Annotated in this window: 48 protein-coding genes (2 of these 48 only partly in view); 32 read left to right on the top strand and 16 right to left on the bottom strand. The window is 70.8% G+C overall.

Annotated elements, in window-relative coordinates:
- From ABD811_RS02380 to ABD811_RS02365, 3 genes are all read left to right on the top strand, one after another.
- Positions 1-338 carry the 3' portion of a DUF2252 family protein gene (locus tag ABD811_RS02380; protein WP_344939910.1) on the top strand. 145 nt of this gene lie to the left of the window's left edge, so only the last 338 of its 483 coding nucleotides appear in the window; the start codon falls outside the window, past its left edge; its stop codon occupies positions 336-338.
- A 106-nt stretch (positions 339-444) separates the two neighbouring features.
- Positions 445-1,230, top strand: a complete 786-nt coding sequence (locus ABD811_RS02375) for an arginase family protein (RefSeq protein WP_344939908.1) — start codon at positions 445-447, stop codon at positions 1,228-1,230.
- Positions 1,231-1,698: 468 nt separating this feature from the next.
- Positions 1,699-2,118, top strand: coding sequence for an ATP-binding protein (locus tag ABD811_RS02365; RefSeq protein ID WP_344939905.1), 420 nt, complete (start codon positions 1,699-1,701; stop codon positions 2,116-2,118).
- Between the two features lie 69 nt (positions 2,119-2,187).
- Here ABD811_RS02365 and ABD811_RS02360 read toward each other — a convergent pair whose 3' ends face one another.
- Together ABD811_RS02360 and ABD811_RS02355 are read right to left on the bottom strand one after the other, a co-directional pair.
- Positions 2,188-2,613, bottom strand: a complete 426-nt coding sequence (locus tag ABD811_RS02360; protein WP_344939902.1) for a DUF6210 family protein — start codon at positions 2,611-2,613, stop codon at positions 2,188-2,190.
- Positions 2,610-3,257: a hypothetical protein gene (locus ABD811_RS02355; RefSeq protein WP_344939899.1), complete on the bottom strand. Its 648-nt coding sequence runs from the start codon at positions 3,255-3,257 to the stop codon at positions 2,610-2,612. Before ABD811_RS02355 ends, ABD811_RS02360 begins: the two co-directional genes overlap by 4 nt.
- Before the next feature lie 632 nt (positions 3,258-3,889).
- On the opposite strand from ABD811_RS02355, the gene ABD811_RS02350 reads away from it, so the two are divergent.
- Positions 3,890-4,651 (top strand): class I SAM-dependent methyltransferase, encoded by a 762-nt coding sequence (locus ABD811_RS02350; RefSeq protein WP_344939896.1) that lies wholly within the window; start codon positions 3,890-3,892, stop codon positions 4,649-4,651.
- A gap of 739 nt (positions 4,652-5,390) precedes the next feature.
- Here the strand turns inward: ABD811_RS02350 and pdxR are convergent.
- Positions 5,391-6,797, bottom strand: coding sequence for a MocR-like pyridoxine biosynthesis transcription factor PdxR (pdxR, locus tag ABD811_RS02345; RefSeq protein WP_344939893.1), 1,407 nt, complete (start codon positions 6,795-6,797; stop codon positions 5,391-5,393).
- A gap of 521 nt (positions 6,798-7,318) precedes the next feature.
- On the opposite strand from pdxR, the gene ABD811_RS02340 reads away from it, so the two are divergent.
- Together ABD811_RS02340 and ABD811_RS02335 are read left to right on the top strand one after the other, a co-directional pair.
- Positions 7,319-8,059, top strand: a complete 741-nt coding sequence (locus tag ABD811_RS02340; protein ID WP_344939890.1) for a metallophosphoesterase — start codon at positions 7,319-7,321, stop codon at positions 8,057-8,059.
- Between the two features lie 247 nt (positions 8,060-8,306).
- The gene (locus ABD811_RS02335) at positions 8,307-8,738 is read left to right on the top strand and encodes a hypothetical protein (RefSeq protein WP_344939887.1); all 432 of its coding nucleotides are present in this window, start codon (positions 8,307-8,309) and stop codon (positions 8,736-8,738) included.
- Between the two features lie 58 nt (positions 8,739-8,796).
- Here ABD811_RS02335 and ABD811_RS02330 read toward each other — a convergent pair whose 3' ends face one another.
- Positions 8,797-9,741, bottom strand: a complete 945-nt coding sequence (locus ABD811_RS02330) for a helix-turn-helix domain-containing protein (protein WP_344939884.1) — start codon at positions 9,739-9,741, stop codon at positions 8,797-8,799.
- Between the two features lie 193 nt (positions 9,742-9,934).
- On the opposite strand from ABD811_RS02330, the gene ABD811_RS02325 reads away from it, so the two are divergent.
- Entirely contained in the window at positions 9,935-10,432 is a 498-nt protein-coding gene (locus ABD811_RS02325; RefSeq protein ID WP_344939882.1) for a GNAT family N-acetyltransferase, read from the top strand.
- A gap of 324 nt (positions 10,433-10,756) precedes the next feature.
- Here the strand turns inward: ABD811_RS02325 and merB are convergent, their stop codons facing one another.
- Together merB and ABD811_RS02315 are read right to left on the bottom strand one after the other, a co-directional pair.
- A complete protein-coding gene (gene merB, locus ABD811_RS02320; protein WP_344939879.1) occupies positions 10,757-11,464 on the bottom strand; it encodes an organomercurial lyase in 708 nt (235 codons plus the stop codon).
- Positions 11,461-12,687: a cysteine desulfurase-like protein gene (locus ABD811_RS02315; RefSeq protein ID WP_344939876.1), complete on the bottom strand. Its 1,227-nt coding sequence runs from the start codon at positions 12,685-12,687 to the stop codon at positions 11,461-11,463. The genes merB and ABD811_RS02315 overlap by 4 nt, the downstream gene beginning before the upstream one ends.
- A gap of 1,614 nt (positions 12,688-14,301) precedes the next feature.
- On the opposite strand from ABD811_RS02315, the gene ABD811_RS02310 reads away from it, so the two are divergent.
- Positions 14,302-14,607, top strand: coding sequence for a DUF6204 family protein (locus tag ABD811_RS02310; protein ID WP_344939873.1), 306 nt, complete (start codon positions 14,302-14,304; stop codon positions 14,605-14,607).
- 38 nt (positions 14,608-14,645) lie between these two features.
- The gene (locus tag ABD811_RS02305) at positions 14,646-14,855 is read left to right on the top strand and encodes a hypothetical protein (protein WP_344939871.1); all 210 of its coding nucleotides are present in this window, start codon (positions 14,646-14,648) and stop codon (positions 14,853-14,855) included.
- A 742-nt stretch (positions 14,856-15,597) separates the two neighbouring features.
- Here ABD811_RS02305 and ABD811_RS02300 read toward each other — a convergent pair.
- Complete coding sequence (locus ABD811_RS02300; protein ID WP_344939867.1) at positions 15,598-16,422, bottom strand: DUF4253 domain-containing protein; 825 nt, start codon at positions 16,420-16,422, stop codon at positions 15,598-15,600.
- A gap of 1,611 nt (positions 16,423-18,033) precedes the next feature.
- Here ABD811_RS02300 and ABD811_RS02295 point away from each other — a divergent pair.
- From ABD811_RS02295 to ABD811_RS02240, 12 genes are all read left to right on the top strand, one after another.
- A complete protein-coding gene (locus ABD811_RS02295; protein ID WP_344939864.1) occupies positions 18,034-19,446 on the top strand; it encodes an arylsulfotransferase family protein in 1,413 nt (470 codons plus the stop codon).
- Between the two features lie 9 nt (positions 19,447-19,455).
- Positions 19,456-20,496 carry a type III polyketide synthase gene (locus ABD811_RS02290; protein WP_344939862.1) on the top strand — a complete coding sequence of 347 codons (1,041 nt, stop codon included), beginning with the start codon at positions 19,456-19,458 and terminating at the stop codon, positions 20,494-20,496.
- 128 nt (positions 20,497-20,624) lie between these two features.
- The gene (locus ABD811_RS02285) at positions 20,625-21,287 is read left to right on the top strand and encodes a sulfotransferase family protein (RefSeq protein WP_344939859.1); all 663 of its coding nucleotides are present in this window, start codon (positions 20,625-20,627) and stop codon (positions 21,285-21,287) included.
- Between the two features lie 232 nt (positions 21,288-21,519).
- Positions 21,520-22,647: an endonuclease/exonuclease/phosphatase family protein gene (locus ABD811_RS02280; RefSeq protein ID WP_344939858.1), complete on the top strand. Its 1,128-nt coding sequence runs from the start codon at positions 21,520-21,522 to the stop codon at positions 22,645-22,647.
- The gene (locus ABD811_RS02275; protein ID WP_344939855.1) at positions 22,644-23,597 is read left to right on the top strand and encodes a DUF6772 family protein; all 954 of its coding nucleotides are present in this window, start codon (positions 22,644-22,646) and stop codon (positions 23,595-23,597) included. Before ABD811_RS02280 ends, ABD811_RS02275 begins: the two co-directional genes overlap by 4 nt.
- Positions 23,598-23,611: 14 nt before the next feature.
- A complete protein-coding gene (locus ABD811_RS02270; protein WP_344939853.1) occupies positions 23,612-23,974 on the top strand; it encodes a hypothetical protein in 363 nt (120 codons plus the stop codon).
- Between the two features lie 30 nt (positions 23,975-24,004).
- Positions 24,005-25,513, top strand: coding sequence for an ABC transporter substrate-binding protein (locus tag ABD811_RS02265; RefSeq protein WP_344939850.1), 1,509 nt, complete (start codon positions 24,005-24,007; stop codon positions 25,511-25,513).
- A 42-nt stretch (positions 25,514-25,555) separates the two neighbouring features.
- Positions 25,556-26,626, top strand: a complete 1,071-nt coding sequence (locus ABD811_RS02260) for a LacI family DNA-binding transcriptional regulator (protein WP_344939848.1) — start codon at positions 25,556-25,558, stop codon at positions 26,624-26,626.
- The gene (locus ABD811_RS02255) at positions 26,626-27,552 is read left to right on the top strand and encodes an ABC transporter permease (protein WP_344939846.1); all 927 of its coding nucleotides are present in this window, start codon (positions 26,626-26,628) and stop codon (positions 27,550-27,552) included. Before ABD811_RS02260 ends, ABD811_RS02255 begins: the two co-directional genes overlap by 1 nt.
- A gap of 10 nt (positions 27,553-27,562) precedes the next feature.
- Positions 27,563-28,456 (top strand): ABC transporter permease, encoded by an 894-nt coding sequence (locus tag ABD811_RS02250; protein ID WP_344939844.1) that lies wholly within the window; start codon positions 27,563-27,565, stop codon positions 28,454-28,456.
- A gap of 10 nt (positions 28,457-28,466) precedes the next feature.
- Complete coding sequence (locus ABD811_RS02245) at positions 28,467-29,582, top strand: ABC transporter ATP-binding protein (RefSeq protein WP_344939841.1); 1,116 nt, start codon at positions 28,467-28,469, stop codon at positions 29,580-29,582.
- Complete coding sequence (locus ABD811_RS02240; RefSeq protein ID WP_344939838.1) at positions 29,579-30,607, top strand: ABC transporter ATP-binding protein; 1,029 nt, start codon at positions 29,579-29,581, stop codon at positions 30,605-30,607. Before ABD811_RS02245 ends, ABD811_RS02240 begins: the two co-directional genes overlap by 4 nt.
- Positions 30,608-30,631: 24 nt before the next feature.
- Here ABD811_RS02240 and ABD811_RS02235 read toward each other — a convergent pair whose 3' ends face one another.
- Positions 30,632-31,840 (bottom strand): MFS transporter, encoded by a 1,209-nt coding sequence (locus ABD811_RS02235; protein WP_344939835.1) that lies wholly within the window; start codon positions 31,838-31,840, stop codon positions 30,632-30,634.
- A 54-nt stretch (positions 31,841-31,894) separates the two neighbouring features.
- On the opposite strand from ABD811_RS02235, the gene ABD811_RS02230 reads away from it, so the two are divergent.
- Both ABD811_RS02230 and ABD811_RS02225 read left to right on the top strand, forming a co-directional pair.
- Complete coding sequence (locus ABD811_RS02230) at positions 31,895-32,656, top strand: helix-turn-helix transcriptional regulator (protein WP_344939833.1); 762 nt, start codon at positions 31,895-31,897, stop codon at positions 32,654-32,656.
- A gap of 990 nt (positions 32,657-33,646) precedes the next feature.
- Positions 33,647-34,153 carry a hypothetical protein gene (locus ABD811_RS02225; RefSeq protein WP_344939830.1) on the top strand — a complete coding sequence of 169 codons (507 nt, stop codon included), beginning with the start codon at positions 33,647-33,649 and terminating at the stop codon, positions 34,151-34,153.
- 2,099 nt (positions 34,154-36,252) lie between these two features.
- Here ABD811_RS02225 and ABD811_RS02220 read toward each other — a convergent pair.
- The gene (locus ABD811_RS02220) at positions 36,253-36,738 is read right to left on the bottom strand and encodes a hypothetical protein (RefSeq protein WP_344939828.1); all 486 of its coding nucleotides are present in this window, start codon (positions 36,736-36,738) and stop codon (positions 36,253-36,255) included.
- 1,094 nt (positions 36,739-37,832) lie between these two features.
- On the opposite strand from ABD811_RS02220, the gene ABD811_RS02215 reads away from it, so the two are divergent.
- From ABD811_RS02215 to ABD811_RS02205, 3 genes are all read left to right on the top strand, one after another.
- Positions 37,833-38,648, top strand: coding sequence for a helix-turn-helix domain-containing protein (locus ABD811_RS02215; protein WP_344939825.1), 816 nt, complete (start codon positions 37,833-37,835; stop codon positions 38,646-38,648).
- A 101-nt stretch (positions 38,649-38,749) separates the two neighbouring features.
- A complete protein-coding gene (locus ABD811_RS02210) occupies positions 38,750-39,727 on the top strand; it encodes a sterol desaturase family protein (RefSeq protein ID WP_344939822.1) in 978 nt (325 codons plus the stop codon).
- 1,742 nt (positions 39,728-41,469) lie between these two features.
- Positions 41,470-41,826: a VOC family protein gene (locus ABD811_RS02205; RefSeq protein ID WP_344939819.1), complete on the top strand. Its 357-nt coding sequence runs from the start codon at positions 41,470-41,472 to the stop codon at positions 41,824-41,826.
- A gap of 945 nt (positions 41,827-42,771) precedes the next feature.
- On the opposite strand, the gene ABD811_RS02200 is transcribed toward ABD811_RS02205, so the two are convergent.
- Positions 42,772-42,945 carry a hypothetical protein gene (locus ABD811_RS02200; protein ID WP_344941081.1) on the bottom strand — a complete coding sequence of 58 codons (174 nt, stop codon included), beginning with the start codon at positions 42,943-42,945 and terminating at the stop codon, positions 42,772-42,774.
- A gap of 430 nt (positions 42,946-43,375) precedes the next feature.
- On the opposite strand from ABD811_RS02200, the gene ABD811_RS02195 reads away from it, so the two are divergent.
- Positions 43,376-43,786: a VOC family protein gene (locus tag ABD811_RS02195; RefSeq protein WP_344941049.1), complete on the top strand. Its 411-nt coding sequence runs from the start codon at positions 43,376-43,378 to the stop codon at positions 43,784-43,786.
- A 520-nt stretch (positions 43,787-44,306) separates the two neighbouring features.
- Here the strand turns inward: ABD811_RS02195 and ABD811_RS02190 are convergent.
- Both ABD811_RS02190 and ABD811_RS02185 read right to left on the bottom strand, forming a co-directional pair.
- Entirely contained in the window at positions 44,307-44,684 is a 378-nt protein-coding gene (locus tag ABD811_RS02190) for a ricin-type beta-trefoil lectin domain protein (protein WP_344939817.1), read from the bottom strand.
- A gap of 308 nt (positions 44,685-44,992) precedes the next feature.
- Complete coding sequence (locus ABD811_RS02185) at positions 44,993-46,027, bottom strand: amidohydrolase family protein (protein WP_344939815.1); 1,035 nt, start codon at positions 46,025-46,027, stop codon at positions 44,993-44,995.
- Between the two features lie 72 nt (positions 46,028-46,099).
- On the opposite strand from ABD811_RS02185, the gene ABD811_RS02180 reads away from it, so the two are divergent.
- On the top strand, positions 46,100-46,852 hold the full coding sequence (locus tag ABD811_RS02180; RefSeq protein ID WP_344939813.1) for a TetR/AcrR family transcriptional regulator: 753 nt from the start codon (positions 46,100-46,102) through the stop codon (positions 46,850-46,852).
- Between the two features lie 696 nt (positions 46,853-47,548).
- Here the strand turns inward: ABD811_RS02180 and ABD811_RS02175 are convergent.
- On the bottom strand, positions 47,549-49,162 hold the full coding sequence (locus ABD811_RS02175; RefSeq protein WP_344939811.1) for a beta-1,3-glucanase family protein: 1,614 nt from the start codon (positions 49,160-49,162) through the stop codon (positions 47,549-47,551).
- Between the two features lie 100 nt (positions 49,163-49,262).
- Positions 49,263-50,783, bottom strand: coding sequence for a ricin-type beta-trefoil lectin domain protein (locus tag ABD811_RS02170; RefSeq protein ID WP_344939807.1), 1,521 nt, complete (start codon positions 50,781-50,783; stop codon positions 49,263-49,265).
- Positions 50,784-51,278: 495 nt separating this feature from the next.
- On the opposite strand from ABD811_RS02170, the gene ABD811_RS02165 reads away from it, so the two are divergent.
- The 3 genes from ABD811_RS02165 (at position 51,279) to ABD811_RS02155 (ending at position 54,030) form a co-directional block, all read left to right on the top strand.
- Entirely contained in the window at positions 51,279-52,730 is a 1,452-nt protein-coding gene (locus tag ABD811_RS02165; RefSeq protein ID WP_344939804.1) for a hypothetical protein, read from the top strand.
- 181 nt (positions 52,731-52,911) lie between these two features.
- Positions 52,912-53,112: a hypothetical protein gene (locus ABD811_RS02160; RefSeq protein ID WP_344939801.1), complete on the top strand. Its 201-nt coding sequence runs from the start codon at positions 52,912-52,914 to the stop codon at positions 53,110-53,112.
- 309 nt (positions 53,113-53,421) lie between these two features.
- Positions 53,422-54,030, top strand: coding sequence for a pyridoxamine 5'-phosphate oxidase family protein (locus tag ABD811_RS02155; RefSeq protein WP_344939799.1), 609 nt, complete (start codon positions 53,422-53,424; stop codon positions 54,028-54,030).
- Positions 54,031-54,110: 80 nt separating this feature from the next.
- Here ABD811_RS02155 and ABD811_RS02150 read toward each other — a convergent pair whose 3' ends face one another.
- Positions 54,111-54,833, bottom strand: coding sequence for a DUF1275 family protein (locus tag ABD811_RS02150; protein ID WP_344939798.1), 723 nt, complete (start codon positions 54,831-54,833; stop codon positions 54,111-54,113).
- A gap of 8 nt (positions 54,834-54,841) precedes the next feature.
- Positions 54,842-56,446 carry a hypothetical protein gene (locus tag ABD811_RS02145; protein ID WP_344939796.1) on the bottom strand — a complete coding sequence of 535 codons (1,605 nt, stop codon included), beginning with the start codon at positions 56,444-56,446 and terminating at the stop codon, positions 54,842-54,844.
- Positions 56,447-56,762: 316 nt separating this feature from the next.
- Here ABD811_RS02145 and ABD811_RS02140 point away from each other — a divergent pair, with 316 nt between their 5' ends.
- Positions 56,763-57,671, top strand: partial view of a gamma-glutamyltransferase family protein gene (locus tag ABD811_RS02140; RefSeq protein ID WP_344939794.1) — the 5' portion only. 732 nt of this gene lie beyond the right edge of the window; 909 of the gene's 1,641 nt are visible here — the first part of the coding sequence; it begins with the start codon at positions 56,763-56,765; the stop codon falls past the right edge of the window.

Here is a 57,671-nt window from a genome sequence, read left to right as displayed (position 1 = left end):
ACGCCCGCCAGGTGCTGGTCTCGGCGGTGTCGTCGACCCGCATCGGGCTGCTGGAGGACAAGACGGTCGTCGAGCGGCACGAGCGGCGCTTCCGCGCGGGGCCGGGCGTGCGGCGGCTGGACAAGCAGGAACGTGCCAAGGTCGAGCGGGCCTACGAGGGGCGGCGGCTGGAGTCTTCACAAGGCCGACGCCGCGACGGCCGGGCGGTGGCGGACGCGGGCCCCAGAGGCGCAGCCGCTGCTGGGCGGGCCGCCGGTGATCGAGGCTGTGGCGCCGACGACCTGATCGAGCGCGATCGTGCGCACGGACGCCTCTCGCTCGAAGGGGTGCCTGCCTAGGTGGGACCAACGGATCTTGGCCCGCGCCCTGGGGGCTTGTCACGCACGGGCTACCAGCACATACGCGGGGATGCGCACGGGGCCACCGGTCGCCTAGGCTGGCGCGATGGGCATGATCGTCGTTCCGTATCACCAGGACGAGCGGTTGAGCGACGGGTACATCCCGCTGCCGCTCGCCGATGACCTGCAGGTGGTGGATCCGGAATTGCCGGACGGTGACATCTGGCGCCGGCTGGCCGCGCTCGACGATGCCGCCGCGGACGAGATCGCCGCGTCCGTCAGCGCCGGTGGCCCGACCACCGTGCTGTCCGGCGACTGTCTCATCGGGATGGCCGTGCTGGCCGGGGCTCAGCGGGCCGGTGTCCACCCCGGCATCGTCTGGTTCGACGCGCATGGTGACGTGCACACCCTCGACACGACGACCTCCGGTTACCTCGGCGGACTGGCGCTGCGGCTTCTCCTGGGCGCACACCCCGATCTGCTGGCCCGCCCGCTCGGCCTGCACCCGGTGGCCGAGGACCGCACCGTCCTGGTGGACGCCCGGGACCTGGACCCGCCGGAGGCGGAGTACCTGCGGACCAGCGCGATACGGCGCAGCGGCGTCGCCGACCTGGATGTCGCCTCACTGCCGGACGGCCCACTGATCGTGCACGTCGATGTCGACGTGACCGATCCCGACGACCTGCCCGCCCTGCTGTTCCCGGCACCCGGAGGCCCACCGGCCGCCCAGGTGATCGCGGCGGTGCACCGGATCCTGGAGACGGGACGGGTCACCGCGCTCGACATCGCCTGCCCATGGCAGCCGACAACCCAAGACAGCGTCCAACAGGGTCGCAGCGACCTGCTGCGCCAGTTGATCAGCGGATACGAGGCTCCAAGCCAGAGCACCTGATCTGCCGAGCCCCTGCCGACCGGCACGAGCCCACGGTCCTGCAGCATCCCGGCCCGCCCGCTCTACACCGCCACCCTCGCCGAGCAAGCCGCCGAACTGCACGCCCTCCGGAAGGCCGCGACGGCGGTCCCGGCATCCCAGAGCCGCCCCCGGTCCTGCGGCGTCGTGCTCGTTTGTCGCCGTGGTGCTTGTGTGGCGGGGTTGAACGGCCCAGTACTTTCCGCTGCCGCGCCAGCCGGACCACGCGGCGCGCGGCCTGCTGGATGCGGTCGCCCCCGGCGCCACGCTCCTCGTGGTCAGCCATGACCTTGCCGACCTCCCGCCGGGCGGTCGCGGGGCTGCGGGAGTGCGGCGGCTCGGGATCGTTTCGTGCGGTGATTAGGCTGCGTCGTCCCGTCGGAGGGCCCCGACTTCGCCCGGATCTGCGCCGAGCACGGCATCGCGTTCATCGGCCCGCCGCCCGAGGTCATGGAGGTCGCGGGCGACAAGGCCCGGGTGCGCGGCCTGCTGGCCGACGCGGGGCTGCCGGTGCTGCCGGGCAGCGACGGCACGCTGCCGACCCTGGACGACGCCCAGGAGGTGGCGCGGTCCGTCGGCTACCCGCTGATCGTCAAGGCGGCCGCGGGCGGCGGGGGCGGGGGTCTGGGGCGGGGGTCGCCTGACCGCTACCAGGGCAGCGGGCCGTCCTCGCTGAAGAATCCGCTGAGGGGCAGACGGCGCCGGTGGTGGCGGTGCAGCCGGATGGGGCGGCGCAGTGGGTGGCGACGCGGTTTCTGGGGTCGGTGTTGTTGCGGGGGTCTTGTACCTGCTGAAACACGGGTGCTCGCGCCCGCAGCCACTCGGCAGTCATCGCTTCGTGGTGACTGCCGGTTGGTTGCCGAGCCGTGATGGAACTGGCGCAACGGGTTCGAGTGCGGGGGAGTTGGCTTGCAGTCATCAGGAGCGGGTAGCTGGCGCTCAGTCAGAGTTAAACCACAGCAACACGCCTGGACCGTCCGGGGTCAGCACCGGTATCCAGGCCTCATCGGCTTCCGCCATGCGGCTTTCGTCCAGCTTCAAGGCGTGGGGTTCCTCGGTCCATCCGTCACATGCCCAGAAGGTGACGCCTTCCACACCGTCCCGGAGCCGGTCGCGCTCCTCCGGCGACCATGAATGATTCCAGGTACCGGCGCCGCGGAAGTGCTGCTCGAACAGTGTCCGCAGGGCATTCAGGGCGTCGAGACCGTATACGGGCACCAGATAGCCCTCCACCTGGCCCTGCCGACAGGCCGTACCGCCGTACTGCTGCTGGTAGAAGACGCCTGTCGGCGCTTCGACGACCACGTACAGCCAGACGTCGGCTGTGCCGTCGGGGTCCAGGAAGACATACCGGCGAAGGCTCATGGCAGACCGTCTTCCACAGATCGGATCGTCTCGGTGCCCGTTGCCCTTTCTCGCAGGTGCTTGCGCAGTTGCCGCACCGCGAGGACCACGACGTCCCCGAACCTGCGTTCGTCCACGTTCTGGCGGCTGACGCGGGTGAGGACGACCCGGACGGGCGGGGTGCCGATCTCGGTTCGGATCCCCTCGTCCACGACGTCCGCGTACACCCGCCTCGCATCGGTCCGCCTCACGAACTCGTAGTTCTCCGCCGGTTCGAAGTCGACGGTGATCTCGGAGAAGTAGGAGTCGCCGCGAAAGTAGGTGCCGGAATCCCGGGCGCGCACGCCGCGCACCGGCTCGGTGAGTTCGAGCGGCACTCTGCGATGCAGTTCGCGCACCGCCCGGCGGGCGGCCGCGGCGAAGCCTCGGTCGCTGCTGTCGATCGTGTGGTGGACGAAGCGCGTCAGGACCACCCGGACCGCGGCCTCTCCCAGTTCCGCCCGCATGGCGTCGGCGAAAACGTCTTTGAAGTGGCGGACGTCCTCGGCGTGAAAACGCAGGATGTCCGCCCAGCGCTCCTCATCGGTCACCGCCGGCGACCTGCCGGGGATCCGCTCGGGCGCGGTGTCGACGAACTCGTAGGTCTCGGCGGGTTCGAAGTCCACGCTGACGATCGCGAAACTGGCGCCGCAACCGGTCTGCCTCTTGTCACTGGCATCCACGTCGCGAACCGGCCGTCTCAGCATGGGGCCGAGAGTGGCAAAGCACGAACCACGCTGTCAAAGTCTTTCCGCCCCGTGCGGCGGCGCCGACCAACCCCCGGCGCGCTGACGAGTGCCCGTCCTGGACGTGTGATTCGGTCTGGTCGCGGGGGGCGGCGGTGATCTTGTCGGGACTGTGGTGGTGGCGACGGGGCCATGACCTGCACCACGAGTAGCAGGCAGGGGTGGCGTGCCCAAGGAGATCGTTCCCGGTTTCTGGAACCCCTGCCGTGGCATGATCCCGGCGTTGCCTCCGACATCAGCCTGAGGTGACGAAATACGCGTGACTATTTGGGTGCGGGGTTCATTCCCGTTCGAGGCTTGGAGGGCATGTAGTCGCCTTAAGGGCGATGTAAGTGATATGCAAGCGAGGAAGCGCGTACCCGGTGGATTCTCTCCAGTGTCAGGGGCTCAGCTCAGAGGAAAGGTGCAATCCGCTCAGCAGCCGGGCGTAGTGCATCCCCGCTCTGAGCCCGTGGCGTGTCCCCCGCCAAAATCAGTGGATCCCCAAGGGGGTGGGGCGCGAGAATGCCGGTGTGATGCGCGATTTTGATGAACTGGTGGCCGAGGCCGAGGCGGCGCCGGTCGAAGGGTGGGACTTCTCCTGGCTGGACGGCCGGGCGACCGAACAGCGCCCGTCGTGGGGATACCAGCGGCTGATGAGCGAACGGCTCGCCGCAGCCGCCGCCGCGCTGGACGTCCAGACCGGCGGCGGGGAGGTGCTGGCGGGTGCGCCGAAGCTGCCGCCGACCATGGTCGCCACCGAGTCCTGGCCGCCGAACGTCGCCAGGGCCACCAGGCTGCTGCACCCTCGGGGCGCGGTGGTCGTCGAGACCTCGGAGGAGCCGCCGCTGCCGTTCGCCGACGAGGCGTTCGACCTGGTCGTCAGCCGTCATCCCGCGACCGTCTGGTGGGCCGAGATCGCCCGGGTCCTGCGGCCCGGCGGCACGTACTTCGCCCAGCATGTCGGACCCGCCACCGTCTTCGAACTGGTCGAGTACTTCCTCGGGCCGCAGCCGGAGGAAGTGCGGCGCAAACGCCACCCCGATGACGAGAGCGCCGAGGCTCGGGCCGCCGGCCTGCGGATCGTCGACCTGCGCATGGAGCGGCTGCGGATGGAGTTCTTCGACATCGGTGCGGTCGTCTACTTCCTGCGCAAGGTGATCTGGACCGTCCCGGACTTCTCCGTCGACCGCTACCGCGACCGGCTGCGCGAGCTGCACGAACAGATCCAGAAGGACGGACTGTTCGTCGCCCATTCGTCCCGGTTCCTCATCGAGGCCAGAAAGCCGTCCTGACCTGCGGCGGCACCGTCAAGCGCCCCCGGCCCCGGCAGAATGTGCGGCCTGCGGTCGTGACCGAACCCAGGGATGCCGTTGCTGCCGGGCGCCGACGGCGGCCGGTCGGCGTGGCGACGTCCAAGAGAGGGCGCGGCGCGATCCCGGTCCCGGACGGGCGGCGGCTGAGGTCAGGTCAGAGCCGGTAAGTCCTGGTCGTCGGGGACCCGTTCACCGTGAGGGTTTGGTGTCAGCACGGCCTCCACCAGGGCGCTCCCGTCGTTGCGTCGTCGCCGCCGCCCGCGCCGCCGCCTGCGCCGGCGCGCAGCACCACGTCGGGGACGGCCAGGGGCCGTCGAGGTCCCCGGCCCGCGCGGCTACCGGGCGCATCTGAAGGCGGTCGCCTACCGGATGCTCGATTCCCTGGCCGGCCGGCGTCGTTTCTTGACCAGCGTGGTGGTGCGGTCGGTGGCGCGCTGGGCGGCGGCCAGGTGCGCGGCCGCGCCGACGAACCGGAGCACACGGAAGGCCTCTACATCAAGGTGGAGGAGGACGGCCGTAGTCGCGCACACGTCCGGGGCGTCCCGTAGAGATGGATCTCGGCCCCAACGAGCCCCCAGATGGGCGTGGTTGGCGCGTTACCGCGTTGACGTGGGCGGAGCCGCATGCGTCTGATCGGTGCGTCTTCCCTGACAGGGTTTCGCGGTCGCGGCGGGCGTTCGCCGCCCCGAAACGGGGGCGCCGGGTTCACGTCTGGTGGTCAGGCGGTGAGTGCCTGGCACAGTGCGTCGAGTGCGGCCGGATAGGCGTTCTGGCTGGGAGTGCTGTAACCGACGATGATGCCCTGCGGGTGGTCACCGGGACGATGCCAATGGTCGGCCAGCCGATTGAACGCGAGCCGTTGCGTCATGGCGCGGGTCACGATCTCCTCCTCGTCGGGGCCGGTGGCGGGCAGTCTGATGAACGCGTGGAGCCCGGCGGCAATACCGCGGACCTCGACCTGGGGCGCATGGCGGCGCAGCCGGTTCACCAGGAGGTCCCGGCGCTCCCGGTAGCGCAGCCGGCCGGTGCGTATGTGCCGTTCATACGCGTGGCTGCCGATCAGCTCCGCGAGGATGACCTGGTTGAGCGACTCGGTCTGGGCGTCGGCGTAGCGTTTGGCCTCGGTCACCGGCTCCACGAGGTGGTCGGGAAGGACCATCCAGCCCAGGCGCAACGCAGGAGCCAGCGTCTTGGACGCGGTGCCGATGTAGGCGACGGCGTGCGGCGACATCCCCTGGACAGCGCCCACGGGCTGACGGTCGTAGCGGAACTCGCCGTCATAGTCGTCCTCGATGACCAGTCGGCCGGGCGTCCGGGCCCACTCGGTGAGGGCGTGCCGTCGGCTCGGATGCAGCGTCGCCCCGGTCGGGTACTGGTGGGACGGGGTCAGCACCACGGCGCCGGCCTCGGCGAACTCGGTTCCGCCGAGCAGGTCGGTACGCGCGCCGAGATCATCGACTGGAAGGCTGACGATCCGCAGCCCCGTGCGGCGGATCAGATCACGGTAGTAGGGATGACTCGGTTCCTCCAGGGCGATGGCGGTGACGCCGGACTCGGTGAGTACACGGGCCAGCAGGTTGAGGGCCTGTGAGTACCCGTTGGTGATCACGATGCGGTCCGGCGTGGCGAGCACGCCGCGGGCACGTCCCAGGTAATCGGTCAGCGCAGCCCGCAGCTCGACGCGGCCACGAGGGTCGCCGAGAGCGTAGAGTTCCGCGGTCGCGTTGGTCAGGACGCGCCGGGCTGCCCGCAGCCACGCTCTGGCGGGGAACGCGGACAGGTCGGGGCGGCCGGGTCGCAGGTCGTGCCGTGGCGACACGGGGTCTGCTTCGGGCGTCGGCGAGCCCGCGGAGACCGGCGGAACCTCTCCGACCGTCGTTCCCGACCCTTGGCGCGTGTTCAGGTACCCCTCGGCGACCAGCTGGTCGTACGCCGCGATCACGGTGCCGCGGGCGATGCCCAGTTCCCGGGCCAGCGCCCGGGTCGAGGGCAGTCTCGTCCGCGGCGCCAGCCGTCCGTCGCGGATCGCCTCCCGCAGCGCGTGCTCCAGGCCGGACCTGCGACCGGCGGACATGTCGAGGTCGAGGTGAAGGTCGACGGCGGAACTGGTCCAATCTCCCGGCACAGAAGTGGATCTTAACGTTGATCCAGTCGGTCCCTAGGGTCGCTTACCAGGTCAAGCACCTCAGCGATTGAGACGGAAGCCCTGCGGGGCGGATGGGACATGCGTGGGACTGCGTGGCGGCAACCAGAGACGTCGACGAAACTCGATGTTCGTCTGGACTCGGGCCGGGTCCGAGCAGCCCGGCAGGATCTCGGCGACGCCCTCGGTAAGCGTGCGCGTGGTCGTCGGCCAAGCGCGCGGGCCCCTGCGATCCAGCCCGGCCGGGGCCATGATCCCGGCCTGTCGCCAGGCCGCGCCGAACAGGGCCTTAAGGCGGCGGGCCTCCCGGACGAAGCCGGCGTCGGGGCGCGCGACGTGCACACGGCACTGGACGCGTGGCGTCGAGCGGCCGCCGTCGGCACACCGCACCGGGCGGCGGCTGGCACGCCGCGTCCGGCGGTGGTCGGCACGCCGCGTCCGGCGGTGGTCGGCCTACCGCGCCCGGCGGGGCGCGACCCGCGCGACCAGGAAGGAATACCTCCGTGATCGTTTTCGCCCAGCTCAGCGACATTCATCTGGACGGCGGCCCCGAACGTGCGGCCCGCGCGGCCAGGGTCATGGCGTACCTGAACGACCTGGCCCAACCTCTTGACGCGGTGCTGGTCACCGGCGACATCGCCGACCATGGCTCGCCCGGCGAATACGAGCAGGCCCGCGAGGTGCTGGCGTCGCCGCACCCGGTGTTCCACTGTCCTGGCAACCACGACGCACGCACCGCCTACCGCCGGATTCTGCTCGGTGACGAGGCCGGCGGCGACGCCCCCGTCAACCAGATCCACCGGACGGAGGGAGCGGTCTTCGCGCTGTGCGACTCCACCATCCCCGGCCGCGACGACGGGCGGCTCGCCGACGAGACGCTCGCCTGGCTGGACGCCGCGCTCGCCGAAGACGCCGGCACACCGGCCTTCGTGTGCTTCCACCATCCGCCGGTGCGCCTGGGCAGCCCCTACGTCGACGGGATCCGGCAGTTCGGCGAGCGGCGGCTCGCAGCCGTCCTCGCGCGCCACCCGCAGGTCGTGGCTGTGCTGTGCGGGCACGCGCACACACCGGCGTCCACCGTCTCCGCGGGGCGGCCGCTCCTGGTCGCGCCCGGTGTCGTCTCCACGCTCGTGCTGCCCTGGGAACACGGCGACTCCGTCGTCGACCACCAGGCACCGCCCGCGGTGGCGTTCCACCTTTTCGACGGGCAGCGGCTGACCACCCACTACCGCGTCGTCCCCTGACCGGTCAGGGGACGAGAACGGCGCCGGTCGAGCGTAATCGCGTGCGGCCTGCGACATTCGCGCCGCTAAGCGGGTCGTAAGTCATCTGTAGGTGATCCGTCATCACCTCCTCCTATTCTCGGCGGGCCGCTTGAAGCGAGCATGAGGCGTTTGTCGTCATCCGGATTCGGTGAAGGCGCCTCCTCGGCGGCGGCATTCACGCGTCGAGATGAACGAGCAGGCCATATGACGGATACCGATTCGGGACATGGCGCTGTCGCGACCACCGCTCTGGAAGGAGGACGAGGTGATCAATGACCGCGGGACTTCCAGGCGCAGGTGGGCTGGGCGATTCGTGGTGCTGTGCCTCGTGCTGGGGATCGGCGGTGCCGTCGCCGCCTACCTCGGGATGGCGGCGGCATGGTCGGGCTGCGAGGAGGACCTGGATGCCGGCGGCCGCTTCGCCGTGAACTTCCTGGGCGTCGCCGGCCTGTTCGTGATGCCGACGGTCGGCGTGCTGACCGGAGCGATGGCCGCGGCGTCCCACAGGTGGATCGCTCGTTCCAGGAACCTGCGCCACCTCGGTGACGTCGTGCCCAGCCTGATCACGCTGGCCGGGATCGCCACGCTGCTGATCCTGATCGGGTTGTGGGTGATGTGGGGCGGCCCGGCCGATGGGTCCTGCGATCGGCCGGGGTAGTGACCATGTGTCCGTCCTCTCGCGTCGTATGACGTGCATGGTCCCACTGCGCGGACGGTCACGCGGAGACTTCGGTCTCCCACTGGGAGGGCGGCCGAGTGTCCGCGCGGAGAGCGGCGATCAACCACTCGAAGCTGGGAACGGCCGGCGGCTGCGGCAGCCGGCCGTTGATGATCGAAAGCAGCTGCCAGTACCGCTCTATCCGGGCGTCGACGACCGTCTCGAGTTGCTCCAGCATTCTTGCCCGGTGTGCGGCCGGGGTGTCCGGCGGGACGATGCGATCCAGAACGGCCCTTCCCTGGGCCGAGTCAGGCGCCGTCCCCTCGGCCAGGGCCCGTCCCGCGTGCTCCACGACCGCGTAGTAGTCGGGGCCGAACTCCAGTTCGTCGGCCCCCGCGCCGGCGACCGCCATGGCACGAACCCGGTTGCGGAAGTCCTCGTCCGCGACGAGCTCCCCAAGTTCGATCCACGCGTCGACCTGTTCGGGGGCCGGGTCATCGGGCAGTTCCGCGGGCATCATCCGCATGCTCCGCGCGATGCCCATCGCGGGTGCGTCGGGATCGACGCCCTCGACGACGCTCTGGACGAACTCGTCGATGATCTGCTGCCGTTCCTGCGCGGACAGCCGGGCCAGTCTGTGCATGAGCAGTGTCTCCTCGATCGTGCTCGCTCGTTGGGCGACCGTGCTGAGCACCGCGCGACGCTGCCGCAGGATCCGGATCTCCGCGTCCAGCGCGGCGACCTGCGTGGCCGCCACCTCCGCGACGGTGACGGCCCGGGTCAGCAGCGCCCGTACCACGTCCAGCCCGAGTCCCAGCTCCCGCAGCGTCAGGACGAGATCGAGCCGGGCCACCGCCTCGGCGTCATACAGGCGATATCCCCCGGCGGACCTGCCCGCGGGCGGCACCAGGCCGGCATCCGACCAGAACCGGATCGTCCGTGCCGACACGCCGCACCGATCCGCCAGCTGCCCGATCGTGAACAGTTCCGCGCTCGTGCTCATGAGGACGACTATGCACCTTCCAGCCGCTGGAAACTCAATCTCCCGTTCCCAAAGCCGACGCGACGCGCAACGGAACAACTCGGAATTCGGCGCCTCGACGAGGAACGGCCGCCTGCCGAGGATCGCGACCTGACTCGGGGCGACGACAAAAAACCTCTCGAGAACGCTGCCATGCGGGTGAAAGGATCAAGTCATGCGTTCTGATGTCACACTTCGGCGGCTTGACGAGCAACTACTGCGGCAATTGCTGGACGCGGCGGTCGCGGACGCGGACCCGCTTGAGGTGATGCCGCCCGTGGCGGGCCCGCCGGGATGGACGCCCGAGCGCCGCAGCGCGTTCCTGCGGTTCCACCGGTCGAGGACGTTGGCGGTTCCCCCGGTCGAGACCACGTACGCCATCGTCGTGGGGACGACCGTGGTGGGGGCCGCCCGGTTGTGCCCGGTGGAGGATGCGAAGAGGGCGGCCGAGGCCGGGGTGTGGATCGGACGTTCCCATCGCGGTGCCGGTGTTGGCGGTGCGGTGCTGAAGCAGCTCCTGACCGTCGCGTGTGCGGACGGCCTCGAATCGATCTTTGTGAGCACGACACCGGACAACACGGCCGTCCTAAGGCTTCTCACGACACTCGGCGTGGACCTCGTCCGCGAAGACGACGCGGTTACGGCGTGGGTGAACCTCGACGCTGTCGGGTGAGCCCGGAGCAGGCCAAGGCTCCCGCACCCGCCCCCGCACCCTCAGAAGGCTCGCGTCGGATGGGCCAACCGCTCGGTACCGCCTGAAGCGTTTCGAGAGGCCGCAGGAGGGGCCGGGCGGGACACCCGGTGGCCGATCGGTCGACGCCCACGCCCCGGCGAGGGTCGCCCGGGCGGCCGAGAGAGCTTGCCCGTCCCCGCCCACGGCATCGTTGTACCTACGGCGAGGCGCCCGGCCGCGGCGAGCCGCACAGCTCAGCCGCGGCCCAGGCATGGCCCGCCCACGGGCCGGAGATGTGCACGGCAGGCTCCCGAGCCCGACCGTTCACGGGCGGGAAGCCGGCAGTCCCCAGAACTGCCCGGACAGCCCCACCTCGCGGAAGTACTGAGCCGCCGTCGCCGGTTCCCGGCGGACGTAGCCGTAGTCCATACGGCCTTCGTACCAGCGCGCGGCCAGGTGCCACAGCGTGTCGAGGGTCATGACGTAACCGCGCTCGTTGCCCGTGTCGGCCAGCCACCGGTTCACGCACTCGGGTGAGCAGAAGATCCGCTGGTTGTCGCAGGCGTAGACGACGTCGTCCCAGATCCGCTGCGTGGGCACGAGGAAGTGGGCGACCTGGTCGCCGGGCGGGGGCGCCTGGTTGCTGACGTTCCACGCGTGCGGCCGGTCGCAGCAGCGGCACCTGGTCGCGACCAGGACCCCCTGCTCGACGCCGAGCAGGTGCGGGAGGGCGAACGAGTCCCAGGCGCAGCCGCCCCACCACAGGGTCCGCTCGCCCATCACCGAGAAACCCATCGGGACCGCGGAGAACGGGTGCGCCATGAGGACCCGGTCCTGGTCGTCCAGGACCAGGTGACGCTCCGAAGCCAGCTGCCGCAGCCCCGTCCTGACCTCGTCCTCCGCCATCCCCATCCGCTCGGTCAGGCCGTCCGGGGCGGGGACGCGACCGTCGTCGGCGAAGGCGCGGTAGACGGCCAGCCGAAGCCGTTCCACATCGAAGCCGCCGGTGCGGTCACTCGAGAGGGCGGTCATCGGGCGAGGAACGCGGCCAGGCCGTCGAGGACGCGGGCGACTTCCGTGTCATCGTTGTAGGGGGCCAAGCCGAGCCGCAGCGCGTGCTCGTCATCGAGGTTCAGGCGGCGGAACGGCTCGTAGGCGTAGAAGGACCCGGCAGGAGCCAGGACGTCACGGCCGAGGAGGAACTCGTAGGCGTCCCAGGTCTTGCGTCCGGGAAGGGTGACCAACAGGGTCGGCGTACGGTCGGCGGCACGAGAGTGGACGACGACGTCGGCGCCGAGCGCCGCCAGGCCGTCCTCCAGCAGGCCCCGCAGCCGCAATTCGTGCTCGTCGACGGCGTGCAGCGACGCGCGCAGCCGCTCCCGCCGGGTCGCGCCTCCGCCGGGCGCGATGCCGGCGAGGAAGTCGACGGCGGCGGTGGCGCCGGCGAGGATCTCGTACGGCAGGGTGCCGAGCTCGAAGCGTTCGGGGACGACGTCGGTCGACGGCACCAGCTTGTCCGGGTGCAGGGTCTCCAGCAGCTCGGGGTCGGCGGCCAGGACTCCGCAGTGCGGGCCGAGGAACTTGTACGGGGAGCAGACGAACAGGTCCGCGCCCAGCGCCGGGACGTCCACGAACTGGTGCGCGGTGTAGTGCACGCCGTCGACGTAGACCAACGCGCCGACGGCGTGCGCCGCGTCCGCGATCGTTCTTACCGAAGGCTTGGTGCCGAGCAGGTTCGACGCGGCGGTGACGGCGACCAGCCGGGTCCGCTCGGTGATGGCCGCCTCGACGGACGCGGGGTCGATCTCCGCGGTGGCGGGGTCGATGTCGATCCACCGCACGACGGCACCGGTGGCCTCGGCCGCCCGCACCCAGGGCCGGACGTTGGCGTCGTGGTCGAGCCGGGAGACGACGACCTCGTCACCGGGGCGCCACCGCTTGGCGATCGCGCGGGAGAAGTCGAACGTGAGCTGGGTGGCGCTGCGGCCGTGGACGATTCCGCGGGCGGGAACGCCGAGCAGGTCGGCGTAGGCCTGCCGGAACGCGGCGACCGCGGACTCGGCGTTGACCTCCGACGCGGCGCCGCGGCCGCGGTTCGACAACGGCCCGGTGAGGGTGGCGGTGATCGCGTCGGCGACCGGCCGCGGGGTCTGGGTGCCGCCCGGACCGTCGAAGTGCGCGATCCCGGACGCCAGGGACGGGAACTGCGCCCGCAGCGCCGCGACGTCGAAACCGGTGGATCCAGGGGAGGTCATGCGAGGCTCCGTCAACGGTCGGGCCGCATCGCGGCACATGGTCTCGGTGCTGGTCACCGTAGTCGACACGGCGCCGCGGACCGCGTCCAGGCCCCAACGACAGGGCGCAGCCACCAAGCCGAGCCATTGCCGCCCGCAGAAGCAATGACCGACCGCTGTAAACGCCGCCAACGGCACCGACCGCTCTCCTAAAAACGAGGCTGTGCGCGACGCAACGGAAGTGACCAGCGCGCACGGCGGTCGGGCTCCTTGAACGTGTGCGTGCCAGTGGCAGTGGCCGCACCGCAGTCGGACGCGCACGACCAAGTGGCCTGCCTGGTGAGCGTGGCGGCGGGGTAGAGGAAACGGACGGCGAAGAGGGGGCGGAGGCGGGGACGGCGGGCGTGGCTGTCGGCCTGGATAGTTGTCGGCACGCGGGTATGCGTGGTGCGGTGGGTGGTGTCGAGCGTGTGGCGGTCGGGTTCCTGGGCCGTGTGCGTGGCAGGGGGAATGGCCGCGCCGCAGCGGGTGCGGCACTGCTGAGTGGCCTGCCTGGTGGGGCGTGGCGGCGGGTTGGAGGGAGCGGACGGCGAAGAGGGAGCGGACGCGGTGATGGCGGGGGTGGGTGTCGGCGTGGACGGTGGTCAGCACGCGGATGTGCGTGGCGTGGTGGATGGTGTCGAGTGCGTGTGGCGGTCGGGCTCGTGGGGGGCATGGCTGTGGAGTGTTTGCGCTGCAGCGGTGCGGTGCGCGCGAGTGGTCTGCCTGGTGGGCGTGGCGGCGGGTTGGAGGGAAAGGGACGGTGAAGAGACCGGGGGTGTTGGCGGTGATGGCGAGGGTGGTCGGCACGCGGGTGTGCGTGCCTGGGTGATTGGGAGCGCAGGACGGTTACCAGAAGTAGTACCGACACTGTCTTATCGGGCAAATCGCTGTCTCGTGGCCCGCGGTGCCAGGAAGTGGAAGGCGTGGCGACCTCCTGGTTGCCCGTCGTGGTGGACGCGACGGTGAGGACGACATCGCGTCCGGTGACCTGGCGGAGCCTCGCCCAGCGGCGAGCGGATGGGCGGGGCGGGGCAGGCGCCAGCACCGGCGTCAGGACGGACGGCGCTGAACGTCGCGATCGCAGCGAAGCTCGTCCGCTGGCGTCCACAGCTCCTATGGGCAGCGCATTCGTGGCCACGCTTGCTGGTCATCGTTGAGGTGCTGCACCAGGTCGCCGGGTGCCGCGAGAGTTGGTTTCCAGTGGCTTGTCACAGGAGCGCCCCAAGGCTCACGCACCGGCCACAAACTCCAACCCCCTGGCGACACCACCACGCCAGCGCCCCCGAGATCAACGCGCTGACCGCTTGTCGGGGAGGGATCCGCGCAGGTGCAGGGCTGGGCGAAACGTGCGGCCGCTGGCGTGCTCGATCGGGGGCGGGCCGCTCGACGGCTGTTCTCACGCGGCGCGGACTTGCCAGGGGCGGCGTGACGGAGGCGGGCAGGTATCTGAACTCCGCTCTAAAAATGAGATGCACTGCAAATTTGGGGTTCGTTATGCTCACGCATGGCTGAGGCGCTCGCTGCCGCGCTCCCTGGACGAGTCGTTGCCGCGCGTGATCGCTTTCCTGCCCATGCCGTACGAGAGGAGCAGCCGTGTTCAGGGTGACGATTCGGGGCACGTTCGCCGGGCTGAGTGATGCCGACCGCGCCGCCCTGCGCACCGCAGCCGACTCCTTCGGGGCCGCCTTCACCGAGGCCGGGACCTTCACCTGCGACAGCAGTCTTTCGGCCTTCACCTTCCGTTGCCAGGTGCCTGCGGACCTCGAAGACGGCGATCAGGAGGCCACCCAGCGGGCCATCGCGGCGCTGGACGCACACGGGTACCCGTACCGGATCCTCCGCGTGGCGGTGACGGACATGCGCGACATCAAGATCCGCCGGAAAGGTCGGCGGCGGTGATGACAAGGACCCCGCGTGATGACGAAAGGGCTGACACCGTGGCGACGATCGACCGAAGTGTGGAGCGTGCGGGTGAGGCTATGCAGGCCTACACGCTCTCGGCCGACGGATGGAGAACGAGCCCGAGCGAGAACCTGCAGGTACTGCTGGCGGACCTGATGCACTGGTGTGACGCTACCCAGCACGACTTCGACCGGATTCTCCTCAAGGCTCGCGACCGGTATGAGAAGGAGAAGAACGAACGCTGAGCCGGCCGCCGGTGCGGCAGGTTGCCGCGGACCCGCAGACGTCCAGGTCAGACGGGCCAAACGATCGACTCGTCAGAAAGCGATGGTCGCGGCGGCGTGGGGCAGCTTGGTCGGGCGTACGGCCGGGGGCGGTTCCAACGGTGGGGCCACAGCGGGTGCGGGAGATCGTCGCCGCGTCCGGGGGAGGGACGCGAAGGTGAAGGTGCCCGAGCGGGGGCACGGCGAGGGCGACGACTGACGCGGACGAAAGGCGTGGTGCGAACGGTCAGACGGGATCGGTTCTGGCCGCGCCATGTCCGTGGCCGGGAACAGCAGCTCGGCTGACCGGTGGCGGGTTCAGGGGCAGTAGGTCTTGCGGTAGGGACGTCGAAGATCTGGAGCCGCCACTCGTGTTCGGTCAGCGGGCCCCCGCTGTGCGCAGACGCGGGACGGCTTAGTGCGGCCCCGGGCTCCGGCAGCGGATCCCGTCGCTGGGCCTCGCCGGGCCGTAGCGAGGTTGAGAGCCGCAACGTTGACTGTCGGCGCTCGGATACGCGAGTAGTGGCGGGCGGTCTCTATCCACCGCCGGGCCTCCGCCGAGATTGCGGTGTGCGAACGGTGTGGTGCGCTACTGGCTGGAGAGCGGCCATCGGTGGCGCTGGCTGCCGATCCGGGGGTGCCGTCCGCTGTGCCAGGGCGTGCCAAGGTCCCTTGCCCGCCTGAGCAGCCCGGCTGTCGAAGGGCTGGCGCGTCGTTGGTCGGCTCAGTCCCACCAGAACGTCCATGAGGTGCGTCCGACGAGGGTTTCGGCGTAGCCGATCAGCGTATGGGGGTGGCTGTTCTGCCAGATGTTGTCGGGGCAGAAGGCGAAGTGCTCGGCCGCGACGTGTATCGCCTCCTCCAGGGTGGTCGGCGGGGCCGCGACGCTGAGGTAGAGGTCGGCGAAGCCAGCGCCGACGACGCGGACGCCGAAGCGGTCCTCCCAACTGCGCAGCACGGCAGCGATCTCGCCGGTGTCGTTGGTGTAGTTCACCGGGCCGTTCCATCCGGCGGCGGCCAGGGCGTCCGCGCCCCGATCCGCGGCGATCAGGCCCAGGCGCATGGACGGAAACCGGGACGGCAGGCGGGTCGCGTACTCGCACGCGACCTCATCGGGGTCGGCCGCAAGCCGCATGGCGGGGGCGAGCCCCGGCCAGCGCCGGAACGGGGCGGTGGTGTCATCACAGCGGGCGTAGTCGTCCCACCAGCCGGCGAGCACGGACGCGGGATCGTGAAGGTTCGGCGGAGTGACCCACTCCGGGAAGAGCTCTCCGGACTCCCAGGGCCTGAAATCGTCTTCAACTCCGGGAAGACTACGCAGGGCGCCCAGCAGCAGAGGCCACAGTCCCGACCGGGAATGCTCTGCGTGAAGCTCGGCCCACAATCCGGTAGGAACGGCATCCTCGGTCATCCACAGTCCAGGAGGGCCATCGCCTTCTGCGGTGTTGGCGAGCCGGCCGTCAGGCAATGGGACCGCCAGTGCCCGCGTGCCGGTCCCGTCCTCGAAAAGTTTCGCCAGCTCGGCTGGAAACGGCTGTTCGTCATTCATCCCGGGCACGATAGGGCAGGGCACCGTCAAGACGGCATGTCCTCGCGGCGGGATACGGGTGGTCCAGGTGCTAAGGAGGATTTCCACGTCGGCCTGGCGCGACTGCCGCGCGAGCCCGTTAGATCTGAGGCGACGGGCTGTTCCTTCGGCAAGTAAGGCGCCTTCCGGTCGATTTCCCAATCCCTGCGAACGGGTTACATCCCTAGTACTACGGCGTCGGCGGGCAGTTGGTCCGCAGTGTCGCAGGTCTGTGAAGTCGGTGGTCGTGGCTTGGGTAGGCGGCGTTCGGCCTGGTCCCGGCGGGTGGGGGCGCGTTCCGGCTGGGGCGGCAGATGGCCCTCAATGTCGCGATGGCGTACCTGCACACCGGCGTGACCGCGGCGACGGCATCGGGTTCGGCAACGAGGTCGTTCTGAGCGGAGGGGACTGCCGGATGCCTCAAGAAGAGCGTCATGAAGTCCGTCGAGATGCCGCTGGGGGAGGCATCCGCCAGGGCCGTGGCACAGGGCGTGCGCGGACAGGTGTGTCCGGTCACTCCGGCAGGCCACCGGCACCGGTTCGGTGGTGGGGCGCCTCCTCGGCCCGCGTGACGACGGAACCGGCGCCGTGTGAAAGGTTGCGGCTCCGCATCCTCGATCATGGTGGTATCCCCGCAGCGGGAATGTCTTTACTCGGTCGTCGACTCTCCGGTCGAGGTTGCTCAACTCGGTTGTGCGCCGGCGAGTCGAGAAGGTGGCGAACCCCAATTGAACGGTTAATACGGATTGTGGGAGCAGGATGATGATGGCGCCCGGGTTTCGCTGCGGTTACATGGCCGCATCCGGCCTAGCCGTAGGACCGATAGCCAAGATTTATTAGCATCAACTCCGGTCAGTGGACGGCAGCGGAACCATCCAGTTCCCTGCAATCCGGTCCATGGCGAAGGAGGGCCAGGTTCCTGGGTGGGCGGTAGCACGGCCACGTGCGCGGAATTCGTCGGTGCAATCGCCTGCCCTCGGCGGGACGCCCTTCTTCTGTGCTGACTGCTGATCAGCGCCGATCAGCCGAATCGTTCTGCGGAAGCACAGGTTTTCGCTGTGCCCGCCCGCCCTCAATGGAACGTTCAAGGAAGTCGATCTCGGAGCGCCGACGTTCGTTCCGTTGCCGCCAGGGGTGAGTTTCAGATTCTGAGGAGTGCCACTTGGAATCCGTATCCGGTCAAGCCGATCTTCATCCGGCAGAGGAAGCACCGATCAGTTCGCCGCCGGTTGCGAAACGCGCCGCGGATCGCGGCGCGCAGCCCGGGCGGGCGCGCGATGACGGTCGCCTCCGACGCCGAGCTCCCGCAGATCACCGTGCATCGGCCCAACGGTGCCGAGGAGGGTGCCTTCGTGCAGGCGTGACGGCGGCCATGACCCATGGTCCGCCGCCGTCACCGCAGGGCGGCAAGGGCGCCGCCGGACGCGTCGACTCCTCCGCTCCGTACTGGTCCGGCCGGGTGTCCGCCCCCGTGTCGGGCAATCGCCGCCCGGACCGTCGAGTCCAGGCTCCTGGGTCCGCTCGTAGCACGGAGGTATGGCGTTGTTCCCCTCGTTAATTCGGCGACGAGTCACCTTGCTCGGTGGCCTGGTCGTGTCAGCCGCACCGCTGCTGGTGGCCGGGCCGGGAGTGGTCATGTCCGCCGGTACGGCGTCCGCCTCGGTGGCCGGGCCCGATGCTCCGCCCGAGATCACGATGAGTGTCCACCGGCCCGGGACGGCGCCCGGGCTGCTGTTCGTGGGACCGCAGAATCCCATGGTGGCCACGGCGCGCGGACCCCAGATCGTCGACGACCGCGGGCGGCCGGTGTGGTTCCGCCGGCTTCCCGACGGATACTTCAGCAGCGACTTCCGTGTGCAGACCTACCGGGGCCAGCGGGTGCTGACCTGGTGGGAGGGCACCCAGACCATCCCCGGGACGGGTATCACCAGCGGAGCCGGTTACATCGCCGACTCGCACTACCGCGTCATCGCGAAGGTGGAGGCTCCCAAGGGAGACCCGCCGGGCATGCACGAGTTCCGCCTGACCTCACGCGGCACGGCGCTGGTCACCGCGTATCGCGAGGTGCCGTACGACCTGTCGCCGGTCGGTGGCGCCAAGGACGGCACGGCGCTGGACAGCATCGTCCAGGAGATCGACGTGCAGACCGGTGAGGTGCTGTTGCGCTGGAGCAGCCTCGCCCACGTTCCGCTGACCGAAAGCCTTCTGGAGCCGCCGCCGGGAGCCCACCCGTTCGACTACTTCCACGTCAACTCGGTCGACGTCGACACCGACGGCGACCTGCTGGTCTCCAGCCTGAACACCAGCACCGTGTACAAGATCGACCGCAGCACCGGCCGGATCATCTGGCGGCTCGGTGGCCGCTCCAGCACCTTCCAGTTGGCGGACGGCGCGCGTTTCAACCGGCAGCACGACGCCCGGGCGGTGGGCGGCGACACGATCCGGATCTTCGACAACCAGGGGGAGAACGGCCTGTCCCGCGTGGTGTGGATCAAGCTGGACCACGAACGGCGCCTGGCCTCCCTGGTCCGGCAGATCGTCCACCCGCAGGTGAAGGCGGCCGTGGCGGAGGGCGGCGCCGCCGAGTTGCCCAACGGCAACACCGTCGTCTCCTGGGGCAGCGCCGGCGGCTTCTCCGAGTTCTCCAGGACCGGTGAGCTGCTGCTGGACGCCACGTTCGCCGAGGGCTTCAGCACCTACCGGGCGTACCGGTTCCCATGGCACGGGCGTCCCGCCAAGCCGCCCACCGTGTCGCTGACCGGCTCGGCCGCCCGCGTGGTCTGGAACGGCGCCACCGGCGTCGCCCGCTGGCGGATCCTGGCCGGGTCGTCGCGGACCGATCTGCGGCCGGTGGCTCAGGCGGCGTGGGACGGGTTCGACACCGTCGCCGCACTGCCGTCCGGTGCCGCGTCCGGCACGCGGTTCGTCAAGGCCGAGGCCCTCGACGCCGGCGGCCGCGTGATCGGCGTGTCGGCCGTGACGCCGGCCCAGGCCTCGGGGTCGTAGGGGGGCGCCGTGCCATCGACAAGGATCGTCGACATCTCCTTCTGCGCACCGCCGTTGATGCCGACGGAGGAGTTCGCCAAGCTGTTCGCCACCGACGTCGGCGGCGACGACGTCGCCCGGGTGGTGCGCAACTCGGCCATCGACACCAAGGGAATGGCGGTGAACCCCTTCGCGGAGGACCCGCGATGGTGGCCGACCCGCGAACGGATGGACCGCGGTCTGCTGGAGGCCCGCAGCCTCGCCACGGAGGCGATCGCACTGGCGCTCGGCCGCGCCGGTCTGCGTCCGGACGAGATCGGGTTCCTGGCCACCGTGACCACGACGACTCACTCCGCTCCCGGGCTGGACGCTCTCGCCCCCGCCATGGGGATGCGTGACGACACCGCGACGCTGTCGCTGGGGCCCATGGGGTGTTACGCGGCGCTGCCCGCCCTGTCGGCGTGCCGCGACTGGGTCGAGACCCACCGCAGGCCTGCGGTGCTGCTGGCCGTGGACCTGTTCTCCCCGCACCTGCAGCCTCCCCCGTACGACAAGGAGAAGGCCGTCTGCCTCACCCTGTTCGGCGACGGCGCGGCCGCCGTGGTCCTGACACCGGACGGGGACGGCGCGGACGGCATGGAGATCGTCGACACCCAGCAGCTCACGGTGCCGGCCCATGCCGACGACCTTCAGGTGCATGTCGGGGACCTGGGGATGTACATCCGGCTCGCGCCCACCATGCCGGAGGTCGTCGCCGCGGCCGTGCGCGGGCCCGTCGACGCGCTGCTCGCACGCAACCGTCTCGACGGCGCCGACGTCACCTGGTGGGCGGTGCATCCGGGCGGCCGCCGCATCATCGACCGGGTCGGGGAGGTGTGCGATGTGCCCGAAACGTCCTTGGCGGCGTCCCGCGCGGTCATGAGGGACTACGGCAACACCGCCGCCCCCGCCGTCCTCGGGGTCCTGGAGAACCTGCAGAAGAGCAGGCCCCTCGGGCGAGGGGAACACGGCGTCGCCATGGCCTTCGGTCCCGGAGCCACGGTCTGCGTCATGCTGCTCCGCGGCGCCTGAGGACCCCGCGCGCGAGGCCCGGCAGCGCCCCTGGCGGCCCGTCCCACCGCAGGCCGGGCCGGGACGCGCCGCTCGGACGGCGGCGGGCCCGGCGCCACATCGGCCAATCCAGACTTCAAGGAGTCACCATGCTCGACGTGATCGGCGTTGGATTCGGACGCACCGGAACACTCTCCCTCAAGGCCGCGCTGGAACGGCTCGGCTTCGGCCCCTGCCACCACATGCTGGCCTTGTTCGACGACCCCGGCCAGATCGCGCTGTGGAAGCGGGCCGCCCGGGGCGAGGCGGTGGACTGGACGGAGATCTACAAGAACTACCGGGCGACCGTCGACTGGCCGGGCGCGCGGTTCTGGCGGGAGATCGCCGACGCGTTTCCCGCCGCGAAGGTCATCCTCACCACCCGTGACCCCGAGAGCTGGTACGACAGCGCTCACCGGAGCATCTACGAGGCGGCCATGGCCCCGCTCCCGGAGTCCGGTGTCGACCCAGTGTTCGCCGGCATACGAGAGATGTCCCATGAGGTGGTGTGGGACGGGGTGTTCGGCGGCCGTTTCGCCGACAGGGAGCACGCCGTCCGCACGTTCACCGAGCACAACGAGGCGGTGCGACGCGCGCTGCCCGCCGAGCGGCTGCTGGTCTTCGAGGCTCGCCAGGGATGGGAGCCGCTGTGCGGCTTCCTGGGCGTCGAGGTTCCCGACGAGCCGTTCCCGCACCGCAACGACCAGGGGGCGTTCGCCGAGTTCATCGACGCTCGCCGTGCGGGCAGCGCGGGCGCCGCGGGCATCGCCTAGCGGTCTGCGCGTCACCGCACCACCCGCCGGCCCGGCGCGGCCGCCCGCGGCGTCAGCGAGGCGACCGCGTCCCGGGTGACGGAACGACTGCGGCCCGGCTGTCCTATCGCGAGGACGGCCGGGTCGCTTCCTTTTCGGCTATTGACAGGGCAGTGGCGAACCAACCATGGTGTGTGAACGATCACGTTAACGTTAATGTGATCCAGCCGACATGGAAAGGTTCCCCTCACGCATGAGGACGTTCCGTCCCCCCGCCCGCCTGGCGGGCGCGCTCGCCGCGGCGGCCTGCGCCGCCGCGATGGCCGTGTCCGCCTCGCCCGCGTCCGCCTCACCCGCGTCCGGCGGCGGGCCCGCCGCCGGACGGCCGGCCCACAAGCTCGACCTGCGGATCGCGACCTACAACGTCTGCGGGCACGGCTGCCTGCCGACCAAGGAGATCTGCGTCGCCACCATCGGCCGCGACTGCGCGACCAAGCTCCCGCCGTGGGCGGACGGACGCGCCGCGGCCGTGGCGGACGACATCGTCCGGGCCCGCGCCGGCGTCGTGGTCACCCAGGAGATCGGCAACAACGCCACCCCGACGCAGCCGATCGTGGACGTCGAGTCCTACCGCAAGCCGCTCACCGACGCGATGCGCGCCCGCGGGTACGAGGAGGCCCCCGCCGACTACGCCGGCGCCCGCCACCCGCGGTACGGCTACCCGCTGAAGTCCGGCGCCGGGCGCTACACCTACTACGACGCCCGCCGCTTCTCCCACCTGGACGAACGCGGCCGGGAACTGCCGCACGACCTGCTGTGGCTACCCGACTCCACCGAGATCTACGGCAAGACGATGACGTGGAACACCCTGCGCGACCGTGTCACGGGGATGCGCTTCGTCGTGGTCAACATGCACCTGGAGTACCGCAAGAACGGCGCCACCGACCCCAACGGCTGGACCAAGAACTGGGACCAGGTCCGGTACGCCGACGCGCGCCGCACCGCCGAGTACCTGACCCGCGACAACGCCTACACGCGCAAGCTGCCGGTCGTGTTCGCCGGGGACATGAACTCCGCCTCGCAGGAGGACGGCGCCAGCGCCTACGACGCGTTCGCCGACCTCGGCTACAGCGACGCCCACGACACCGCGCCGGCCAACCGCCGCTACGGGGACGAGTACATGTCGTTCAACGGCGGCAAGATCCCGCTTCCGCAGGGCCCCGACAAGATCGACCACATCTTCGTCAAGGCCGGGACGCCGGTCCGCCAGTGGACCCTCGTCCCGCAGACGACCGCCCAGTCCGGCGCGGCGTGGGACCTGCTGCGCTCGGACCACAACATGGTGCACGCGACCGTCCGGATCGAGGAGCCCGCCCGATGACCGTACCCGCGATCGAACCCGGCGCCCTCGCCGCCGAACTGCGCCTGGCCGACCCGGAGATCTCCCGGTTCAGCCCCCTGCGGCGCATCCTGACCTACGACCAGTTCAACACCGGCACGCACGGCTGGATCGAGCTGCTCGGCAACTACGACGGGTACGGGAACCTCGACACGGTCGACGACCACATGCGCGACTTCCGGCCGCCGCAGCTCAGCTCCTGCAACTTCTTCGACGTGGGGACGCACGGCGCGATGTCGGGCACCTACGCGCTGAAGGTCGCGACCCGTCCCCTCGCGGGGCACACCGCCGTCGCGATCCGGCGGCTGACCATGGCGGGCCGGGGCAAGGTGCAGTTCGAGGCGTACCTGACGTTCAAGACCGAGGCGCACTCGGCGGAGAACCAGGCGGCGACCAAGGCGGGCGCCGGGGAGTGGGACGCGAACCTACACCCGTCCGAGCAGCAGTTCGGCGCGTTCACCATCGCCACCGACATCTGCGACGGCGTCCGCTACCACTGCGTCGCCCGGTACCTGAACACCGGCCTGGACAACGAGCTGCGCCGCGAGTGGGTGTACCCGACGGTGCCGGAGCCGACGCCGCGCGAGCACTTCCAGGGCAAGGTGAAGCTGCCGCCGACCGCCGACTTCACCGCGCCCGACCCGGAGCACTGGAAGCCGTTCGGCGGGCCGCAGGAGCTCTGCTACAACGAGGTGCCGACCAAGGTCAACTGGCACTACGTCCGCTGGGTGATCGACACCAGCACCCGCTCCAACGTGGAGCTGCAGGTCAACGACGTCGTGTACGACATGCGCGACGTGCCGGTGCCGCCGTACGACGAGGAGTACGGCTCGCTGGAGAACCTGCTCAACTTCTACGTCTCGGTCAGGACGCACACCGACGTGCGCAACTTCCTGTACCTGGACTCGGTACTGATCTCGGTGGACTGGTGAGGAGCCCGACCAACATGCGCGAGTCGTTCACCGCCGTCCTGGAACGCGCCCGCACCCTGTCGGGCGAGTTCGCGACCGAGCCGTACGAGGCGGCCTGGGCCGCCGAGGCGCGCTGGTTCGTCCGGACGCTGGAACGCACCCACCCCGGCGCCCGGCTGCGCGTCACGACGCAGATCTCCCCGGACGGGCTGCACTGGTGCGACCTCGAGCCCGCCCGCGAGGTCACCGACGACCTGGAAAGCTGGGCCTCCACCAATTTCGGCGGCTGGCTGCGGCTGAAGGGCACGGTCGAGTCCGACGCCGGAACCGCCGGCGACGCCGAAGGCGCCGACACCCCCGGCGTCAAGGTGCTCATCTATCTCGCGCTGAAGAGCTAGCGCGCCCGAGCGGAGCTGAGAGGAGGCGGCATGGAGCTGGGAAGGCGCGAGTTCCTCGCCCTGACCGGGCTGGCGGCGTCCGCCGTCGCGCTGGGCGGATGCGCCCGGGCGGGCGCGGCCGCGCCGGACGGGTCGCTGCGCGCCGCGTTCGGGCAGCCGGTCACCGACCTGGACCCCTACAACGCGGGCACGGCGGTGGACGAGGCGTCGCTGATCGTCAAGCGGCTGGTGTTCGACACCCTGGTCCGCCGCGACGGGGACCGGCTCGTCCCGGGCCTCGCCGCGTCGTGGAAACGCGTCGGCGACACGACCTGGGTGTTCCAGTTGCGGCAGGGCGTGCGGTTCCACGACGGCGGCGCGGTCACCGCGCGCGACGTCGTGGCCTGCCTGGAACGCACCAAGGCCGTGAAGTCGGCCCAGAGCGCGCTGTGGGCGACGGTCAAGTCCGCCAGGGCGGACGGCGACCACACGGTCACGTTCGAGACCGACGGGCCGATGGCGACGCTGCCGGTCAACCTGACCCTGCTGTTCATCGTCCCGGCGCGGCTCGTCGCCGACCCCGCCCAGAAACGCCGGCCGATCGGCTCGGGGCCGTTCCGGGTCACCGGGTTCACCCCCTCGACCAACGTCGAGCTGGCCCGGTTCGACGGGTACTGGGGCGGCCCCGCCGCGCTGCCGGGCATCTCCATGCCGTTCATCGCCGAGACCTCCAGCGCGATCACGGCGCTGCGCAACGGCGACGTGGACCTGCTGTGGCCGGTCCCCTCCGACCAGCTCGGCGAGGTCCGCGGGCACCGCGGCGTCCGGGTCGCCGCGGTGCCGAGCTGGACCTACTACCTGACCTGGTTCAACTGCGGGCGCAAGCCGTTCACCGACCCCCGGGTGCGGCGCGCGATGATCCAGGCGCTGGACCTGGAGGAGATCGTCGGGAAGCTCTTCGGGGCGGGCGCCGAGCGGATGCGTGCCCCGATCCCGTCCACCGTGTTCGGGTTCGCCGAGCAGCCGCCGTACCCCCACGACCCCGGCGCCGCCCGCAGGGCGCTGCGGGACGCGGGCCTGCCGGACGGCTTCACCACCACCATGATGTGGTTCGACGCGACCGGCCCGCTCGCCCGCGAGCTGGCCCAGTCGATGATCTCGGCGTGGGACGAGATCGGCGTGACCGTCACGCCGCAGAGCATCGAGAAGGCCCAGTGGCTGCAGCGCCTCAACGCCCTCGACTGGGACATGGAACTGCAGACCAACACGGTGACGACCGGCGACGCCGCCTTCACCCTCGGCCGCCTGTACACCTCCAAGGCCAACCGGATGGGCTACAAGAACCCCGCGCTCGACAAGGTCCTCGCGGCGGCGGGGGCCGAGCAGGACACCGCGGCCCGGGCGCGGCTGTACGCCGAGGCCTGCAAGACCATCTGGTCGGACGCGGTGGGGATCTTCCCGGCCGCGCTCACCACGGCGTACGGGCTGCGGTCGGACCTCACCGGCTTCACGCCCGCGGCGAACAACCAGCCGGACCTGTCCGCGGTCCGCAGAGGGTGATGCCATGAACCACGCCGGAACCGCCGCACCCGGGAGGACGCCATGACGCCGCGCCGCAGGGCCACCCTGCGCGACATCGCCGCCGCGCTCGACCTGTCGGTCAACACCGTGTCCCGCGCCCTGGCCGGCAAGGACGCGGTGAGCGAGGAGACCCGTGAACGGGTGCGGCGCGAGGCCGACCGGCTCGGCTACGTGCCGAACACGATGGCCCGGTCCCTGGTGCTGCAGAACGCGATGACGATCGGGCTGGTCATCACCAACCCGTCCAACCCGTTCTACGCGCGGCTGATCAGCGCGATCGAGGCGCGCGGACGCGTGCACGGCTACTCGCTGATGCTGATGGTCACCGAGGACAGCGTCGACAACGAACGGCGCGTCGCCGAGGAGCTCATGCGCTGGGGCGTGGACGGCGTCCTGGCCGTCCCGGTGCAGCACGGCACCGAGCACTGGGAGCGGCTCGGCAAGTCCGGCACCCCCGTCGTGCTGCTCAACCGCGACCTGCCCGGCCTGGACGCCGACCTGGTCGGCGTCGACTACCGCGACAGCGCCCGGCGCGCCACCGAACTGCTGGTGGCCGCCGGCGCCCGCGACCTGTACCTGGTCGAGGAGGACCTGGACATCTCCCCGGTCGCCGAGCGCGTCCGCGGGTTCCGGGACGTGCTGGCCGAGCACGGTCTCACGGTCGGCGACGACCACCTGATCAAGGTGCCCACGCGGCGCCGCGAGGCCAGCTCCCAGCCCTGGGACCCGATCGACTCCTACGCGATCGGCCGCGACCTCGCCCGGCGGGTCGGGCCCGGCAGCGCCGTCCTGGCCGGCAACGACTACTTCGCGCTCGGGCTGTACCGGGCGTTCGGCGAGCACGGGTTGCGCATCCCGGGTGACGTCGCGGTCGTCGGCCACGGCGACCATCCCTTCGCCGCCTACCTCGCCCCTCCGCTGACCACCGTGCGGCTGCCCGCCGCGCAGGTCGGCGCCACCGCCGTGGACCGGCTCCTCGAACTGATGGCGCGCCCTGGCGCCCGGGCGGAACGGGACGTCTCCGGCTCGCCCCGCCAGATCCTGCTGCCCGCCGAGGTCGTCGTCCGCGCTTCCACCCCGGAGGTGCCCTGATGGGCCGGTTCCTGCTCCACCGCGCCGGGCAGGCGATCGTCGTCGCCCTCGGCGCGATCAGCCTGGTGTTCGTGGTCGTGCGGGTGGTGCCCGGCGACCCGGCCACCCTCATCCTCGGCCCGGACGCCAGCGCCGACCAGATCGCGTCGGTGCGCGCCGACTTCGGCCTCGACCAGCCGCTGTGGCGGCAGTACCTGACGCACATGGGGGAGGTGCTGCACGGCGACTTCGGCGACTCGTGGCGGCTCGGCGGCGGCGCCATGGCCGCGACGCTGGACCGGTTCCCCGCCACGCTCGCGCTCGCGGCGCTCGCGCTGCTGATCACCATCGCGGTCGGGTTCCCGCTCGGCATGGCGTGCGCCCGCCGTCCCGGCAGGATCGCCGACCTGCTGGTGTCCACCGGCTCGCTGGCCGGGCAGGCGCTGCCGTCCTTCTGGGTCGGCATCGTGCTGATCCTGGTGTTCGCGCGCTGGCTGAACTGGCTGCCCAGCACCGCCGGCGGCGGCGCCCTGGCGGTGATCCTGCCGTCGGTGACGCTCGCGCTTCCGTTCGTCGGCTGGCTGGCCCGGCTGGTGCGCAACGGCGCCCTGGAGGAGAGCGCCAAGGACTACGTCCGCACCGCCCGCGCCAAGGGCACCGGCGAGACCGCCGTCATGTACGTGCACGTCGCCCGCAACATCGCGCTGCCCGTCGTCACCGTGCTCGGGCTGCTGATGGGCAACTTCATCGCCAACGCCGTCATCGTCGAGGTCGTGTTCTCCTGGCCGGGCATCGGGTCGCTGATGGTGGACGCCATCACCAACCGCGACTACGCGGTGGTCGAGGCCGCGATCGTGACGATCACCGTCTCCTACATCGCGCTGAACCTCCTGGTCGACGTGCTGTGCGTCGCACTGGACCCGCGCCTCACCCCCGAGAACGCATAGGGGATCGTCCATGAGCACCATCGCACCCGCCCCCGCGGTTCCCGCCGCGGCGACCGCCCCGGGCGACTCGGCGCGCCGCCGCCTGCCCGTGACCGCCTGGATCGGCCTGGCCGTCCTGGCCCTGTTCGTCCTCGCCGCGATCGTCGGCCCCCTGCTGCGGCCCTACGACCCGGTCGCCACCGACCTGCCGCACCGCCTGCTGGCGCCCGGCTCACGCCTCGGCGACGGCTCCGTCGCCTGGCTCGGCACCGACCAGGTCGGCCGCGACATGCTCGCGACGCTGCTGGCCGGAAGCCGCGTCTCGCTGATCGTCGCGCTCGCCACCGTCCTCATCGGCGGCGCCATCGGGCTCGTCGCGGGCCTGGCCGCCGGCTACTTCGGCGGCTGGACCGACACCGTGCTGTCGCGGATCGGCGACATTCAGCTCGCCTTCCCCTCGATCCTGCTGGCCATCCTGATCGCCGGGGTGCTCGGCCCCAGCATCACCAACGTCGTCATCACCCTCGCGGTGACCCGCTGGGTCATCTTCGCCCGCGTCGTGCGCGCCTCGGCGCTGGCCACCCGCCACCTGGAGTTCGTGGACTCCGCCCGCGTCCTCGGCGCGGGCCACCTGCGCATCCTCGTCCGGCACGTGCTGCCGAACTGCTGGCAGCCGCTGCTGGTCGCCGCGACCGTGCAGATCGGCCTGACCATGGTCGCCGAGGCGTCCCTGAGCTTCCTCGGCCTCGGCATCCCGCCGGACGTCGCGTCGTGGGGCGCGACGGTCTCGGCGGGCCGCGACTACCTCGGCTCCGCCTGGTGGATCTCCACCGTGCCCGCGCTCGCGCTCGCCGCCGTGGTGACCGGCGTCGGCGTCGTCGGCGACGCGTTCCGCGACCTGGCCGACCCGCGCGCCCAGCTCTGAGAGGCACCCCATGACCATCTCCGCCACCCACCCCGCCCCGGACTCGCCCCCGGACCCCGCCGGCGAGCCCGCCGCCGAACTGCGCGACGTCCACATCGGATTCCGCTCCGGACGGCACGTCACCCCCGTCGTGCGGGGCATCTCCCTCACCCTGCGCCGCGGACGCGTGCTCGCCCTGGTCGGCGAGTCCGGCAGCGGCAAGAGCCTGACCTCGCTCGCCCTGATCGGGCTGCTGCCGCCCGGCGCCGAGATCACCGCCGGCACCGTCCTGCTCGGCGGCGAGGACACCGGCGGGTTCTCCGCCCGCCGCTGGCGCGAGGCCCGCGGCGACCAGGTCGCCATGGTCTTCCAGGACCCGATGGCCGCGCTCAACCCCGGCTTCCCCGTCGGCTGGCAGATCGCCGAGCCGTTCCGGCGCCGGCTCGGCCTCGGCCGCGGGCAGGCCCGCGAGCGGGCCGTCGCGCTGATGCGCGAGGTCGGCATCGCCGACGCGGCGGCGCGCTTCGGCGACCATCCGCACGAGTTCTCCGGCGGCATGCGGCAGCGCGCCGTGATCGCGATGGCGCTGGCGCTCGGCCCGTCCGTGCTGCTGGCCGACGAGCCGACGACCGCGCTGGACGTCACCGTCCAGGCGCAGATCCTGCAACTGCTCGCGCGGCGGCAGCGCGAGGACGACCTCGCCACCCTCCTCGTCTCGCACGACCTCGGCGTCGTCGCACGGCTCGCCCAGGACGTCGCGGTCATGTACGCGGGCCGGATCGTCGAGCAGGGCCCGCTGGACGCCGTCTACACCCGGCCCGCGCACCCGTACACGCTCGGCCTCCTGGAGGCGATGCCGGAGGCCGCCGGCGCGCAGCCGGGCACCCGGCTCAAGCCGATCCCCGGCCTGCCGCCCGACCCGCGCCGCCCGCCCGGCGGCTGCGCGTTCCACCCGCGCTGCCCGTTCGCGACCGACGTCTGCCGCACCGAGGACCCGCCGCTCGTGGCGACCGACGGCGGCCGCGCCGTCGCCTGCCACCACTCCGACCAGGTGACCGCCGCGTCGCCCGCCGCCCCCGCCCCGGCCACCGCCACCCCGCCGACTCCGCCGACCCCGCCGACTCCGCCGACCGAGGAGACCGCATGACCGTCACCGCGCCCGACACCGACGTGGTCCTCAGGGTCAGCGGCCTGGAGGCCGGATACGAACGGCCCGGACGGCACGGATTCGGCCGCAGCCGCGTGCCCGTCGTCGCCGGGATCGACCTGACCGTCAGGGCGGGCCGCACCCTCGGCATCGTCGGCGAGTCCGGCTGCGGCAAGTCCACGCTCGCGCGCGCGATCGTGGGACTGCGGCCGCCCTTCGCCGGGACGATCGAGTTCGCCGGGTCCGACCTGGCCGCCGCGCCGCCCCGGCGGCGCCGTCGCCTCAGCCGCGACCTGCAGATGGTGTTCCAGGACCCCTACACCTCGCTGAACCCCCGGATGACGGTCGCCGCCGTCATCGCCGAAGGCTGGAGCGTGCACCCGGGCATCGTCCCCCGCGACCGGCGCGACGCCGAGGTCGCGCGGCTGCTGGACCTGGTGGGGCTGCGGCCCGAGCACGGCTCCCGGCACCTGCACGAACTGTCGGGCGGCCAGTGCCAGCGCGTCGCCATCGCCCGGGCCCTGGCGCTGCGACCCCGGCTCATCGTGTGCGACGAGGCGGTGTCCGCACTGGACGTGTCGGTCCGCGCGCAGATCCTCAACCTGCTCGCCGACCTGCAGTCCAAGCTCGGCGTGGCGTACCTGTTCATCTCCCACGACCTGGACGTCGTCCGGCACATCTCCCACGACGTCGCGGTCATGTACCTGGGCACCGTCGTGGAGTACGGCACCGCCGCCGACGTCTTCGGCGACCCGCAGCACCCGTACACGCGTGCGCTGCTGTCGGCGGCTCCGTCCGTCCACGACCGGCCCGGCAGCGCCGCGGACGACATCGTCCTCACCGGCGAGGTGCCCTCCCCGGCCGCGCCGCCGAGCGGATGCAGGTTCCGCACCCGCTGCTACATGGCCTCCGACGTCTGCGCGGCGGAAGTGCCGGCCCTGACCGTCCGGGACGGCCTTCCCCAGTCGGTCGCCTGCCACTTCGCGGACTCCTCCGGCTCCACGGCACCACCGCCCGGACGCTGACCGGACGCGCGGCAGGCGACCAGGTCATCCCTGCTGGACGGCGGGTTGTCCGGCCTCGGCGTCGCCCTCGGTCCGAGGGGTCGCCGTCAGGGTCTTCGGCGCGGCCGGTTCGGGCATGGTGCGGAACAGCAGCCAGCTCAGGGCGGGCATGAGGATCAGCGGGATCAGCGCCGTCTGCAGGGAGGTCGCGTCGGCCAGGCGGCCGATGACGGGGCTGGCGAGACCACCGACGCTGACCGTCAGCCCGAGGGTGACCCCGCTGGCCGTGCCGACACGCGTGGGGAGGTAGTCCTGGGCGAGGGTGACCTGCAGTGAGAACGGGACGTACAGGCCCATGGAGGTCAGCGCCACGAACAGGTAGATCGCCGGCCCCGGGACGAACACCACGCCCGCTACGGCGGCGACCGTGGTCAGATACGCCATGCGAACCACGGCGACCCGGCTCCACCGGTCGGCCAGGCGGCTGCCCAGCACCGTGCCCACGGCACCGCCGAGGTAGAGGACGAAGAGCGCGGCGGTGCCCGCCGCCGTGCCGCCGTCCGTCTGCTGCCGGGCGTGGAACGAGACGAAAGTGCTCAGGCCGACGAAGACCACCGACCGGCAGACCACGGCCAGCGACAGCTTGACGAAGGAGGCCCTGTCGTCGGTTCCCTTCGGGACCGCGGTGTCATGGCCGGGCCGCGCCGTCTTCCCCAGGGCGCGCAGGACGGGCAGACACAGCACGCTGCCCGCGAGGGCCGGCACCACCAGCAGCGGTGACAGCCGAAGACCGCCGGTGGCGATGACGGCGGTGACCATGAGGGGCGCGACCGCGAAACCGATGTTGCCGCCGAGAGAGAACCAGCCCATCGCCGTATGGCTGCCCCGGCTGGCGAGACGCGCGACCCGGGCCGACTCGGGATGGTAGGCCGCGACCCCGATCCCGGAGACCGCCACGAACGCCAGCGTCAGCGCGTACGATCCGCTGAGCCCGCTCAGGGCGATCCCGAGCCCGCCGAGAATCGTGCTCACCCACAGCAGCCAGGGCATGGCCCACCGGTCGGTGAGCGCGCCGAACAACGGCTGCGCCACCGAGGACAGCAGGGACGCGGCGAGCACGATGCCCGAGGCCGCGGCGTAGGTGTAGGCGCGCTCGGCGACGAAGAACGGGACGAGCGAGGCCACGGCGCCCTGGTAGACGTCCACGCAGGCATGGCCGACCGACAGCAGGATGATGGGTTTGTTCCTCGGCATTGCGCCATGGTCGCCGCTGGGGTGGTTGTCGCGCTTTCGATAAGCTGCCAACCAATGACGAAAGTCCGCCACATGCCGGTCGCGCCGACCCGCAGCCAATGGCTGGCGTCCGGAGCCGGCATCGACGCGCACCGCCACGACGACCACCAGATCGTCTACGCCGGCCGCGGAGTGGTGGCCGTCACGACCGGTGCGGGCTCGTGGATCGCGCCGGCCACCCGCGCCGTCTGGGTGCCGGCCGGCACGGTGCACGCGCACCAGGCCCACGGCGAACTCGAACTGCACCTGGTCGGCCTGCCCGCGGCCGACAACCCGCTCGGCCTGGACGAGCCGACCGTGCTGTCCGTCGGTCCACTGCTGCGCGAGCTGATCCTCGCCTACACCCGCGACCCGCACGACAACAGCCCCGAACACGAGCGTCTACGGGCCGTACTGCTCGACCAGTTGCGCGCCTCGCCTCAGCAGCCGCTGTACCTGCCCACCCCCACCGCCCCGCAGCTCCGGGAGCTGTGCGAGATCCTGCGAAACGACCCGGCCGACAACCGCACCCTGGCCGCACTGGGCGAGCAGGTCGGCGCGAGCAGCCGGACGCTGTCGCGCCTCTTCAGGTCCGACCTCGGCATGACCTTTCCGCAGTGGCGCACCCAACTGCGCCTCTACCACGCTCTGATCCTGCTGGCAGAGAACACCCCCGTGACCGCCGTGGCACACGCGTGCGGCTGGTCGTCCGCCAGCGCCTTCATCGACGTCTTCCGCCGCACGTTCGGATGCACGCCAGGAGCGCACCGAGCATCCGACCAAAGGCCCGCACCGTAAACCGAACCTTGCCGGCCGGCGGCGGCAGCCCTTCGCCCAAGCGGAAGCGCCGAGCCCCGATGCCCGCACCCACGAGACACCGCGTGCTCGGTGTACACGTGCGTTCGGGCACCCGCACCCGCACCACCTGCGGCGCCGTCGTGCCGTCCGTCGCCGCGACCAACGGCCGATCCGACCGCCCCGCCCCCGGCAACACCCCCACCGGAACGGCGGGCCGGTGCGGAGCGCCACTCCCACTGGGCGTCGCCGTGTCGACGGCGACCATGACGGCCGTCAAGCGGATCTCGGAGCCTCTGGTTTTCCTGGGGCGGGCGACACTCCGCTCGCATTGCGTCAGGCGGTGCGTTGGGGCGTTGGGGCGTTGGGGCCGCACGAAACGGGACTCTGCGCGTGGTCGGAGCGCGCCAGGTGGCAAGGCGTCCAAGCCGCGCCGTCCAACAGACAGAACACGCGTGCGCTCAATCACTCACCGAGTGGACGGCCTCCCCAGAACTGGTCGGGGACTGCAGCGGCTGATTCTGACGCGCTGGAATCGGGGACCGGTCGCAGTGCGCTCGCCCGGTCAGCGCCCGCACCGCGAATGAACGCCCTGTCAACCCCGAAGCCTGTCGATCGGGTCAAGAACGGGGTGAAGATCCATACTGGCTAACTGCGCCGGGTCGCCGTCCGCGATCCCGGCCGCCAGCACCCCACGACAACACCGACAGGGCACTGGTCCACAGACAGTTCCGCCGACGCGATCCTGACCAAACACGAGGTCTCGATGCCGAGCTGAGGGTCGCCTCCCCTCGTCGGGTTGACGTCCTGTAAAAGCGCCGGACGCTGACGGCTTTGCCGCCGCCTCGTCCCTGAGCTTCGGCTGGTAGATGGACGCTCACCTCTCGCAGGGCGCGGTTGAGGACATGGATGGAACCGTTGCTTCCTGGATGCGTCTAACCGGCCGTGCCTCTGGCAACCGGATTGCGATTGTTTGCCCGAGTGTTGTCGGTGATGGCGGTGGTGCTCCTCGGGGGCATCATGACGCCGAGGCAAGCCTGTGCGTGCAGTTGTGCGGCCGTCTCCGAGAGAGAAGCGTTCAGAAATGCCGATGTGGTGTTCACTGGGCGGCTCGTCGACCGCGTCCGACCCCTGAGGCTGTTCAACGGCTCTGATGATCCAGTGACACTCGTCTTCGATGTGGAGGCGGTCAATAAAGGGGAAGCCGCGCGCCGGCAGAGCGTGGTGACCGCATCCTCCGAAGGCAGTTGCGGGATCGACGCCCAGAAGGGGCGGAAGTACCTGGTGTTCGCCGATCGTGTTGATGGCAGGTTGCGGTCTGACCTGTGCGGCGGCACCCGCCAGGCCGGCAAGCCGCTTGCGGTGCCGTCTGCGCCGGGTCGGCCACCCACGCCTGGCGAGGACGTTGAGGACAGTGATGACCTCGCTCTCTTGTTCGCTGTAGGGGCGGCCATCGTGGGTGGCCTTGTAGTGGCCCTGCTTCGTCTGCGTCGGCGATGAGTTCACCACCGCCCCGCGCGGCCTGCTGAGGACTCGCCGCGTTCACCAAGGAGACGTGCCGGACCGGGCGCGGACGTGGAACGGACGACGGTGGTCTTCGGGTGGTGTGCAACGACACACCGCCGTGGTCGCCAAACGCGACGGCGGTGCCTCCCGCGGCCCGGTGATGGTGGACGTGTCTGGTATCGGGCACCCACGAATGCAGACAGCGCGTGGCCGGGCGGGCACTGATCCTCCTCCCGGTCGGCGCACGGACTCGCGCCGGAAGACGCTGCTTTCGACGCCGTCCACGGCCACTCCCCGGCAAACCCTCAACGTTGCGGTTCGTCCAGCCATGCGTCGGGGCAACCGGTCCAGGATGTCGGCGATGAGATCGCCCTTGTGGTCGATGGGAGTCAGCGGGAGCAGTGCAATCGCCTCATCGGCGATCTTCATCTTCATGCCGATCCGCGGTAGCAGCCTCGCCTCTTCGCCAGCGCGCACCGCGGCCTTGATGGTCTCGACCCCGACCTGCTATGCCGCCGAAGATGATGAGTATCGTCCCCGGCTCACGCTCGTCCAATGTCCCGTGGCGGTAGGCGCTGAGCGGGAAAGCCGTTCGCGGACCACTATGGGGCCGGCATGACGCTTCACCTGCGCACAGATCGCCGTTGGCGACTCCTCTGCCCAGCCGCACTGGGCCCTGCCCGCATTTACCGAGCGGTGGCTCCGCTGGGGTGCGTGGCCCGTCCACCCTGGCGCTGCGCGTGGACGCCCATCGCGACCGCTTGGCCAGGCGCGAAGATCGCCGGAACAGGCCGCCGTCCAGCGACTCCAGCCAGGTCGCGGTGCTCCGCCACGGGCCCGCCACCAGCCCGCCACGAACAACGCGGCGAACGCTGGCCCAGCCTTGATCGCGCCGTAGACGTAGTCGTCCGTTCGCGGTCGGTGAGCAGGTTCAGCTCGACGGCGGGCGGGGGCCAACGACGCCCGTCCGGCTCCGGCACCAGCCCGTTGTGCTCCTGGAAGGCGTGCGCCTCCTCGCGCATCCACTGGATGCTGGTGCCGCCCGCGCTGGTGGCCCCGGCGTTCCTAGTGTCAGGCCCGCCAGGGCAGCCGAGTCCTCCAGTAGCCGTCCAGCGTCGCTGGCAGTGCCCGCACCGCTTTCCACAGTGCGAGGGGATGGCCGCCCAAGGGGCCGCGCGTGCTCACCAGGGCGGCCGGGGCCTCCACCAGCTGTCCGGCGTCGCTGGCAGTGCCCGCACTGCCTTCCACAGTGCGAGGGGATGGCCGCCCAAGGGGCCGCGCGTGCTCACCAGGGCGGCCGGGGCCTCCACCAGCTGTCCGGCGTCGCTGGCAGTCCCCGCACCGCCTTCCACAGCGCGGGTGGGATGGACCTACCAGGGGGCCGCGCGTGCTTGCCGGGGTGGCCGGGGGCTTCCGGCAGTTGTCCGGCGTCGTTGGCAGTGCCCGCACGGCCTTCCACAGTGCGAGGGGATGGCCGCCCGGGGGTCGCGCGTGCTTGCCGGGGTGGCCGGGGGCCTCCGGTAGTTGTCCGGCGTCGCTGGCAGTCCCCGCAGCTGCGCCAGCACCACTTCCACAACGCGGGTCGGATGGCAGAGCAGGGGCCGCGCGTGCTCGCCAGGTAGCCCAAGAACCGGGAACACGGGCGGCGTCCCCCTGCTGCCGCCGTTGGGCTGCTGGTTTCGGTTGGGTCGGGGTGCTTTCCTGCGTTCGCGTCGCCCCGGGCTGGAGAGCGGGGTCGTCAACGCGCAGGAGGCGGTGCGGGCGGCGGCTCAGGCGCAAGACGCTTGCCGAGGAGCTTGAGTCGCTTTCAGATCGGCGCCGGCGGGCGAAAACGTCCCGGCGGTGCAAAACAGTACAGGCGTGTCACTGTGCACGAGGATGAATGCCCTCTGTCGATATGAATGGCGGGCAGTGCAGGTTCGTCACAGAGAGGAACTATTGACAGGGGGAATCTCCATATCCGGTGCCCGTCCACGTCAGTGGCCATCCCTGTGGAGATGCCCAAAAGGCGGTGACCCCGGCGGCGGGATGCCGCAGGGGTCACCGTGCGAGGGGGTGGACTTACGGTTTGCCGGATCAGCCGGATCCGGGGATCACGGTTGCGTGAAGACGTACGTGACGCTGACGGTCACGTTGCTCGCGCACAGGAGACCCGATCCTGTGACGGGCTGGTTGGTGAAGGTGACCGTGGCCGGGGGAGCGGTGCCGGTGTAGGGGCCGCTCAGGTTGCCGGTGTAGGTGCAGCCGAGAGCGGTCATCTTGAAGCCGTTGATCTTGGTGGTGCCGCTGGTGAAGCTTCCGCTCCACGGGAAGCCGGTGGGGGTGACCGTGACACCGCATCCGGTGGCGTTGGCCCCCGTGACGGAGAACGCGCCGGTGTTGGTCATGGAGCCGCTCAGGGTGGAGCCGCTGCAGGTGGCGACAGTGGTGCCGCCCACCTTGACCACCAGGCTGTTGGAGTTGGCCTTGGCCGTGAACGGACCGTTGGTCCAGCTGTCGGCCGAGGCGGCGGTGGCCGTCAACGCGACGGCGGCGGCGGAGGTCGCGGTGATCGCGGCCAGCTTCGTTACGCGAGACATGCGTCTCTCTTTCTGGAGTGGGCGCGTGAAACACCCGGGTGGGATGGTCGGCCAAGCCGACGGATGTTCGGTTTCGCCCATGTCGCTGGGCGCCGTTGGGTCCCGCGCGCCTCGGGACCGATTGCTGTCGTGGTCGGCTGTTGCGGTCAAAGTCTTCGGGGGTCTGGCGCCTCCTTTGCGTCGCCGATCTGGATTCGCAACGAAAGTAAGCCTCGCTCGGCGCGCTCATCAATACACAAGCGCTAGCTTGGTATGGCCGGATTGTGACACCGATCACATTCGCAGGGATCGTCCTACTCGGTGGCATCCGCGTCCCGGCGCCGGGAGCAGGGGAGACGCGGCGAACCGACGGCTCGGCTTCACCGACCGGATCCGGGTAAGCCCTGCTGCCGTGCCCCGCTCGAACGACCACGCGGTGTTGCGCACGATCCTGTCGGCGCGCTGTCTGCATCGGTCTGTGGCCGCCACAGGCTCGCAACGCCACGTCGGATCCTGCGGGCCACGGGAGCTCGTCGATGCCGTTGACCTGCCGCTTTGAGAGGGCGTCGGCGTGACAGTGCCCGGCGGCGCAAGGTCCGCGAGTCCCATGCCGCGACGTGCACACCGAGGAGGTCTGCGGCGGCGGTCCCGCTGCTGGACGAGCACGCCGGGCACACGCTGCTGCTGGACGACCTGAACACTTTGCGCGGACGACCGCTTGACGCCTCGGCTCTGTGAGGCGGGGGCCTTCCCCTTTCGCCAAGAGCGGGGCCGGTCGCCGCCGACCCAGGCTCACAGAATGCAGCACTCCCACGACCGCCGTCCCGCCCGTCCGCCACCTGAGCCACCAGCGCCCAAACCACCGCCAAACCCACCGGCATCAGCAGCACCGGCCACCCCGCACACCGACACCGGAATGAGCTGCGGCAAGAACGAAACCGCGAATTCCCCGCCTTCGGATTCGCCACATTGGGATCAACCCCAGGCGGAAAGAGTTCGGTGCAGGGGGCGGAGTGTGAGAACCAGGCAGAGTCGGCGTACTTTCGCCGTCATGGAGGGCAAAGAGGCTCGGGAGGTCCGACTGTTCTGCGACGGTGGCGGGGGCGCGTGCGGCGATGACCGTCGTTGACCCTGGCCAGGCGGCCGGGTGGGCGGGCACGGCCCGCCTGGAGCCGGGAATGCTGTCCTTCGCCGGTCGTCTTGGCGGCACCGCGGCGCACGCCCACGCCGCGGTGCAGGTCGTGACGCTCACCGCCGGCACGGTCGTGTTCAGGGACCGCTACGGCGGCCGTCAGCGGGCGGCCGCGGCGATCATTCCGGCCGGGGTGGTGCACGCGGTCGAGGCCCCGAACCCCGTCGACGGGCAGGCGTACGGGACGACGTGTTACCTGGACCCGGCCGGGAGGGCCGCGGCCGCCGTGGCGGCCCGGGTGCGGGCGGCAGGTGATCGGCATCAGGTGAGCGCATGGATCGCCGCCGCAGCCGACACATCCGCCGACCAGCTTCTTGTCATGTCGCACGACCTTGGCGCCCAGGTCACGCGGGCCGGGCTGCATCCGGCGGTGGCCGCCGTCCTGGCCTCGGCGTCCCAGCGGCCGCCGGATCCGGGCGGCCCCGCGCTTCCCGCCTCGCTGACCGAGGCCGCCACGGCGGTCGGATTGTCGGCCACCCGGCTGGGGCACCTGTTCACCGAACAGCTCGGACTGCCCTACACCGCCTGGCGGCGCTGGGTCCGCCTCCAGCACGCCATGGCGGCCGTGCAAGAGGGCGCCACCCTCACCCACGCCGCACACGCCGCCGGGTTCACCGACAGCGCCCACCTGACCCGGGTGTGCCGCGCCATGTTCGGCATCACCCCCACTCAGGCGGCCCGCGCCGCCGGATGGCATCCGCACCGACGCCGCCAGTGGCCCGGCCAGCAGCTCCGATGACACCGTGAGCCCTGCCCGGTTCTCCGGCGATCCGTTGCCGGCCCCGTGGTCAGCCGATTCGTACAAGGCCCGGCGTCCTGATCCGGGCGAAGCTGGCCGCCATGAGCACGACCACGAACACCACGACAGTGACCACCACCACTAGTTCGCCGATCACGCGGGCGGTGCGGACGACGGTGCGTTACGGGTACGCCCCGGCGATGCTGCTGGGCGTCAACGGCGCCGCCATAGCACTGACCAGTGCCGGGGCCACCCACGGCACCGGGAAGGTCTGGCTGCTGGCGCTGCTGGCCGCCGCCATCGCCGCCTCGTTCGCGGCCGAACGTCTGCTGCCCTACGCACCGGACTGGAACCGCTCACTGGGGGACGCGGGCCGCGACACCGCGCACACCCTGGTCAACGAGACGCTCGTCTTGGGCAGCGTCGCAGCCATCCCCGCGCTGGCCGCCGTCGTCACGATCGTCGACATCTGGCCACACGCCTGGCCGATATGGGCACAGGTGCTGGCGGCCGTCCTTGCCGCCGACGCCGGGATCACCCTGGTGCACTACGCCAGCCACAAGATCGGCGTGCTGTGGCGCTTCCACGCCGTCCACCACTCGGTGAAACGCTTCTACGGCCTCAACGGGCTGATGAAGCACCCGCTCCACCAGACCATCGAGATGACCGCCGGTGTCACCCCGCTCCTGCTGGCCGGACTGCCCGTCGACGTGGCCTCCGCGCTCGCCCTGGCCGTGGCGGTGCAGTTGCTCCTCCAGCACTCCAACGCCGACTACCGCATCGGCCCGGCCAAGCACGTCCTGGCGCTCAACGAGGGCCACCGTTTCCACCATCTCAAGTGGGCCGGCGTCGGTGACGTCAACTTCGGCCTGTTCACCCTGATCTGGGACCACCTGCTGCGCACCTACTCCTACGACGGCGCCCGCCGCTTCACCTCCGACGATCTGGGCATGGCCGCCAAACCCCACTATCCGGTGCGCTACCTGGCCCAGCTCGCCGAACCCTTCAAGCCCACCGGCGCCTGCACCACCAGTCCCGCAACCGGCCACAGCACCGGGCAGCCGTCAACCGCCGGTTGAGGTGATCGGCCGCCTAACAAGGATTGCCGTAATGGACGACATCGCCGACGACGCCCACCAGCCTGTCCACGCCACCACGGCACGCTCACCCATGCCGCAGCGGCCATTTGTTCGCCGCGCCGGTGCCCGACAACATCCGGCTGGGGTACCGGACACCAGTGCTGAACGGGTCCGCGCGGCGGCGGTGTCATTGCAACTGGCGCGACGGGACCATCGGCTGCGGGCAAGCCGACACTGCTGGCGGTGCTGGTGACGCCGGAGTCGGGGCGAGCGCTGGTGGACGGTGTTCCGCTGGACGAGATGGACCTGGCGGCGTGGCGGCGCGGCTGAGGTGGGCGCCCCCCCGGGGCACGGCCAGGCACTCGTGGGGCTGCAGTGCGTCCGGGCAAGGGCATGGCGAGCGGCGCGAGACCGTCCGCGCGGTGAAAGTCGCCTGAACTGCAGTAGGCCGCAACCCGCGTAGTCACGGTGCTTCGTGGGCCCGGCGAACCAACGCGTCCACTGATCCTCAGCGCCGTCGACCACCAGCACGAATGGCTTGATCATGAAGACCACCGCGATGAGTTCTGTCTTGCAGCGCCTGTGCGAGTGTCGGCGCGGCACCCAGCCGTAAGTCACGGCTCGCCGACGATGGGTGCGGGAACCCGATGACGTGGCGTATCGAGCGCGCGATGGCGGGGCGGGCGCGGCTGAGGTGGGCGCCCCCGGGCACGGCCAGGGGAATCGTGGGGCTGTGGTGCGTCGGGGCAAGGGTATGGCGAGCGGCGCGAGGCCGTCCGCGCGGTGAAAGTCCGCCTGGACGGCAGTCGGCCGCAACCCGAGTCGTCACGACGCGCTTCGTGAGCCCGGTGAACCACTGCGTCCACCGATCCCCAAGGCCGTCCGCCACCAGTACGAACGGCTGATCACGACGCCCACCGCGAGGAGTTCTGTCCTGCAGCGCCTGTGCAAGTGTCGGTCGTGGCGTATCGAGCGCGCGATGGCGGGGCGGGCGCGGCTGAGGTGGGCGCCCTCAGGGACCACTGCGGGAAGTTCGTGTCCGGCAGCGCCTGTGCGATTGCTGGCGCGGCACTCGGCCGTAAGCCACGTGAAAGTCGCCTGGACGGAAGTTGGCCGCAACCCGTGTCGTCACGACGCTTCGTGGGCCCGGTGAACCAGCGCGTCCACCGATCCTCAAGGCCGTCCACCACCAGCACGAACGGTTCGACATGAAGACCACCGCGAGGAGTTCGTGTCCTGCAGCGCCTGTGCGAATGTCGGCGCGGCACCCGGCCGTATACACGGCTCGCCAAGGGGGGTGGCCGGGCGGGAACCCGATGACGTGGCGTGTCGAGTGCGCGACGGCGTCGCCACCGCCAAACCCTTGAACACCGGGCGCCCCGCGGGCTCCGACGCCAGAACGAACTGCGGCAAGAACGACACCGTGAACACTCATCACCCGCGGCCTCACGATTCAACACCTCCACCCCGCCCCGGACAGCTCCGCGCAGGCCACCATCAGGCCCGCCGCCCGTCGTGGCGATCTCAGCGCGTGGGCGGGAAGGCCGTCGTGCCCGGCGGAACAGGTGAGCAGACTGGTCAGGATTCGAGAAGCGCAGGGCACGGAGCCGCGCCTAACGTAAGTGCGGCTGAAACACGGCGGCCCCGCTGACCAGCCCGAACACCTTGATCTTGGGGCCTCCCGCTTCATCCCGACGTTCGACAAGACCGGGTCTGCGCGACCCGCGACTTCAGGAGTGACCATGACCGGCTCTTCCACCCAGGGAATCAAGACCGTGCTGCATCCCGTGTCCGACCTCGAGAAGGCCAAGGAGGTGTACGCCGCCCTGCTCGGCATCCAGCCGCAGACCGACGGGTCCTACTACGTCGGCTTCGACGCCGAGGGCCAGCACATCGGCCTCGTGCCGGGCGGTGGGCCGCAGGGCCTGACCTCCCCGGTGGCCTACTGGCACGTGTCCGACATCGAGGCGAAGCTGGCCGAGCTGACCGCCGCGGGCGCCACCATCAAGGATCCCGCGAGCGACGTCGGCGGCGGCCGCCTGGTGGCCACCGTCACCGACCCCGACGGCAATGTCCTCGGGCTCATTCAGGACCGCTGACCGCCGCGCCCCGCTCCCGCGCTCAGCGTCGCCGCGACACGAAGCATCGGCGCGTCCACAACACGGACGTCTAGGAGCCAGCGCCTTGCCAGGACAGTGCGCCGTACCTGGTGCCGCCTTCGACTGGACGGTGAGGTGCCGCTGCTGGCCAAGGCGCAACGTGTCCGTGACCGAGGGTGAGGTCGAGATCCTCGAGATCGGCGCGCTGCCGCCGGAGCGGGGCGACCGCTCGTCAGGCGCACCAGCTTCAACCTGCGTACGCCCGCCACGCCGTACTGGTAGGTTCCGCGTCTCCTCGCGCCGCACTCAGGCGTGGCGCGAGGAGACGAGAGGCCCGGCCGCGAGCTGATGTGCGACAACCGCTCGTGGGCCTGGCGCCTCCTCCGCGCTTGCCGCATCGGCGGGCCCCAGCGGCTCCATCAGCCAAACGCGGTCGGCTGGCGTCGCCAGACGGACGTCGCAGGACCGGGCGCATCATCCCGGCCGACATCGCCGATCAGTAGAGGTGGACTGTCGCCACTACCGCCCCGACCAAGGGCCCACCAGACGTACTTCTCGAAGCTGGTCAGATTGCACCAAGCGGCGCCGACGGAACCGGGAAGGCGGCCCCGGGCGGATGGAAACACGGTCACTGACGGCCCTGGAAAAGGGCCGCGCAGTCGTCTGTGCTGCATGTTGCTGACGGCCACGATTTGATCAGCGTGCTCGCGCTGTGTGGACGACTTTGAGGGCGTCAGTGTCGAGAGCCGAAGGGCCAGCTGAAAGGGAACCGGGAAGGTGGCCCGCGGGCGGCTGGGAACACGGTTAGCGATGGCTCCTGGGAAAGGGCCGCGCTGTCGTCTGTGCTGCATGTTGCTGACAGCCTCGATTTGATCAGCGTGCTCGCGCTGTGTGGACGATTTTAAAGGCGTCAGTGTCGAGAGCCGAAGGGTCGGCTGGCGTCTCTTAAACGTCGGCGAGGTACGTACGTCGGCCGTGTACGCCCTGCACAAGCTCGACGGCGTCGGGCGCCCTCAACGAGTCGATCACCGGCCTAACCTGGCCGACGTCGAGCAGTTGATCGGCCTGCTCGACCGGCTCGCCGACCTCGGCAAGTCGGTCTTCGTCCTCGAGCGCCACCGGGCGGTCATGGCCGGACTGGACCACCGGCGCCGGCGCTGGCTGGATCGTCGTCCAGGGCCCCCGCCGACCTTGTCGCTGAGCGCTTCACCTTACCGGCGAACGCCTCGCGACCTTATGGCGGCGCCTGACCGAGGCCCTCGCGCAGACGTGGAGAGCAGTTTTCGTAGCTGACCAGCGACCTGCCACGGACGCGGTGCTCACGCGACCTCGCGCCGCTGCGTCGTGTCCGGCGACCGGATCGGCCCGCGGCCGCCGGAGGCTGAGGGGCTCGTTCGTAACGCGCAATGTCGGCTAGGTGCCCAGCATGAGTTTTTGGTTTGCCCTTTGGCGAGTCGCCGTCCTGGGGGCTTCCACGGCTGGAACGGGCAAGCAGAGCGATCAGGATTCGAGAAGCGCCGGTCAGCGAGCCGCACCTAGCGTGACTGCCATGGACATCACCATTCACGCGAGCTTCCTCCCGCATGACGACCCGGACGCGTCCCTGGCCTTTTATCGCGACGTCCTCGGCTTCGAGGTCCGCAACGACGTCGGATACGACGGGATGCGCTGGATCACGGTCGGTCCCGCTGGTCAGCCTGACACGTCCATCGTCTTGGAGCCCCCGGCCGCCGACCTGGGCATCACCGACGACGAACGCCGCACCATCGCCGAGATGATGGCCAAGGGCACCTACGCCGGCATTCTCCTGGCCACCGCCGACCTCGACGGTATCTTCGAGCGGCTGCGGGCCGGCGGCGCCGAGATCGTCCACGAGCCGACCGAGCAGCCGTACGGCGTTCGTGACTGCGCCGTCCGTGATCCCGCGGGCAACCTGATCCGCATCAACGAACTCCGCTGAGCCGCCCGGCGAGGCGCAGGCCCGACCGACAGTCGAGACGAGATCGGGCTCAGGTGCAATTCACCGGGCGCCCCATGGTGCCCAAGGAGGCCTAGCCGAGAGTGAATGGGAGATTTAGACGCCGTTTCATTTGGCGAGTTGGCGGCCGCCTTAGCCCAGTGCAAGTTATGTGTTTTGTCCGACATACCGTGCCGGGTGCTCGCATCCGATGCGGACACGGGGCGCTCGACCGGTGCCCTGCCGTATCCAACCGTGCCGTATTCGCCGGAGCGTACACGGCGGTCGATCGCTTACCCATTGGGCTGGCCAGGTGGACTCCTCTGGGATTACCCGGCGACGTCCAACTCCTCGTCGGACGGGACTGGCTGACGGCAACGCCGTTCACGGAAGCCAGACCCCGTCCCCGTGACGATCCTCCGCTCCACACAGAAGGCCCAGGCCGGGGGACATGTCTCCCAGGCCTGGGCCTTCATCGTTTCCGGCCCGTCATCACCGACGGGTCATCGGAACGAGCAGTGGGTCAGGCGAAGGTGTCGGCGATGATGATCTGCCCGTCGCGGATGACCCATTTCTGGTTGGGGTGGTTCAGGCAGCTCCAGAGCCGGACGTTGGTGTTGTTGGCGCGGCTGTTGGTGGCGTCCAGGCACACCGGGTTGGAGGCCAGGGTGTCGGCGATGATGATCTGCCCGTCGCGGATGACCCATTTCTGGTTGGGGTGGTTCAGGCAGCTCCAGAGCCGGACGTTGGTGTTATTGGCGCGGCTGTTGGTCGCGTCCAGGCACACCGGGTTCGCGGCCGCGCGCTGGGGAGTGGAGGTGGAGGCCGCGGCGGCCGCCGGGCCGCTGGCCATCGCGGCGAAGGCCAGGACCAGGCCGGTCAGTGCAAGATGCTTGATCACGGGAGCTACCTCTCGGGTGTCTTGGAGCCGGGGTCCTCAGGTTTATCACTCAAGGTGAGTGTGTTGCTGCATACCGTCATGGCCGGTTTCTTGTCACCGCCGGTTCCGCCGCAGCCGCCAGTCGTAGCACAGCTTCGACGGCCAAGTGGACGAGCACGGTTACGAAACTCCAGGTCAACGGCCCCTGATGTGCGTCAAAGTGCGCGCCGGGCCGTCGACGACCCAGCCGACATCCGGGGACGGTGAGCACGCTGCGCGGCTTGGGCGCCGAGCCCGTCATAGCGGGTCTGCTGCTGGGGTGTTGAGGGTCAGTGGCTGGGATTTGTGGCGTGGGATGTGAGGCGTTCCCAGTTGCGGTGGGCGATGTCGGCTTTTTGTTCGGCGGTGAATGGGGCGTTCTCCAGGAAGGAGCGGGCGACGCCGCCGCTGGTGTCTACGAAGGGGAAGCCGCCGGGGCGGGAGCCGTAGGTGAAGGGGTAGTCGGTGGAGTACAGCATCCGTTCGGTCCCTACGACTTCTGCTGTCCAGCGGAGGTAGCGGGGGCTGACGGTGCCGCTTCCGGCGACCCAGAAGTTCTGCTTGAAGTAGTCGGCGAGCGGGCGGGCCAGGCCACCGGCGTCGGCGAAGTAACCGGTGTGGTCGAGATAGAAGAGCACGACCTCTCCCCAGTGACCAGCGATCACCTGGAGTTCGGGGTATCGGTCGAAGACGCCGGAGAAGATCATTCTCAGGTACTGCACGCCCAGGTCGTAGTACCAGCCGATCGCAGGCCCTGCCAGTGCGGTCCCGATGGGACCGATGTTCGAGTAGTAGGCGTCTACCACCGCCTGCACGGGCATCTGCGGGTGGAAGTGGAGGGGAACCTGCAGCCGCTCGGCAGCGGCGTAAAGCTCGTCGTACACGGGGTCGTCGGCCAGTTTGGATCCGGTGCGTCCGTAGAGCATGGCGCCCGGGAAGCCCAGTTCGGTGACCGCCCGCTCCAGTTCGGCGGCCGCGGCCGACGGCGACTGCGTCGGGATCGCCGCGAACGCCTGGAAGCGGTCGGGGTTGCCGGCCACGATCTCCGCGAGCTGGTCGTTGGTGTCGCGGGCCACGGCGATCGCATCTGGGGCAGGCAGGTTCTGCACACCCGGTGACGAGATGGACAGCACTGCCACGTCGACTCCCTGGTCGTCCATGTGCGCCAGCCTCGTGTCCGCGGTGTCGCGCAGTCGCTGGGCGACGGGGCTGTCGCCGAACCCGAGGTTCGGCAGTTCCGGTACTCCGGCCCGCGCCCAGGCCTCCATGACCGTGGGCAGGACGACGTGTTCCTCCAGCGCGATGATCCGCAGTCGGTGGGACATGCACCGCTCCTCAGGGCCTGTATCAATGGAAACGATTTGACTGTATCACTGATACAAACAGTGGAACCATGAATGCTGTATCGTCGCTACATGACACAACGTCCGCATGGTGGGAGCCGCGCCGCCGACGCCGCGACGCTGGGCCGCGAACAGACCCGGCAGCGGGTCATCGAGGCCGCCATCGGACTGCTGGCGCGCGGGGGGCGCGACGCGGTCACCACCCGCGCGGTCGCTGATGCGGCGGGCCTGCGGCCGCCGGCCATCTACCGACTGTTCGGCGACAAGGACGGGCTGCTCGACGCGGTGGCCGAACACGGTTTCGCCGCGTTTCTCGCCACCAAGCACGTCGCCCCCGACCCAGCGGACCCCATCGAGGACCTGAGAGCCGGATGGGACGCCGCGGTCGAGTTCGGGTTGGCCAATCCCGCGCTGTACACACTCATGTACAGCGAACCCACGAGGACGAACTCGGCCGCCTTCCGGGCCGGAATGGAAATCCTGATGGGGCGTATCCGGCGCCTCGCCGCCCACGGCTTGCTTCGGGTCGACGAGGAACTCGCGGCCCAGATCGTCCATGCGACGGGGCGCGGCGCAGTGCTCACCTGGCTGTCCCTGTCCGAGGACCGGCGCGACCCGGCCCTGTTGACCACGCTGCGGGAATCCATGGTCGCCGCTGTCACCAACCAGCAGCCTGCCGTGCGGGACACGGGCCCGGCAGGCGCCGCCCGTGCCTTGCGCGCCGCGCTGCCCGAACAGACGACTCTCAGCAGCGCCGAACAGCAGCTCCTGGGGGAGTGGCTGGACCGCCTTGCCGCCGCCGGTTGAGATGTCGGCGCCCCGCCCGCCCAACGGCTTTCCATATGGCCCATGTGGCGTCGGTCAGCTGGTGACGACGACCCACGTCCTGCATGATCCACACGCGCGACCAGCCTGCCGCCACTTCTACGCACTCACTTTCCCACTGCGGCCCTCCTCGGCTACGGCCGACCGATGACCTTTGCGATGGGCAGGCTCTGGGCCGGCGCCTTGGTCGTGGCGTAGCCGTGGTTCACGTTCTCTCGATGGTCGCTGGCGGCGCACCGATAGGCCGGCCAGGCTGTCGCGGGGGGCGGTCAATGGCACATATCTGGTGGTTTGAAGAGAGTGCCGGGGGGATTCGACTCTCGTCAGCAGGCTGGGCCTGTTGCCGCGACGGGCTTTCGCCAAGGGACGCGCGGATGGCGATGAGGACGGTGTCGGCTTCTGCGTGGGCGGTCTGCGACGGCGAGGGCGAGCCCCGTCAAGAGGTCCACGTTTCTTTTGAGGGTGGCGGTCTCTGTTGACGGCGAAGCCAAGTGGGGGCGGCTACTCCGGTGCACTTCACCGGCGTGGACGGCTTCCTGTGGGAGGTGGCTTCCGTGTGACGAGAGACGAGCCGTCACCCGGCTCGCCAGGTCGGTCATCTGGGGCGATATGGACGGTCAGGGCTGGGGCGGTACGTGCTGCGGTACCGCCCCAGCCGTCACGCGGGACTCCTACCGGTCAGCCGCGGCGCCACTTCTGGTTGGCGCCGCCGTTGCACTCCCACAACTGCAGGGCAGCGCCGTCGTTGCCGTTCCAATCCTTGATGTCGACGCACTTGTTCGCCTGCGGATTCACGAGATCGCCGGCCCCGCTCAGCACGAACTGCTGCGCCGGGTTTCCGCTGCAGTTCGCGATCTGGATCACTGCGCCGTTGTCCCGCGAGCCCCAGGCCACGTCCATGCACTTGTCGTTCTGCGTGCGCAGCGTGCCGCCGGTGAAGGTCCACCGCTGCGCGGCGGTGCCGTTGCACGTGTACGTCTGCAGCGGCACGCCGTCGCTGAAGTTGGCGCCGGGCACGTCGATGCACTTGTTGTTCCAGTTGCTCACCAGCGCACTGGTGTCACCGCCGGGGGAGCCGCCCGCACCGAACGGGGTCAGCGTGATGGAGGCCGAGCGCGGGTCACCGTCGTGCACCAGCGACTCGAAGTTGCCGACGTCGTCGAAGGGGAACCCGTACGCCTTGCCGTCCACCATGTTGGCGTGGATGATCCGCGAGTAGTGGTTGGTCAGCGAGCCGCGGTAGAACTCGGCCGGGTCGTAGCTGGGCTGGGTGTCGATGGTGCCGAGCGTGGAGCGGTGCAGCGCCGCGCAGACCGTGCGGGCGATCGGGCCCTGGACCTGGTCGTTGGGTGCGAAGAGGGCGCCGCTGCAGCCCCACACGTCCGCGGTGCTCGGCTTGTTGATCGAGTGGACCTGCCTGCCGGAGGCGTCGGTGAAGTTCATGACGTTCCCGGACGTACGGCCGAAGTACTTGACGTTCGGCTGGTCCCGGAACGGCACGACGGTCAGGGTCTTGCCGGTGTAGGCGTTCCACGCGCTGTCGATGTAGGGGGCGAGGTAGTTCCTGTCGAACAGCCCGGCGTCGGCGGCCTTGCCGGGGGCCAGCACCCGGAGCACCGTGCCGTCGTTGCGCGTGTGGACCGTGTTCGCCCAGCCGGGCTGCGCCTTGATGGCGTTGATCACCTTGTCCCGGCCGTTGTCGACCAGGTCGCCGGTCCGCTTGGTCACCCCGTTGGCGCCGGTCACGCTGACGGCGTGCGGGATCGCGAACATGTCGACCTGTGTGCTGTTGAGCCACAGGCCCGCGTCGTCGTAGGTGAACTCGCTCCAGTCGAAGAGGATGTCGCGGTTGGGGTCCCCGGCCGCCCACGGCGCGGGCTGCACCAGGCCGTCCGGGGTGAGGAAGAACTTGAGCTTCTCCCCGATGGAGAAGTACACCCGGGCCGACAGGAAGCGCGGGAAGTAGATGGTCGTGCGGCCGCCGTTGGCCGGGCCGGGGATGGACACGTCGGGCGCCGGCGACGGCGGCAGCGAGCCGGCCGGCCAGGGAGAGAACGCCCCGCTCTGGTTCACGTAGCCCAGCCGGCCGCCGGGGCGGGTGTCCTTGCCGAGGACGTAGAGGTAGACCGGTTCGCTGCGCCCGGTGTTGTTGGTGACCGTGACGGGCAGCAGGTCCGGTCCGGTCGCGTGCGCCTGCGTCGTCCCCGTCGCGACGGTGACCGACACCGTGACCGTGGCCGCGGCCAGCCAGGTGAGCAGTCTCCGGCCGGCGGACCTCAACGTCCCTGTCATGAGGGATCTCTTCACTTTCTGTGACATGGCGGGCCTCCATGAGAATCGTGGGGGCGATGTGTGCGGCACCGCCCCCGGCCGTCATGACGGACTCGTACGGTCAGCCGCGGCGCCACTTCTGGTTGGCGCCGCCGGAGCACTCCCAGAGCTGGAGCGGGGTGCCGGCACCGCCCCAGTCGGTGACGTCCACGCACTTGTTGGCCTGCGGGTTGACCAGATCGCCGGCGCCGCTGAGGACGAACTGCTGCGCGGGGTTCCCGCTGCACCGGGCGAGCTGGATGGCGGCGCCGTTGGCGGTGGAGCCCCAGGCGACGTCCATGCACAGGCCGAAGGCGCGGATGGTGCCGTCACCGGGGAAGGTCCAGTTCTGGGCGGCGGTGTTGTTGCAGTCCCACAGTTGCAGGCGCTGCCCGTCGACGCCGTTGGAGTTCGGCACGTCGATGCACTTGTCCTGCCAGCCGATGATCCGGCTGGTGCTTCCGCCGCCGGTGGTGGTGAGGGTCAGGCCGTACGCGCCGAGGATCTCGTTGACCGGCTGGAAGAACGTAGTGCCGCCGCTGGTGCAGTTGCCCGACGCGCCGGAGGTGACACCCTGCGCCTGGTCACCTGACACATAGGGGCCGCCGGAGTCGCCGCCCTCGGCGCACGCGGTGGTCTGGGTGAGCCCGTCGACCAGTGAACCGGAGTAGTTGACGGTCACGTTCTTGGCCTGGACGACCCCGCAGCGCCAGCCGGTGGTGCGCCCGGACCGGCAGATGGACGCGCCGACCGGGGCCTCCTGGGAGCCCGCGACCGCGACGTTGCCGCCGCCGTAGTCGTTCACCCAGGGACGCGGCGTCCAGTCGCCGTTCGTCCGCACCCAGGCGTAGTCGTTGCCCGGGAACGACGAACCGGCGAAGGTGCCCTGGCCGACGTTGTTGTAGCCGAGGGTGGGATTTCCGGCGCGTCCGCAGTGGCCTGCAGTGACGAAGCCGCCGTTGTTCACCGAGAACCCGACCGAGCACAGGACGTTGCCGTTGATGACGTACTGGTCGCCGCCCCGGATGTCGTACACGGGGCGCGGGGCCGCCTGGCCGACGGAGATGCGCACCGCCGCGGTGTCGACGGCGCCGGCCTTCGCGAAGCGTTCCGCCGCGGCGCGATCGGCCGCCGACACCACGACGGTGTTGGCCGCCACGTCGACGTACCAGGCGTAGACGTCCTTGCCTGCCGCCTTGGCGGCCCGGTCGAGCCGCGCCTTCGTGGCGTCCAGTTGTCTCTCGGTGCGCCGGACCGGCACGGGTTCCGCGCCGGCCGCCTTGACGAGGCCGGCGTCCCTGGCGTTCAGGACGCCGACGGCCAACCGCTGCCGGGCGGCGTCGTACCAGGCGCCGCCGAACCGGCCGGCCAGCCGGGTGCGCATCCGGCGCTCGACCCGGGTCGCCGCGGCTTCGTGAGCCTGGCGTACGCGCACCTGCGCGGCGGTCAGGTGCAGGTCGCGCTGCAGCGCCTGCTGCATGGACACCCCGGGCGGGGCAGGGGTCGGACGAGGATCATCGGGCGGGGCGGCCTGAGCGACCGCGGACGGGAAGACGAGTGCGGCGGCGAACACCGCCGCACCGGTCGGCACGGTGAGTCTCATAACGATCCCTGGGGGCGGGGGGCAGATCGTGAGAGCGCTCTCTGTAAAGAGACTTTACAGTTACTTGCCGGTCGGGATCTACCGTTTCGACCGAAGTGCCGCACGCCGATGCGGCGGCGGAGTCGCGGCGAGCGCGCGGGAGTCGGGTGCGTCGACACCCCAATCGGTTCTCGCGGCGCTCTTCCCGGCGCGGGGAAGGACGCAGACAATCGGAATCTCCGAAGGTGCACTTCCATGCCCCGGTGCCTCGGAGTGAACGACGGGCGAACATGGACCGTCCGCGGCCGCGCCATGGGTGCTCGGGGTCTTGTTGTCCGTAGCGTTGACCGAGCACTTTGAGGCGAACATGCAGCTCAGGTCTTGTGGAGCCGCACTCGGTGCCTGCGTGCGGCGGCGACGATTCCTACTCAAACAGTATGTAAAGTACGGTTGTCTGATCATCGGCGCGTACCCATCGTCCGGCGGCCGCCCTCGCGGTCCCGTCACCCTCCGGGAGTGCTGTTGCGTCCCACCGTCTCGTTCCGTGCCGTCCTGACCCGCGCCGTCGTCATCGTCGCACTGCTGGCCGCGGTCGCCCTGCCGGCCTTGCCCGCGTTCGCGGCCGGCCCCTTCGAGCCGCTGCCGCCCCGCAATCCCTACGCCGGCCCCCTCGGCACCGCCACCATGCACGGCGACACCGGGTCCTCCGACGCCACTCCGCTCCCCGGGCCCGCCGCCGGGCCGCTGACCTCGCGCCGTGTCGCCCTCGCCTCGGCCTGCCCGACGGTCCTGGCCGGCGCGGACGGGTACCCCGTGGCGCTGTGCACCGAGATCTTCGGCCAGGCGCCGACGGTCCACCTGCTCGACCCCGCCTCCGGCGACTCCGTCGCTGAACTCGGCCTCACCAAGGGATCCCTGCTCGGCGGCGTCTACGCCTACCTCGACCACGCCGACCGCCTCGTGGTCGTCGACGGCACCCGGGACCTGCTGCGCATCGGCCACCGGAAGACCTCCTCGGGTGGCTGGGAACTCTACGTGGCGAGCCGCCTGCCCCTGGACGCCGTCGTCGCCGGGGACGACTCGGTCGTCGGGCTCTCTCCGGACTGGCAGGGCCGCGTGTGGTTCGCCACCGGCGGCGGCGTCGTGGGCACCGCCGACGACACCACGGGCGTCGTGAGGTCCGTCGCGCTTCCGGCAGGGGAGAAGATCGCCAACAGCATCTCCACCGCGCCCGAGGGCACCGCCGTCACCACCACCCATGCCACCTATCTGCTGCGCGCCGACGCCGCCGGGACGCCCTCGGTCGTGTGGCGGCAGCCCTACGACCGGGGGCCGGGCCGCAAGCCGGGCCAGCTCAGCTGGGGGTCGGGCTCCACCCCGACCTTCTTCGGCCCGAACGGCACCGGCTACCTCACCATCGTCGACAACGCCGCCCCGACGGTGAACCTGCTGGTGTACGCCAGTGCAACGGGGCAGCGGCTCTGCAAGGTGCCCGTTCTGAAGGCCGGCGGCAGCGGCAGCGAGAACTCGCCGGTCGCCGCCGGGAGCGCGGTCTTCGTCGCCGGCACCTACGGCTATCCCTATCCGGCGCTGCCCGAAGACGCCGGCACCAGCGTCCCGGCGTCCGCCGACTTCACCGGCGGCCTGTCGCGCGTGAACGTTACGGCCTCGGGCTGCACCCTGGCCTGGGACACCGTCGTCCGCTCCGCCGCCGTCCCGCGCCTGTCGACCGCGGACGGCCTGCTCCGCACGGTCGTCCGCAAGCCGCTCATCCCCGGCACGACCTGGACCTCGATTCTCGACACCTACGTCTACACCGAGATCGACCCCGCCACCGGCGCCACCGTCCGCACCAAGCCCCTCGGTACCGGCTTCCTCTACGACCCCCTCCAGATGGTCGGCACCACCACCCCCGGTGTCGTCTACCAGGGCACCACGACTGGAATCGTCCGCATCGCCAACGGCTGACAGGCGACGGGCGGCGAAGACCACCCGCCGCCCAGTTGGACGGGGCACGTCGTGCTGGGCGGACGTGGATGCCGGTCATCGAGTGGTTCGGCGGTTCCGTCAAGTGCGGGTCGGCCGGGGGCGCGGCCGCCGCGACGTGGCCAACGGCAGGGTCCGCTACGACCCGGACGACCCTGGTTCCGTGCTCCAAGCCGACCGCAATGCGTTCGACAAGTACTGGTTGGCCGTCGTGCTCGGTGTCATCTGCCTCGTCATGCTGTATGTCGCCAGTCGCCACGCCCGTCGCGGGAAACGACCGCTTCCGATCCCTGCGGAGTTCGCCGCCGCGGCGGAAGAGGACGCCACCGCCACCTGGCCGGACGTCCGCAAGGGCTCGCCATAGGGCCCACCGATGCGATCGGCGGGCGCCTTTCCCGGCTGGGGACTCGTCCGTCCGGGCGGCTCCAAGAAGGTGAACCCGTTACCGTGTGCGCCGTCCGCAAAGACCGGGAGGCGGGGGCGGAAACTCGCCGTGGCGGGCCACAACTCTCCCCTGAAGGGGTTGACGCGAGAACGTCATCCGGTCTCGCGATGAGCGAGGCGTTCGTGCGTGGCCGCCTGCCGCGTCTTCGCAGTGCCGGATGCGGCACGGCGGGCTCGCTGGTGAGGCTTACCTTATATTCGGGGGGTGCAGCCTGCTGAGATTCGCAAGGTGACGACAGAGGCCGAGCTTCGGGAGATCGTCGAAGAGCCGCCGCAGAACATCTGGGACAAGGACATCGCCCGGATCGACGAGCACGCGCGCACGATCATCGCGCACTCGCCCTTCGTGCTGCTGGCGACCTCGAACTCGGAGGGCACCTGCGACGTCTCGCCGCGCGGGGACCCCGCCGGGTCGGTGCTGGTCCTCAACGACCACCAGCTCGTGCTCGCCGACCGCCCCGGCAACCACCGGGTCGACAGCTTCCGCAACGTGCTGGACAACCCGCACGTCGCGCTGCTGTTCATCGTGCCGGGGATGAACGAGACACTGCGGGTGAACGGGCGCGCCGCGCTGGTGTCGGACGCGCCGTTCTTCGACGACCTCACGGTCCAGGGGAGGCGGCCGCGGCTGGCGCTCCTCGTCGACGTCGAAGAGCTGTACATGCACTGCGCGAAGGCGTTCCTGCGCTCGTCGCTGTGGAAACCCGAGACCTGGCCGGACCGCAAGACCCTGCCCACGCTCGGACGGATCGCCAAGGACCACCTGGGGATCAAGAAGATGTCCGTGGCGGCGATCGACGAGACCCTCGCCCTGGACGCCGAAAAGAACCTCTACTGACCTCGATCCGCGGGTTCGGCCGGCGACGGGGTCCGGTGCGCGGGCGGCGACGAGGCGCAGGGGCGCCGGGCTCGCGCCGTTCAGGACGGTAGGCGCTGGAGGCGGAATCCGGCCGCGATGGCGACTGCGGTGATCAGTGGGCTGATCCCCGCGGCGACCAGTGGGGCCGGTCCCATCAGAGCGCCGCCCGCCGCGGCACCGGCGGCCAGCGCCACGATGACCGCCGTGCGCAGTCCCGCCGCGGCCGTCGAGCCGACCGCCAGGGCGCCCATCACCGAGGTGAGCGTCCCGGTGACGAACGTCGTGGTGATGCCGTCGGCGGCCAGGCTGCGCGCCGCCGCGGTCTGGACCCCCATGGCGGCGGAGGACAGGGCGATGAGCGCGAGCAGCGCCCAGCCCTCCGGCCGCGAGTCCGTGGCCGCCCAGCCCGCCAGGAAGCCCGTCTGCAGGACCAGCCCGGCGGCCAGGGCGCGGGTCACGCCCGGAGGCCACAGCAGGGACGCGCCGGCGCGGCCCGCCAGCAGGAAGCCGAGCAGCAGGCCGAGCGCGAACGCCAGGGTGGCCACGCCGCAGCGCGCGAGGTCGACCCCCGTGCCCTCCCCGGCGGCCAGCCCGAACAGGACGATGTTGCCGGTCATGTTGGCCGTGAACACCTGGTGCATGCCCAGGAACCCGACGATGTCGGTGGTGCCCGCGCCGAAGGTCAGCGCGACGAGCAGGATCGCCCGGGTAGTGCGGCCCCGGCCGGGGGACGGGACCGGCCCGGCCTGTGCGGGCCGGGCCGGTCCGGTGGTGGCGGTCAACGGACTCCTCAGAAGATCGCGATACCGACCGCCGTCGAGACGACGAGGCCGGCCATGACGGGCAGGAACGAACGGCGGACCAGGTCCAGCACCGGGACGCGGGCGAACCCGGCCACCGCGAGCAGCGACGACCAGGCGATGAGCACGCCGCCGCCCGACCACACGCACCCCATCTGCCCGATCGCGGCCAGCAGGGCGGGGTCCGTGCCGGAGGCGGGGCCGAGCGTGCCGGCCAGCGAGCCGGTCAGCGGCAGCCCGGCGAAGCCCGACCCGTCCAGCCCGGTGACCAGGCCGACCAGCAGCAGCCCGAACCCGACGACCAGGCCGCCGTCGGGGATGGCGCTCTCGATCCGGGTCACCAGGTCGAACAGGAAGCCGGGCGCCTGACGCCCCTCCTCCAGCGCCATGATCTTCCCGGCGAAGTCGGCGTTGCCGATGAAGAAGAAGCCGGCGATCGGGATCACCACGCCCATCGCCTTCACCGAGAAGACCAGCCCGTCGACGATGTGGTCGGCGCAGGACTCCAGGCAGCCGCGGCCGTCCAGCGACAGCGCGGCCGTGATCAGCAGCAGCACGGTCACGCCGCCGACCAGGGCCGCGGCGTCGCCGCCCACGACCTCGGGGACCAGACCCGTGAACTTGCCGAGCATCATGTAGCCCACGAGCCCGGCCAGGGCCAGCGGCACGATCAGCGCGAACGCCTTGGAACGCCGCTCGTTGCCGTCCCCGGGAGCGGGGGCCGAGCCGGCGTCGTCGGCCGACGTGCCCGGCGTTCCGCGGTCAGGCGGGTCCTGGTCGATGACGGCGGTAGCCGCGGCGGGGGCGGCGGCTTCGACGGCCGGGTCGGTTCCGCCGGCCGCGTCCGTGCCGGGGACGGCCGTGGTTGTACCGGGGGCAATGGCCGCGGTGTCGATCCGTCCGGCGTCGTCCGCTCCGGCGGCCGCGGTGAGGCGTCGCAGGGACGGGAACCGCCGCCTGCCGCGGACCTCGGGATCGGTGACGCCGGCCTCCCAGCGGACCAGGTGCCGGACGTCCGGCTCGCGCATCTCGCGCCGCGTCATCAGGTAGCCCAGTGCCAGCGCGACTCCGCCGGTGATCAGGGACAGGACCATGGCGCGGTCGGCGACCTCGGTGGTGCCCACCCCGGCCGCCTTGGCCGACAGGCCGGGCGCGACCTGCATGACGTAGTCGCTGGACAGCGCCATCCCCTGACCGGCGACGGCCATCGCCAGGGCGGCGCCGGCCGGCGGCAGGCCCGCCGAGATCGCCGCCGGCAGCAGCACCGCGCCGATCAGCGGCACCGCCGGCGTGGGCCAGAAGAACAGGCTGATCAGGTACGTCATCCCGGCGACCACCCAGAAGGCCGAGTGCCCGCCGCGCATCACGTGCCGGAACGGCTCCACCATGCGGCGGTCGGCGCCCAGCCCGCGCAGCGCGCCGAGCAGCGCGGTCACCAGGGCGATGATCAGGAAGATGTTGAACAGCTCGGTGGCCGCCGTGAGGCTGGCGTTGAACACCGCCTGCAGGGCGCGGACGGGGTCGCCGTCGTAGGCGAGGGCGGTGCAGAAGGTCGCCGCGATCGCGGGGACGACGACGTTCCTGCGAGCGATCATGACCCCGATGATGAGGACGATCCCGGACAGAAAGACCCAGTGGGCGGCGCCTGGCTGCACGCCACCACCTCCTTGTCGAACCTGGGGGGCAGGGGCGGGAGGTTCGTGAGCGGTTGCAGAGAATCTGGTCGATTGCCGGCCGGTGAACAATGAGGAACGTGCACAGCCGCGACCCGGTCGTTTTGTGCACCGTGTCGGAGCGCCAGCACAGGGAACGGATCCGCGCCGTCCGATGTGCGGACTGCCCAAGGAATCCCGCCGATCTTCGGCATTCGGTCCATGTCGGCGCGGCGGGCGGTCGCCCGACACTGGGCGCATGGCAGCAGAACCAGCAGCATCCGCGGCGGCGGAGTTCGGGTGCCAGGGGCGCGGGCCCACGGTCGGCACGCGGGGAATGGTCGCCTCCAGCCATCCGGCGGTCAGCCGGGCCGGGGCGGCGGTCCTCGAGGCGGGCGGCAACGCCGTCGACGCGGCGCTGGCCATGGCCGCGATGTCCTGGCTCGCCCTGCCGGGGCAGTGCGGGGTCGGCGGCGACGCGTTCGCGCTGCTGCGCCGTCCCGACGGAACGGTCACCGCGTTCGGCGGCAGCGGCTTCGGGCCCGACGGCGGCGACCCCGGCTTCTACCGCGAGCGCGGCCTGGCGGCCGTGCCGCTGGAGGGCCCGCTGGCCGTGGCCGTCCCCGGGGCGGTCGCGGCACTGGCCGCGCTGCACGCCGACGCGGCCACCTGGGACCTGCCGCGCCTGTGGGCGCCTGCCGCCGACGCCGCCGAACGGGGCGTGCCGTGCACCTACAAGACGCGCGACGACATCATCGAACGCCGCGAGGCGCTGGCCCGCGACCCGGGAACCGCCAGGGTCTTCCTGCCCAAGGGCGCGCCGCCGCCGGTCGGGACGCCGCTGAGGCAACCCGAGCTCGCCGCCACCCTGCGGCGCCTGGCGGCCGACCCCGCCTCCTTCTACACCGGTGAGCCGGCCGAACGGGCCGTCGCCGCGCTCGTGGCCGCGGGCGCCCCGTTCAGCGGGGACGAGTGGGCGGCGACGGGTGAGGCGCTGGTGGGCGACGCGCTGACCGGTTCGTACCGGGGCGTCACCGTCCACCAGACGCCGCCGCCCACGCCGGGCTGGATGGTGCTCCAGCAGATCGCGCTGAACGACGGGCGCCTCGCGGAACTGCCCTGGCTGTCGGCCGAGGCGGTGCACCGGTCGGCGAGCGCGGCACGGCTC

The organism is Actinomadura miaoliensis (assembly GCF_039536785.1).
In the GTDB taxonomy this organism is placed as follows: domain Bacteria; phylum Actinomycetota; class Actinomycetes; order Streptosporangiales; family Streptosporangiaceae; genus Spirillospora; species Spirillospora miaoliensis.
This window is presented reverse-complemented; position numbering and strand designations above follow the sequence as displayed.

Coding starts and splice junctions, on each gene's coding strand:
- ABD811_RS02375 (WP_344939908.1), top strand. CDS start 445: ATGGGCATGATCGTCGTTCCGTATCACCAGGACGAGCGGTTGAGCGAC.
- ABD811_RS02365 (WP_344939905.1), top strand. CDS start 1,699: ATGGAGGTCGCGGGCGACAAGGCCCGGGTGCGCGGCCTGCTGGCCGAC.
- ABD811_RS02360 (WP_344939902.1), bottom strand. CDS start 2,613: ATGAGCCTTCGCCGGTATGTCTTCCTGGACCCCGACGGCACAGCCGAC.
- ABD811_RS02335 (WP_344939887.1), top strand. CDS start 8,307: ATGGCGCTGTCGCGACCACCGCTCTGGAAGGAGGACGAGGTGATCAAT.
- ABD811_RS02330 (WP_344939884.1), bottom strand. CDS start 9,741: ATGAGCACGAGCGCGGAACTGTTCACGATCGGGCAGCTGGCGGATCGG.
- ABD811_RS02325 (WP_344939882.1), top strand. CDS start 9,935: ATGCGTTCTGATGTCACACTTCGGCGGCTTGACGAGCAACTACTGCGG.
- merB (WP_344939879.1), bottom strand. CDS start 11,464: ATGACCGCCCTCTCGAGTGACCGCACCGGCGGCTTCGATGTGGAACGG.
- ABD811_RS02315 (WP_344939876.1), bottom strand. CDS start 12,687: ATGACCTCCCCTGGATCCACCGGTTTCGACGTCGCGGCGCTGCGGGCG.
- ABD811_RS02300 (WP_344939867.1), bottom strand. CDS start 16,422: ATGAATGACGAACAGCCGTTTCCAGCCGAGCTGGCGAAACTTTTCGAG.
- ABD811_RS02285 (WP_344939859.1), top strand. CDS start 20,625: ATGCTCGACGTGATCGGCGTTGGATTCGGACGCACCGGAACACTCTCC.
- ABD811_RS02280 (WP_344939858.1), top strand. CDS start 21,520: ATGAGGACGTTCCGTCCCCCCGCCCGCCTGGCGGGCGCGCTCGCCGCG.
- ABD811_RS02275 (WP_344939855.1), top strand. CDS start 22,644: ATGACCGTACCCGCGATCGAACCCGGCGCCCTCGCCGCCGAACTGCGC.
- ABD811_RS02270 (WP_344939853.1), top strand. CDS start 23,612: ATGCGCGAGTCGTTCACCGCCGTCCTGGAACGCGCCCGCACCCTGTCG.
- ABD811_RS02265 (WP_344939850.1), top strand. CDS start 24,005: ATGGAGCTGGGAAGGCGCGAGTTCCTCGCCCTGACCGGGCTGGCGGCG.
- ABD811_RS02260 (WP_344939848.1), top strand. CDS start 25,556: ATGACGCCGCGCCGCAGGGCCACCCTGCGCGACATCGCCGCCGCGCTC.
- ABD811_RS02255 (WP_344939846.1), top strand. CDS start 26,626: ATGGGCCGGTTCCTGCTCCACCGCGCCGGGCAGGCGATCGTCGTCGCC.
- ABD811_RS02250 (WP_344939844.1), top strand. CDS start 27,563: ATGAGCACCATCGCACCCGCCCCCGCGGTTCCCGCCGCGGCGACCGCC.
- ABD811_RS02245 (WP_344939841.1), top strand. CDS start 28,467: ATGACCATCTCCGCCACCCACCCCGCCCCGGACTCGCCCCCGGACCCC.
- ABD811_RS02240 (WP_344939838.1), top strand. CDS start 29,579: ATGACCGTCACCGCGCCCGACACCGACGTGGTCCTCAGGGTCAGCGGC.
- ABD811_RS02235 (WP_344939835.1), bottom strand. CDS start 31,840: ATGCCGAGGAACAAACCCATCATCCTGCTGTCGGTCGGCCATGCCTGC.
- ABD811_RS02230 (WP_344939833.1), top strand. CDS start 31,895: ATGACGAAAGTCCGCCACATGCCGGTCGCGCCGACCCGCAGCCAATGG.
- ABD811_RS02225 (WP_344939830.1), top strand. CDS start 33,647: ATGGCGGTGGTGCTCCTCGGGGGCATCATGACGCCGAGGCAAGCCTGT.
- ABD811_RS02220 (WP_344939828.1), bottom strand. CDS start 36,738: ATGTCTCGCGTAACGAAGCTGGCCGCGATCACCGCGACCTCCGCCGCC.
- ABD811_RS02215 (WP_344939825.1), top strand. CDS start 37,833: ATGACCGTCGTTGACCCTGGCCAGGCGGCCGGGTGGGCGGGCACGGCC.
- ABD811_RS02210 (WP_344939822.1), top strand. CDS start 38,750: ATGAGCACGACCACGAACACCACGACAGTGACCACCACCACTAGTTCG.
- ABD811_RS02205 (WP_344939819.1), top strand. CDS start 41,470: ATGACCGGCTCTTCCACCCAGGGAATCAAGACCGTGCTGCATCCCGTG.
- ABD811_RS02195 (WP_344941049.1), top strand. CDS start 43,376: ATGGACATCACCATTCACGCGAGCTTCCTCCCGCATGACGACCCGGAC.
- ABD811_RS02185 (WP_344939815.1), bottom strand. CDS start 46,027: ATGTCCCACCGACTGCGGATCATCGCGCTGGAGGAACACGTCGTCCTG.
- ABD811_RS02180 (WP_344939813.1), top strand. CDS start 46,100: ATGCTGTATCGTCGCTACATGACACAACGTCCGCATGGTGGGAGCCGC.
- ABD811_RS02175 (WP_344939811.1), bottom strand. CDS start 49,162: ATGACAGGGACGTTGAGGTCCGCCGGCCGGAGACTGCTCACCTGGCTG.
- ABD811_RS02170 (WP_344939807.1), bottom strand. CDS start 50,783: ATGAGACTCACCGTGCCGACCGGTGCGGCGGTGTTCGCCGCCGCACTC.
- ABD811_RS02145 (WP_344939796.1), bottom strand. CDS start 56,446: ATGATCGCTCGCAGGAACGTCGTCGTCCCCGCGATCGCGGCGACCTTC.